The sequence below is a fragment of the Sphingomonas sp. AC435 genome, assembly GCF_979253005.1.
On record NZ_CEEDCJ010000009.1, the window covers coordinates 1 to 54,539 of the forward strand.

The 54,539-nt window shown below is 68.0% G+C and carries 59 protein-coding genes (1 of these 59 running past the window's edge); 27 read left to right on the forward strand and 32 right to left on the reverse strand.

Going from position 1 to position 54,539, the window contains the following annotated elements; genetic code table 11:
- Positions 1-474 precede the first annotated feature (474 nt).
- Entirely contained in the window at positions 475-1,947 is a 1,473-nt protein-coding gene (locus tag AC0CH8_RS15255; RefSeq protein ID WP_465240641.1) for a lipopolysaccharide biosynthesis protein, read from the forward strand.
- Positions 1,948-1,959: 12 nt separating this feature from the next.
- Here AC0CH8_RS15255 and AC0CH8_RS15260 read toward each other — a convergent pair whose 3' ends face one another.
- On the reverse strand, positions 1,960-2,388 hold the full coding sequence (locus AC0CH8_RS15260; RefSeq protein ID WP_465240642.1) for a CBS domain-containing protein: 429 nt from the start codon (positions 2,386-2,388) through the stop codon (positions 1,960-1,962).
- A 94-nt stretch (positions 2,389-2,482) separates the two neighbouring features.
- Here AC0CH8_RS15260 and AC0CH8_RS15265 point away from each other — a divergent pair, with 94 nt between their 5' ends.
- Positions 2,483-2,797, forward strand: coding sequence for a hypothetical protein (locus AC0CH8_RS15265; protein ID WP_465240643.1), 315 nt, complete (start codon positions 2,483-2,485; stop codon positions 2,795-2,797).
- A 271-nt stretch (positions 2,798-3,068) separates the two neighbouring features.
- Here AC0CH8_RS15265 and AC0CH8_RS15270 read toward each other — a convergent pair whose 3' ends face one another.
- The 4 genes from AC0CH8_RS15270 to hisS all read right to left on the reverse strand — a co-directional run bounded on the left by AC0CH8_RS15270 (position 3,069) and on the right by hisS (position 8,242).
- Positions 3,069-4,346 carry a DUF4167 domain-containing protein gene (locus AC0CH8_RS15270; protein WP_465240644.1) on the reverse strand — a complete coding sequence of 426 codons (1,278 nt, stop codon included), beginning with the start codon at positions 4,344-4,346 and terminating at the stop codon, positions 3,069-3,071.
- A gap of 271 nt (positions 4,347-4,617) precedes the next feature.
- Positions 4,618-5,454, reverse strand: a complete 837-nt coding sequence (gene prmC, locus AC0CH8_RS15275) for a peptide chain release factor N(5)-glutamine methyltransferase (protein WP_465240645.1) — start codon at positions 5,452-5,454, stop codon at positions 4,618-4,620.
- Positions 5,455-5,757: 303 nt separating this feature from the next.
- Positions 5,758-6,837, reverse strand: a complete 1,080-nt coding sequence (gene prfA, locus AC0CH8_RS15280) for a peptide chain release factor 1 (RefSeq protein ID WP_204198791.1) — start codon at positions 6,835-6,837, stop codon at positions 5,758-5,760.
- Between the two features lie 151 nt (positions 6,838-6,988).
- Positions 6,989-8,242, reverse strand: coding sequence for a histidine--tRNA ligase (gene hisS, locus AC0CH8_RS15285; protein WP_465240646.1), 1,254 nt, complete (start codon positions 8,240-8,242; stop codon positions 6,989-6,991).
- 51 nt (positions 8,243-8,293) lie between these two features.
- Between hisS and AC0CH8_RS15290 the strand changes: the two genes are divergently transcribed.
- The 4 genes from AC0CH8_RS15290 (at position 8,294) to AC0CH8_RS15305 (ending at position 12,274) form a co-directional block, all read left to right on the forward strand.
- Positions 8,294-8,941 carry a DUF1345 domain-containing protein gene (locus tag AC0CH8_RS15290; RefSeq protein ID WP_465240647.1) on the forward strand — a complete coding sequence of 216 codons (648 nt, stop codon included), beginning with the start codon at positions 8,294-8,296 and terminating at the stop codon, positions 8,939-8,941.
- A 119-nt stretch (positions 8,942-9,060) separates the two neighbouring features.
- Entirely contained in the window at positions 9,061-10,983 is a 1,923-nt protein-coding gene (locus AC0CH8_RS15295; protein ID WP_465240648.1) for a M61 family metallopeptidase, read from the forward strand.
- A gap of 25 nt (positions 10,984-11,008) precedes the next feature.
- A complete protein-coding gene (gene ppa / locus AC0CH8_RS15300; RefSeq protein ID WP_204198795.1) occupies positions 11,009-11,587 on the forward strand; it encodes an inorganic diphosphatase in 579 nt (192 codons plus the stop codon).
- Positions 11,588-11,608: 21 nt separating this feature from the next.
- Positions 11,609-12,274, forward strand: coding sequence for a TIGR02466 family protein (locus AC0CH8_RS15305; RefSeq protein WP_465240649.1), 666 nt, complete (start codon positions 11,609-11,611; stop codon positions 12,272-12,274).
- Between the two features lie 79 nt (positions 12,275-12,353).
- Here AC0CH8_RS15305 and AC0CH8_RS15310 read toward each other — a convergent pair whose 3' ends face one another.
- From AC0CH8_RS15310 to ispG, 4 genes are all read right to left on the reverse strand, one after another.
- A complete protein-coding gene (locus AC0CH8_RS15310; RefSeq protein WP_465240650.1) occupies positions 12,354-12,833 on the reverse strand; it encodes an N-acetyltransferase family protein in 480 nt (159 codons plus the stop codon).
- Entirely contained in the window at positions 12,830-13,738 is a 909-nt protein-coding gene (locus tag AC0CH8_RS15315; RefSeq protein ID WP_465240651.1) for a DMT family transporter, read from the reverse strand. Before AC0CH8_RS15315 ends, AC0CH8_RS15310 begins: the two co-directional genes overlap by 4 nt.
- Positions 13,735-14,061 carry a hypothetical protein gene (locus AC0CH8_RS15320; protein ID WP_465240652.1) on the reverse strand — a complete coding sequence of 109 codons (327 nt, stop codon included), beginning with the start codon at positions 14,059-14,061 and terminating at the stop codon, positions 13,735-13,737. The genes AC0CH8_RS15315 and AC0CH8_RS15320 overlap by 4 nt, the downstream gene beginning before the upstream one ends.
- A 325-nt stretch (positions 14,062-14,386) precedes the next feature.
- Entirely contained in the window at positions 14,387-15,511 is a 1,125-nt protein-coding gene (ispG, locus tag AC0CH8_RS15325; RefSeq protein ID WP_055844068.1) for a flavodoxin-dependent (E)-4-hydroxy-3-methylbut-2-enyl-diphosphate synthase, read from the reverse strand.
- Positions 15,512-15,632: 121 nt separating this feature from the next.
- Between ispG and AC0CH8_RS15330 the strand changes: the two genes are divergently transcribed.
- Genes AC0CH8_RS15330 through AC0CH8_RS15340 form a run of 3 tightly spaced genes read left to right on the forward strand, consistent with a single transcriptional unit; the run spans position 15,633 to position 18,507 of the window.
- Positions 15,633-16,745 carry an acyltransferase family protein gene (locus AC0CH8_RS15330; RefSeq protein WP_465240653.1) on the forward strand — a complete coding sequence of 371 codons (1,113 nt, stop codon included), beginning with the start codon at positions 15,633-15,635 and terminating at the stop codon, positions 16,743-16,745.
- Positions 16,742-17,656 carry an isoaspartyl peptidase/L-asparaginase family protein gene (locus AC0CH8_RS15335; protein ID WP_465240654.1) on the forward strand — a complete coding sequence of 305 codons (915 nt, stop codon included), beginning with the start codon at positions 16,742-16,744 and terminating at the stop codon, positions 17,654-17,656. Before AC0CH8_RS15330 ends, AC0CH8_RS15335 begins: the two co-directional genes overlap by 4 nt.
- A complete protein-coding gene (locus tag AC0CH8_RS15340) occupies positions 17,653-18,507 on the forward strand; it encodes a S1/P1 nuclease (RefSeq protein WP_465240655.1) in 855 nt (284 codons plus the stop codon). Before AC0CH8_RS15335 ends, AC0CH8_RS15340 begins: the two co-directional genes overlap by 4 nt.
- Positions 18,508-18,546: 39 nt before the next feature.
- On the opposite strand, the gene AC0CH8_RS15345 is transcribed toward AC0CH8_RS15340, so the two are convergent.
- The 9 genes from AC0CH8_RS15345 to AC0CH8_RS15385 all read right to left on the reverse strand — a co-directional run bounded on the left by AC0CH8_RS15345 (position 18,547) and on the right by AC0CH8_RS15385 (position 25,410).
- Positions 18,547-19,485 carry an alpha/beta hydrolase gene (locus tag AC0CH8_RS15345; protein ID WP_465240656.1) on the reverse strand — a complete coding sequence of 313 codons (939 nt, stop codon included), beginning with the start codon at positions 19,483-19,485 and terminating at the stop codon, positions 18,547-18,549.
- Positions 19,482-19,688: a type II toxin-antitoxin system antitoxin gene (locus AC0CH8_RS15350; protein ID WP_465240657.1), complete on the reverse strand. Its 207-nt coding sequence runs from the start codon at positions 19,686-19,688 to the stop codon at positions 19,482-19,484. The genes AC0CH8_RS15345 and AC0CH8_RS15350 overlap by 4 nt, the downstream gene beginning before the upstream one ends.
- Positions 19,689-19,701: 13 nt before the next feature.
- Positions 19,702-20,595: an SPFH domain-containing protein gene (locus AC0CH8_RS15355; protein WP_204198805.1), complete on the reverse strand. Its 894-nt coding sequence runs from the start codon at positions 20,593-20,595 to the stop codon at positions 19,702-19,704.
- A gap of 280 nt (positions 20,596-20,875) precedes the next feature.
- On the reverse strand, positions 20,876-21,397 hold the full coding sequence (gene pal / locus AC0CH8_RS15360) for a peptidoglycan-associated lipoprotein Pal (RefSeq protein ID WP_204198806.1): 522 nt from the start codon (positions 21,395-21,397) through the stop codon (positions 20,876-20,878).
- Positions 21,398-21,432: 35 nt separating this feature from the next.
- On the reverse strand, positions 21,433-22,755 hold the full coding sequence (tolB, locus tag AC0CH8_RS15365; RefSeq protein ID WP_465240762.1) for a Tol-Pal system beta propeller repeat protein TolB: 1,323 nt from the start codon (positions 22,753-22,755) through the stop codon (positions 21,433-21,435).
- 56 nt (positions 22,756-22,811) lie between these two features.
- Positions 22,812-23,804 (reverse strand): cell envelope biogenesis protein TolA, encoded by a 993-nt coding sequence (locus tag AC0CH8_RS15370; RefSeq protein ID WP_465240658.1) that lies wholly within the window; start codon positions 23,802-23,804, stop codon positions 22,812-22,814.
- Positions 23,804-24,253, reverse strand: coding sequence for an ExbD/TolR family protein (locus AC0CH8_RS15375; protein WP_465240659.1), 450 nt, complete (start codon positions 24,251-24,253; stop codon positions 23,804-23,806). The genes AC0CH8_RS15370 and AC0CH8_RS15375 overlap by 1 nt, the downstream gene beginning before the upstream one ends.
- 15 nt (positions 24,254-24,268) lie before the next feature.
- Positions 24,269-24,961, reverse strand: coding sequence for a protein TolQ (gene tolQ / locus AC0CH8_RS15380; protein WP_204198810.1), 693 nt, complete (start codon positions 24,959-24,961; stop codon positions 24,269-24,271).
- Positions 24,958-25,410, reverse strand: coding sequence for a YbgC/FadM family acyl-CoA thioesterase (locus AC0CH8_RS15385; protein ID WP_465240660.1), 453 nt, complete (start codon positions 25,408-25,410; stop codon positions 24,958-24,960). Before AC0CH8_RS15385 ends, tolQ begins: the two co-directional genes overlap by 4 nt.
- Positions 25,411-25,505: 95 nt before the next feature.
- Here AC0CH8_RS15385 and AC0CH8_RS15390 point away from each other — a divergent pair, with 95 nt between their 5' ends.
- A complete protein-coding gene (locus AC0CH8_RS15390) occupies positions 25,506-25,907 on the forward strand; it encodes a VOC family protein (protein ID WP_465240661.1) in 402 nt (133 codons plus the stop codon).
- 316 nt (positions 25,908-26,223) lie between these two features.
- Here the strand turns inward: AC0CH8_RS15390 and AC0CH8_RS15395 are convergent, their stop codons facing one another.
- Positions 26,224-27,210, reverse strand: a complete 987-nt coding sequence (locus tag AC0CH8_RS15395; protein ID WP_204199451.1) for an NAD(P)H-dependent flavin oxidoreductase — start codon at positions 27,208-27,210, stop codon at positions 26,224-26,226.
- Positions 27,211-27,427: 217 nt separating this feature from the next.
- Here AC0CH8_RS15395 and AC0CH8_RS15400 point away from each other — a divergent pair, with 217 nt between their 5' ends.
- The 3 genes from AC0CH8_RS15400 to AC0CH8_RS15410 all read left to right on the forward strand — a co-directional run bounded on the left by AC0CH8_RS15400 (position 27,428) and on the right by AC0CH8_RS15410 (position 30,037).
- Positions 27,428-27,739, forward strand: coding sequence for a hypothetical protein (locus AC0CH8_RS15400; protein ID WP_465240662.1), 312 nt, complete (start codon positions 27,428-27,430; stop codon positions 27,737-27,739).
- Positions 27,740-28,212: 473 nt separating this feature from the next.
- The gene (locus AC0CH8_RS15405; RefSeq protein WP_465240663.1) at positions 28,213-29,346 is read left to right on the forward strand and encodes a hypothetical protein; all 1,134 of its coding nucleotides are present in this window, start codon (positions 28,213-28,215) and stop codon (positions 29,344-29,346) included.
- Between the two features lie 220 nt (positions 29,347-29,566).
- Entirely contained in the window at positions 29,567-30,037 is a 471-nt protein-coding gene (locus AC0CH8_RS15410) for a YrhA family protein (RefSeq protein WP_465240664.1), read from the forward strand.
- Positions 30,038-30,715: 678 nt separating this feature from the next.
- On the opposite strand, the gene AC0CH8_RS15415 is transcribed toward AC0CH8_RS15410, so the two are convergent.
- Entirely contained in the window at positions 30,716-31,975 is a 1,260-nt protein-coding gene (locus tag AC0CH8_RS15415; protein ID WP_204198815.1) for an aspartate kinase, read from the reverse strand.
- A gap of 53 nt (positions 31,976-32,028) precedes the next feature.
- On the opposite strand from AC0CH8_RS15415, the gene ubiG reads away from it, so the two are divergent.
- Positions 32,029-32,760: a bifunctional 2-polyprenyl-6-hydroxyphenol methylase/3-demethylubiquinol 3-O-methyltransferase UbiG gene (ubiG, locus tag AC0CH8_RS15420; protein ID WP_465240665.1), complete on the forward strand. Its 732-nt coding sequence runs from the start codon at positions 32,029-32,031 to the stop codon at positions 32,758-32,760.
- Between the two features lie 17 nt (positions 32,761-32,777).
- Here the strand turns inward: ubiG and AC0CH8_RS15425 are convergent, their stop codons facing one another.
- The 6 genes from AC0CH8_RS15425 to pyrE are packed head-to-tail and all read right to left on the reverse strand — an operon-like array spanning position 32,778 to position 37,663.
- Positions 32,778-33,878, reverse strand: coding sequence for an AI-2E family transporter (locus AC0CH8_RS15425; protein ID WP_465240666.1), 1,101 nt, complete (start codon positions 33,876-33,878; stop codon positions 32,778-32,780).
- Complete coding sequence (gene lepB / locus AC0CH8_RS15430) at positions 33,878-34,831, reverse strand: signal peptidase I (protein WP_465240667.1); 954 nt, start codon at positions 34,829-34,831, stop codon at positions 33,878-33,880. The genes AC0CH8_RS15425 and lepB overlap by 1 nt, the downstream gene beginning before the upstream one ends.
- Entirely contained in the window at positions 34,828-35,244 is a 417-nt protein-coding gene (acpS, locus tag AC0CH8_RS15435; protein ID WP_465240668.1) for a holo-ACP synthase, read from the reverse strand. The genes lepB and acpS overlap by 4 nt, the downstream gene beginning before the upstream one ends.
- 30 nt (positions 35,245-35,274) lie before the next feature.
- Complete coding sequence (locus tag AC0CH8_RS15440; protein ID WP_465240669.1) at positions 35,275-36,006, reverse strand: pyridoxine 5'-phosphate synthase; 732 nt, start codon at positions 36,004-36,006, stop codon at positions 35,275-35,277.
- Complete coding sequence (locus tag AC0CH8_RS15445) at positions 36,003-37,082, reverse strand: serine hydrolase domain-containing protein (RefSeq protein ID WP_465240670.1); 1,080 nt, start codon at positions 37,080-37,082, stop codon at positions 36,003-36,005. Before AC0CH8_RS15445 ends, AC0CH8_RS15440 begins: the two co-directional genes overlap by 4 nt.
- Positions 37,079-37,663: an orotate phosphoribosyltransferase gene (pyrE, locus tag AC0CH8_RS15450; RefSeq protein ID WP_465240671.1), complete on the reverse strand. Its 585-nt coding sequence runs from the start codon at positions 37,661-37,663 to the stop codon at positions 37,079-37,081. Before pyrE ends, AC0CH8_RS15445 begins: the two co-directional genes overlap by 4 nt.
- A gap of 268 nt (positions 37,664-37,931) precedes the next feature.
- Here pyrE and coxB point away from each other — a divergent pair, with 268 nt between their 5' ends.
- The 4 genes from coxB to AC0CH8_RS15470 all read left to right on the forward strand — a co-directional run bounded on the left by coxB (position 37,932) and on the right by AC0CH8_RS15470 (position 44,436).
- Entirely contained in the window at positions 37,932-39,125 is a 1,194-nt protein-coding gene (coxB, locus tag AC0CH8_RS15455) for a cytochrome c oxidase subunit II (RefSeq protein ID WP_465240672.1), read from the forward strand.
- A gap of 1 nt (position 39,126) precedes the next feature.
- Positions 39,127-40,821: a cytochrome c oxidase subunit I gene (gene ctaD / locus AC0CH8_RS15460; RefSeq protein WP_204198824.1), complete on the forward strand. Its 1,695-nt coding sequence runs from the start codon at positions 39,127-39,129 to the stop codon at positions 40,819-40,821.
- Between the two features lie 193 nt (positions 40,822-41,014).
- Positions 41,015-43,051, forward strand: coding sequence for a DUF1800 domain-containing protein (locus AC0CH8_RS15465; RefSeq protein WP_465240673.1), 2,037 nt, complete (start codon positions 41,015-41,017; stop codon positions 43,049-43,051).
- A complete protein-coding gene (locus AC0CH8_RS15470; protein WP_204198826.1) occupies positions 43,048-44,436 on the forward strand; it encodes a DUF1501 domain-containing protein in 1,389 nt (462 codons plus the stop codon). The genes AC0CH8_RS15465 and AC0CH8_RS15470 overlap by 4 nt, the downstream gene beginning before the upstream one ends.
- A gap of 36 nt (positions 44,437-44,472) precedes the next feature.
- Here AC0CH8_RS15470 and AC0CH8_RS15475 read toward each other — a convergent pair whose 3' ends face one another.
- Positions 44,473-45,099, reverse strand: coding sequence for a DUF2490 domain-containing protein (locus AC0CH8_RS15475; protein WP_465240674.1), 627 nt, complete (start codon positions 45,097-45,099; stop codon positions 44,473-44,475).
- Between the two features lie 138 nt (positions 45,100-45,237).
- Here AC0CH8_RS15475 and AC0CH8_RS15480 point away from each other — a divergent pair, with 138 nt between their 5' ends.
- Genes AC0CH8_RS15480 through AC0CH8_RS15515 form a run of 8 tightly spaced genes read left to right on the forward strand, consistent with a single transcriptional unit; the run spans position 45,238 to position 51,094 of the window.
- Positions 45,238-46,140, forward strand: a complete 903-nt coding sequence (locus AC0CH8_RS15480) for a heme o synthase (protein ID WP_204198828.1) — start codon at positions 45,238-45,240, stop codon at positions 46,138-46,140.
- The gene (locus AC0CH8_RS15485; RefSeq protein ID WP_168377321.1) at positions 46,137-46,280 is read left to right on the forward strand and encodes a hypothetical protein; all 144 of its coding nucleotides are present in this window, start codon (positions 46,137-46,139) and stop codon (positions 46,278-46,280) included. Before AC0CH8_RS15480 ends, AC0CH8_RS15485 begins: the two co-directional genes overlap by 4 nt.
- Positions 46,281-46,306: 26 nt before the next feature.
- Entirely contained in the window at positions 46,307-46,843 is a 537-nt protein-coding gene (locus AC0CH8_RS15490) for a cytochrome c oxidase assembly protein (protein WP_204198829.1), read from the forward strand.
- A 32-nt stretch (positions 46,844-46,875) separates the two neighbouring features.
- Positions 46,876-47,787: a cytochrome c oxidase subunit 3 gene (locus AC0CH8_RS15495; protein ID WP_465240675.1), complete on the forward strand. Its 912-nt coding sequence runs from the start codon at positions 46,876-46,878 to the stop codon at positions 47,785-47,787.
- 25 nt (positions 47,788-47,812) lie between these two features.
- Positions 47,813-48,238: a DUF983 domain-containing protein gene (locus AC0CH8_RS15500; RefSeq protein ID WP_465240676.1), complete on the forward strand. Its 426-nt coding sequence runs from the start codon at positions 47,813-47,815 to the stop codon at positions 48,236-48,238.
- The gene (locus AC0CH8_RS15505; protein ID WP_465240677.1) at positions 48,235-48,819 is read left to right on the forward strand and encodes an SURF1 family cytochrome oxidase biogenesis protein; all 585 of its coding nucleotides are present in this window, start codon (positions 48,235-48,237) and stop codon (positions 48,817-48,819) included. Before AC0CH8_RS15500 ends, AC0CH8_RS15505 begins: the two co-directional genes overlap by 4 nt.
- 11 nt (positions 48,820-48,830) lie before the next feature.
- The gene (thrC, locus tag AC0CH8_RS15510) at positions 48,831-50,228 is read left to right on the forward strand and encodes a threonine synthase (RefSeq protein ID WP_465240678.1); all 1,398 of its coding nucleotides are present in this window, start codon (positions 48,831-48,833) and stop codon (positions 50,226-50,228) included.
- Positions 50,225-51,094, forward strand: a complete 870-nt coding sequence (locus tag AC0CH8_RS15515; protein ID WP_204198834.1) for a class I SAM-dependent methyltransferase — start codon at positions 50,225-50,227, stop codon at positions 51,092-51,094. Before thrC ends, AC0CH8_RS15515 begins: the two co-directional genes overlap by 4 nt.
- A 256-nt stretch (positions 51,095-51,350) precedes the next feature.
- Here the strand turns inward: AC0CH8_RS15515 and AC0CH8_RS15520 are convergent, their stop codons facing one another.
- The 4 genes from AC0CH8_RS15520 to AC0CH8_RS15535 are packed head-to-tail and all read right to left on the reverse strand — an operon-like array spanning position 51,351 to position 53,776.
- Positions 51,351-52,073, reverse strand: coding sequence for a Crp/Fnr family transcriptional regulator (locus tag AC0CH8_RS15520; RefSeq protein ID WP_465240679.1), 723 nt, complete (start codon positions 52,071-52,073; stop codon positions 51,351-51,353).
- Between the two features lie 46 nt (positions 52,074-52,119).
- Positions 52,120-52,755: a heme exporter protein CcmB gene (locus tag AC0CH8_RS15525; RefSeq protein ID WP_465240680.1), complete on the reverse strand. Its 636-nt coding sequence runs from the start codon at positions 52,753-52,755 to the stop codon at positions 52,120-52,122.
- On the reverse strand, positions 52,752-53,336 hold the full coding sequence (gene ccmA / locus AC0CH8_RS15530) for a heme ABC exporter ATP-binding protein CcmA (protein WP_465240681.1): 585 nt from the start codon (positions 53,334-53,336) through the stop codon (positions 52,752-52,754). The genes AC0CH8_RS15525 and ccmA overlap by 4 nt, the downstream gene beginning before the upstream one ends.
- Positions 53,333-53,776 carry a metallopeptidase family protein gene (locus AC0CH8_RS15535; protein ID WP_204198838.1) on the reverse strand — a complete coding sequence of 148 codons (444 nt, stop codon included), beginning with the start codon at positions 53,774-53,776 and terminating at the stop codon, positions 53,333-53,335. Before AC0CH8_RS15535 ends, ccmA begins: the two co-directional genes overlap by 4 nt.
- Positions 53,777-53,823: 47 nt before the next feature.
- Between AC0CH8_RS15535 and AC0CH8_RS15540 the strand changes: the two genes are divergently transcribed.
- Complete coding sequence (locus AC0CH8_RS15540; RefSeq protein WP_204198839.1) at positions 53,824-54,117, forward strand: 4a-hydroxytetrahydrobiopterin dehydratase; 294 nt, start codon at positions 53,824-53,826, stop codon at positions 54,115-54,117.
- A gap of 377 nt (positions 54,118-54,494) precedes the next feature.
- Here AC0CH8_RS15540 and AC0CH8_RS15545 read toward each other — a convergent pair whose 3' ends face one another.
- Positions 54,495-54,539 carry the final stretch of an SDR family oxidoreductase gene (locus AC0CH8_RS15545; protein ID WP_465240682.1) on the reverse strand. It continues 717 nt past the right edge of the window, so 45 of the gene's 762 nt are visible here — the last part of the coding sequence; its start codon lies beyond the right edge, outside the window — the gene reads right to left on this strand; the stop codon is at positions 54,495-54,497.

A 54,539-nucleotide genomic window follows, 5' to 3' on the forward strand; every position in this document is an offset into this window, starting at 1 on the left:
CAACCAGCCAAGGTGGAATGCCCTCGCCAGCCAGCATCACATCAAGGAGCCGCTCTGCACATATTCTTAATGAGCCCATCGAAGTATTACTTCGATAGAACCCATCACGTATGGATACGTGAAGGACATATGAGAACAGCTTATTTGCTTACGACACATCCAACGCCTTGATAACGCCAGACATCCCGCAGGCCGCCGCCCACATGTCCCTTCATCTAAACCAACAATGTCAAAGATCCGACACAAATACCCCGACGCCGCTATACCCTTCCCGTTTTACCAGAAAGGCCAGCGCGCCAAGTCTCGTGTGACCACTGCAAACGCCCCGTAAGGCCGCCGCTGCGGTGAAACCCATCTAGGGAACACCTCAACACCCGTCAAACCCTTTCTGTCAGAAATATCCAAAATTGTTCCCATCAATCTGAAACATCGCGCATTCACCCCTTGGCAGGGCCTTGCAGGTAGGGTCGTGGCATGACTCCATCCCACCTCCTGGACGCCAAGCCGCCCGAATCGCTGCACGCGCAGGTTCGGCGTGCGGTCATATGGCGTTCGGGAAGTCAGATCGTTGGCCAAATGGTGCAGTGGGCTTCCACGTTCCTCGTCATCCGGCTGCTCGATCCGCGGGATTACGGGCTGTTCGCGATGGCGCAGGTCGTTCTCGTATTCCTGAACATGCTCAACGGGTTCGGGCTGGCGAGCGGGCTGATTCAGGCCGCCGACGTCACCGAGCGGCAGGTCCGCCAGCTGTTCGGGATGCTGATCGCGCTCAACGCAGCGTTGGCCGCGTTCCAGCTGATGCTCGCACCGCTCGCCGCCGCTTATTACCGCCAGCCGATCGTCGCCGACATGCTGCGCGTTCAGGCGCTGCTATACCTGACGACCCCCTTCATCGCACTGCCCTTTGCGCTGCTAAGCCGACGCATGGACTTCCGTCATCAGGCGCGTGCCAACATCTGCGCCTCGATCGCCGCCGCCGCCGCCGCGCTGGGGGGCGCTCTCGCGGGGTGGGGGGTGTGGACGCTCGTCATCGCGCCACTCGTGCTGTTCGCCGTACGAGGTGCGATGATGACGTGGAGCGCGCGGTCGTTCGTCTGGCCGATCTTCGACTTTCGCGGGGCCGGCCATCTTGCGCGCTACGGCGGAATTGTCGCGGCGGGGCAGCTCTTCTGGTTCGGCCAGAGCCAGGCGGACGTGTTCATCGCCGGGCGGCTCTTCTCCCCCCATATGCTCGGCATCTACACGACCAGCCTGTTCCTCGCGCAGATCTTCGTGTCGAAGGTCGTGCCGCCGCTGAACGAAGTCGCCTTTTCGGCCTATGCCCGCATCCAGCACGATCCCGACGCGATCGCCGCCGCGTTCGTGCGATCGGTCAAGATCATCATGGCCGCCGCCCTGCCCTTCTACTTCGGATTGGCCGTCACCGCCGAGCCGCTGGTGCTGACCGCGCTCGGGCCGAAATGGCAGGAGGCCGCGCCGATCGTCCAGCTGCTCGCACTCGCAATGCCGCTGATGACGTTGCTGGTGCTGTATACCCCCGCCTGCGATGCGCTGGGGCGGCCCGGAGTCGGCGTCAGCAACGGCGCAATCGGCGCGGGCGTCCTCGCAACCGGCTTCCTGATCGGGGCGCAATGGGGGCCGGTCGGCCTCGCGACCGCGTGGATCGTGGCCTATCCGATCTATCTCGCCATCAGCAGTTACCGGGCGCTGCCGGTGATCGGGGCGAGCGGCCGGGCGATCGTCATGGCGATTGCGCCGGTGCTGGTCGCCTCTTCGGTCATGGCGGGGTCGGTGATGCTGGTCGACCGGGGGCTGCCGGCGCTGTCGCCGCTGCCGCGTCTCGCGATCCTCGTTGCGGCCGGGGCGATGGTCTATACCGGCTGGCTGGTGCTGTTCGCGCGGGCGACGCTCAGCGAACTGATCGCGACGGTGAAGCGGAGCGGTTAGACGCCCGCCACATCACGCCGTCTGGATATAGTCGCGCATCGCCGCGGCGTCCGCCTCGATCCGGTCGATCCGGTATTTGACCAGATCGCCGATCGACACGAATCCGACCAGCGCGTCTCCGTCCAGCACAGGCAAATGGCGGATGCGGCGGTGAGTCATCAAGGACAGCGCGGCGATGACCGCGTCGTTGCGAGACACCGTCACAGCCGGCGCGGTCATCGCGGCCGACACCGGGCCTTCGAGCGCCGCCGCACCGCCGTCCTTCAGGACGCGGATCACGTCGCGTTCGGAGAAGATGCCGACGACGCGGCCGCCCTCGATCACCGGCACTGCACCGATCCGCCGCTCCCCCAACAACGCCACCGCCTCCGCGACGCTGGCGCCGGGCGTGATCGTGACCACGTCGTGGTCCACGGATTTCAGGATCGCCGCGATCGTCATCCTCGCCTCCCTAGTGACGCCGGTTCCGACCTGTCGCCGTGCCTCTGTCGCGCCGCTGTTGAGGAAATCACGTTTCGCGTTCATTGGAAAGCACATGGATCACGGATCGCACCGCCCCGGGGCCGACCCGACACCGCCAGCCCCGAGCGGGCTGACGGACCGCGACTATGCGCGGTTCGCCTGGGCGCGGTTCCGATCGCTGCTGGCGTGGATGACGCTGGCCGCGGCGACGATCGCGGCGGCGGCGATCGTGCTGCTCGCGCATCTGCAAGGGCCGCTGCATCTGGTGACGATGTTCGCGATCCTGGGCGGGGTCGGCGGATCGGTGATGCTGGCCGGGGCGCTGATGGGACTGGCGTTCCTCAGTTCCGGCAGCGGGCATGATGAGGATGTCGAGCGGATCGATTAGGCATTCGGGGCTTCGGCCAAGTCGCCTTTCTCGCCTCTTTTTATGCCCCCCCCCCTCGGGAGAGCTTGGGGAGGGCTTCTCCGCGGGGGATGCAGCTTGGGGCGAGGCCCTCCCCCAGCCCCTCCCAAAAGGAGGGGAGTTTAGAAGCGGACCTCAGTTGCGGAGCAAGTGAAGACGCCGGGAGCGTTCTGCTCGCAGCACCCTGCCTGCCCAAACGAAAAAGGCCGGCGTCCTTCCGGACACCGGCCTCTTCCGCATCCCCGTCCGACGATCAGTCGGTGGTCGCGTCCGCTGCGGCGACGCGGGTGCGGCGGCGGCGCGGGCGGGGCGCTTCGTCGTCGGCGTCGTTGGCGGGAGCGGCGGAGATGCCGAGCGACGGAGGCAGGCGGTCGGCGTCGACCCCGTTGCTTTCCGGGCCGTTGCTGTCCGGCACGCTGTTCGCGGACGCAGGGCTTTCCGATGCCGCGACCGGAGCGGCCTCGACCGCAGCGTCGCGCCGGGGACGCCCGCGGCGACGCGGGGCGACCAGCGGCGCATCCGCCTCCAGCACGGCTTCGGCGCGCGCTTCGAGGTTCTCGCCGGGGGCCGGGGGATCGGCGCGGCGCTGGCCGGCGACCTCGGTTTCCGTTTCGACCTGTTGCGGCGCATCACGATCCCAACGGCGCGGCTGGCGCTCCTGCCGCTCGCCATCGGGGCGGGTGTCCTGACGCGCATCCTGACGGCGGGGCTGGCGCTCGGCGCGCGGGGCCTCTTCGCCGTTATCGTCGGACTGGTTGTCCCAGCGGCGCGGCTGACGGTCGCCGTCCTGGCGATAGTCCTGTTGACGATCCTGCTGCTGACGATCCTGGTTCTGCCGGTCCTGCTGCTGGCGATCCTGCTGGGGGCGACCCTCCTGCTGGCGACCTTCCTGCTGACGGCCATCACGGCGCAGCGGACGCTCGGCGCGCTCGCCACGGGGCTCGGCGTTGCGGTCGCCGCGCGGCTCGGCGCTGCGCTGCTCGTTGCCGCGCTGCTCGTTCCGATCGCCCATGTTGCGGTCGCCGGTGTTGCGCTCGTAGCCGCGGTCGTTGCCCCGGTCGTTGCCGTTGCGGTCGCCGCGGTCGCTGCCGTTGCGATCGTTGCCGTTGCGATCGTTGCCGCCACGGTCATTGCCGTTGCGGCCACCGTCCTGCTGCTCGCCGGCGCGGATCGGCTCACCCTCGTCGCCATAATCGTCGTCATTGCCGTCAATGTCGAAATCGGGCTGCTGGCGGCGCGGCTGCTGATCCTCGAAGCGGCCACGCTGGTCGCTGAGAACGCGGAAATAATGGTCGGCGAACTGCAGATAATATTCGGTGTTCACGCGGTCGCCCTGCCGCTGCGAATCCGCGGCGAGGTTCTTGTACTTCTCGTACAGCTGGTTGGCGTTGCCGCGCGCGCGGTTGTCGATGCGGTTGCCGTTGTCGGGACGACCCTGGCCACCGGTACGCGGGCCACTGCCGTTATTGCCACCACCGCTGGCATTGCCACCACGACCGCGACGGCGACCGGCCTGCCGATTATTGATCAAGCTGTTCGTCCCTAATCCAGAAGAGATACGTATCCGCTGTGCCTTCGCGTCCGATCCGGAGCGCGACGGGACCGTAACCCGGCCCGTAACGTCGCCCAGCGTAGCGGCGACCTGTGCCTTCAGGGTGCGGGCGTTGCCGCGATCTCGAACCGCCTGTCGTCCGGCGACCGTGTCGCCCAGCGATAACCGATGAAGATCGTGTGCCCCGACCCGCTCATAGCGGGCGTCGGGCCTGCCCGACAAGCGAAATATGGGTGATCCAGTTGAGTGGTCAAGTCGCCAGCAGCACGCCCAGCAAGACTCGGGGCCGCCCGCCGAGATCGCGGTGTTCCGTCATGGCGAACCCCTGATCGCGCAGCAGGTCGCCGACGGCCTGCGCCTGCGTCCAGCCGATCTCCAGCAGCACCGCGCCGCCGGGCGCGAGCAGGCGGCGCAACTCGGGCGCGAGACGGCGGTAATCGTCGAGGCCCTCCGCACCGGCATACAGCGCCGCCGCCGGCTCGTGCGCCGCGACCTCCGGCGGCAGGTCGTCGCCGGCGGCGATGTAGGGCGGATTGGAAACGATGCAGTCGAACGATCCCGCGATCGCCGTCGCCCAGTCGCCCTGCACGAAGGCGGCGCGGTCCGCAAAGGCAGCGCCGTTGATGCGCGCCCAGCCCAGCGCCTCCGTCGAGCGGTCGACACCGATCCCGCGCGTGTCACGCCATTCGTCGAGCAGCGCGAGCAACAACGTCCCCGGCCCGGTGCCGAGATCGAGCAAGGTCGCGGGGGGCTTGCCCTCGAAGTGCGCCACCGCCCTCGCAATCAGCGTTTCGCTGTCCGCCCGCGGCACCAGCGCCCCCGGCCCAACCGCCAGATCGAGTGTCCAGAACCCACGCGTGCCGGTGATATAGGCGACCGGCTCCTGCCGCTCGCGCCGAGCGACGAGGTCCGCGAAGCCGGGCGGGACGGGACGATCGAGGTCGAGCAGCAGCGCCGACCGCTCGATCCCGAGCGCATGCGCGAGCAGCAGTTCGGCGTCGAGGCTGGGCGTGGCGGAAAAGGCGAAGCGGGCGGTGGCGGCGGTGAGGGCGTGCCGAAGCCCCGCCTTGCCAAAAGCGTCAGACACACCGCACCACCGAATGCGACCGACCTGATGCTGGTTTGGATGTCGGACCTCTCCGCGGAGCTTGCCGCAGGGGGAGAGACCTGACCTCCACCGCTATCCCGAGAGAGATCGTTGCATTACTTCCTCTGCCACCCCGGCGAAGGCCGGGGTCCCGTTGCGACGTCTGCGGTCGCTGACGGAGAGCGTCACCCAACTGGGCCCCGGCCTTCGCCGGGGCGGTGACTTGCTGACAGGCCGCAGCGCTATTTCGCAACGCTTCCCTGGTCGGAAGGGGCTTGCCTTCGGCGTCCACGCCGCGCGCCATCAGCCGTCCAGCGAGGCCAGCCGCTCCGCCTCGTCCTCGGCGATCAGCGCGCCGACCAGCTCGCCCATCTCGCCCTCGAGTATCTCCGGCAGGCGGTGGAGCGTCAGGTTGATGCGGTGATCGGTCACGCGCCCCTGCGGGAAATTATACGTGCGGATCCGCTCCGACCGGTCGCCCGACCCGACCATCGCGCGGCGCGTGCCCGATCGCTCGTTCGCCAGCCGCTCGCGCTCCGCCTCGTACAGGCGGGTCCTGAGCACCTTCAGCGCCTTGGCCTTGTTCTTGTGCTGCGACTTCTCGTCCTGCTGGATGACGACGAGGCCGGTCGGAAGGTGCGTGATGCGGACCGCCGAGTCGGTCGTGTTGACCGACTGGCCGCCGGGACCGGACGAGCGGTAGACGTCGATGCGCAGATCCTTCGCCTCGTCGATCTGCACGTCGACCTCCTCCGCCTCCGGCAGCACCGCGACGGTGGCCGCGGAGGTGTGGATACGGCCGCCGCTTTCGGTCGCGGGCACGCGCTGAACGCGGTGGACGCCGCTCTCGAACTTCAGCTTGGCGAACACGCCCTGCCCGGTGACGGAGGCGACGACTTCCTTGAACCCCCCCGCATCGGAGGACGAGCCGGAGATCATCTCGACGCGCCAGCCCTGTCCCTCGGCATAGCGCTGGTACATGCGGAACAGGTCGCCGGCGAACAAAGCCGCCTCGTCGCCGCCGGTGCCGGCACGCACTTCGAGCATCGCGGAGCGCTCGTCGGCGGCGTCGCGCGGCAGCAGCGCTAGCGCGAGGCGGTGGTGCGCCGCCTCCAGCGCCGCCTTGTTCTCGCGCAGTTCCTCCGCCGCCATCTGGCGCAGTTCCTCGTCGGCGGTATCCTCGGCCATATAGGCGAGGCTTTCCGCCTCCTGCCGCAGCCGCCGCACCTCGCCCGCCGCCTGCGCGACCGGCTCCAGCTCGGCATATTCCTTCGACACCGCGACGAAACGGTCGCCGGGCAGGTCGCCCGTCGCCATCTGCGCCGCGAGTTCGTCGCGCCGCGCCTCGATCTGACGGATGCGGTCGGGGGAGATGGGGGTCATGCGGGGATGCCGATCGTGACGCCGTGATCGAAGCCACTCCCCGTCACCCCAGCGAACGCTGGGGTCTCGTGGTGGCGGGCGGGCGGCCCGGCCTCGGGAAGACCCCAGCGTCCGCTGGGGTGACGGCAGGTTGCAGGGTGACGGGAAGCCATCACCGCAACGCCTCCGCCAAATCGGCGAACGCCACGTGGGACTGCGTGCCCGCGCCCAGCAGCTTCACCGCCGCCGCACCCTTGGCGAGTTCGTCGTCGCCGACGATCACCGCCGCGCGCGCGCCCAGCGCATCCGCCTTCGCCAGCCGCTGCTTCATCTTGCCCCTGTAACTCATCTCGACCGCCAGCCCGGCACGGCGCAGGGTGGCCGTCAACCCGACGCAGTGCGCCTCCGCCGCCCCGCCCATCGGCACCACGACTGCGTCGATCGTCGTCGCCGCCGGCTCCGCCACCAGCATCGCCAGCCGCTCGACCCCGGCCGCCCAGCCCACGCCCGGCGTCTCCGGCCCACCCAGCGAGCCGATCAGCCCGTCGTAACGCCCGCCGGCCAGCACCGTACCCTGCGCGCCCAAACGATCGGTCACGAACTCGAACGCGGTATGGCGATAATAATCGAGGCCGCGCACTAGCCGCGGGTTGCGCGTCCACGCCACGCCCGCCGCGTCCAGCCCCGCCGTCACCGCATCGAAGAACGCGCGCGCGTCAGGCGTCAGGAACGCGTCGATGTCGGGCGCGCTGTCGGCGGCCGGCCGGTCCTTCGGGTCCTTGGAGTCGAGGATGCGCAGCGGGTTCTTGTCGAGCCGCTTCAGGCTGTCCTCCGACAGGTCGTCGCGATGCGCCTCGAAATGCGCGACCAGCGCCGCCCGCCACGCGTCGCGCGTCTCCGCGTCGCCCAGCGTGTTCAGTTGCAGCGTGACGCCCCCATTTTCCCCGGCGATGCCCAGTTCGCGCAGAAACTGGTCGGCGAGCACCAGCAACTCCACGTCCGCCGCCGGCTCGGCCGCGCCGATCACCTCCGCGTCGATCTGGTGGAACTGGCGATAGCGGCCCTTTTGCGGGCGCTCGTACCGGAACACGGGCCCGGACGTGGCGAGCTTCAGCGGCGCATATTGCTGCCACCCCTCGGTCAGGTACGCACGCGCCAGTCCAGCGGTGAATTCGGGACGCAACGTCAGCAGGTCGCCGCCGCGGTCCGGGAACGTGTACATCTCCTTCGACACGACATCGGTCGTTTCGCCGATCGAGCGCGAGAAGACCTCCGTCGCCTCGAAGATCGGAATGTCGACGCGCTGGAAGCAATAGAGCGCGCGCACCTTCTCGAACGTGGACAGCACGTGCGCGAACCGCCGCTGCTCGTCGCCGAAGATATCCTGCGTGCCGCGCACGCGCTTGGGGGTTTCGATACGGGCCATAGACGCGCGGGTATCTAGGCGAGGCCGCGGCCAAGCGCTAGCGTCCCGCGCATGAGCACAAACGCGTGGTGGGGCCTCGGCCAAAGAGTGGCGCCGCCACGCTTCGTGCTGTTTGCCGTCGTGTTCGCGGCGGCGCTGGCGGTCGGTATTCCCGAATGGGGTCGCGGGCGCGGGGTCATGGCCGCGTTCGATGTCGCCGCGCTCGTCTTCCTGCTCGCGATCACCACGCTGTTCCGCCGCGGCGAGGCGGAGCGGATGCGCGCCGCCGCACGGGCCAACGACGCCAACCGCGCGGTGCTGCTCGGCTTCACCGGGGTGACGATGGCCGTCATCCTCGTCGCGGTCGCGGGCGAGCTGAAGGGGCGCAACGACACGGCCGCGATCGTGCTGGTGATCGCGACCCTGGCGCTGGCGTGGCTGTTCTCCAACACCGTCTACGCGCTGCACTATGCGCACCTGTTCTACCTCGACGACGCGCTCGGCCGCGATGCCGCCGGGCTGACGTTTCCGGGAACGGACACGCCCGATTACTGGGACTTCCTGTATTTCAGCTTCACGCTGGGCATGACGTTCCAGACCAGCGACGTGGAGATCGGCTCGGGTCGCATCCGCCGCGTCGTGCTGGGGCAGAGCCTGGCGGCGTTCGTGTTCAACCTTGGCGTGGTGGCGTTCACGATCAACGTGCTTGGGGGTGGGTAGCGCCTCATCTTTCCTCGGCAGGAGAGGCATGAGGGTCGGTAAGCGACTGGACTTCTGTCCTTTCCGATCATTACACTGGCGCCTTCCAATCTTTCGCCCATCTTCCGAGAAGGCCGTCCATGCTCCGATACGCCGCCGCCGCCGTCCTGCTCTCCTCCACTGCCAGCATCGCACAGGTGCCCGCCGGCAATTCCGCGCCGCAGCCGGTGCCGTTCGTCGACACCGTCCCCGCCGCGCAGGACGTCGCGTATCCGGGCACGATCCGCCTCGACGTGGACGCGACCGACAACGAGCGCGGCATCTTCCGCGTCAAGGAGACGATTCCGGTCGCCAAGTCGGGCCATATGGTCCTGCTGTTCCCGAAATGGCTGCCCGGCGCGCATTCGCCGCGGGGCGAGATCGAGAAGCTGGCCGGCCTCGTGATCCGCAGCGGCGGGCGCGTCCTGCCGTGGCAGCGCGATCCGGTCGACGTCTTCGCCTTCCACATCGACGTGCCGGCCGGCGCGAAGACGCTGGACGCGGAGTTCCAGTTCCTGTCCGCGACCAAGGCCGATCAGGGCCGCGTCGTCGCCACGCCGACGATGATCTCGCTCCAGCTCAACTCCGTCAGCCTCTATCCGGCCGGTTATTTCACCCGCCGCATCCCGGTGCAGATGACGGTGAAGTTCCCCGCCGGCTGGACCGCCGCGGGTGCGGTTCCGGCCAAGGCCGCGCAGTCCGCCGCCGCCGCGACCTACACCTACGACACCGCCAACTACGAGGTGCTGGTCGACTCGCCTGTCCTCGCGGGCAAGTACGGGAAGACGTGGCCGCTGTCGGAGCGGGTCGACCTCAACGTCTTCGCCGACAGCCCCGACCAGCTCGCCGCCAAGCCCGAACAGATCGACGCGCACAAGCGCCTCGTCGAACAGGCGGTGAAGACCTTCGGCGCGCAACATTACGACAAATACGAATTCCTGCTGTCGATCACCGACCAGCTCGGCGGTATCGGGCTGGAGCATCATCGCAGTTCGGAGAACGGCGTCGGCCCCGGCTATTTCATCGACTGGGAGAACAGCGTCACCCGCCGCAACCTGCTGCCGCACGAATTCACGCATAGCTGGGACGGCAAGTTCCGCCGCGGCGCGGACCTGTGGACGCCCGATTTCCGCACCCCGATGCAGGGGTCGCTGCTGTGGGTCTACGAAGGGCAGACGCAGTTCTGGGGATACGTCCTTCAGGCGCGCTCGGGCATCGTCTCGAAACAGGACACGCTGGACGCCTATGCGACGATCCTCGCGACTTACGACAACACGCCGGGTCGCCAGTGGCGACCGATGGTCGACACCACCAACGATCCGGTGATTTCGGCGCGCAAGCCCAAGGGCTGGACGAGCTGGCAGCGGTCGGAAGATTATTACAACGAGGGCCTGTTGGTGTGGATGGAGGTCGATTCGATGCTCCGCAAGCAATCCGGCGGCACGAAATCGATCGACGATTTCGCCAAGGCGTTCTTCGGCATTCGCGACGGCGACTGGGGCGAGGTCACCTACACGTTCGACGATGTCGCGCAGACGCTGAACACGATTCAGCCCTATGACTGGGCGGGTTTCCTGCGCACCCGCCTGACCGAGACGGGCAAGCCCGCGCCGCTCGGCGGCTTCGTCGCGAACGGCTACACGCTCGTCTACACCGACACGCCGACCTCGTACTTCACCAAGGCGGAAAAGGCGCGTGGCACCGACGTGTCCGCTTCGCTCGGACTGGTGGTGAACAAGGACGGCGTCGTCACCTCCTCGATCTGGGGCAAGCCCGCCTACACCGCCGGCATCGATGTCGGCACGGAGATTACCGGCATCGGCGGCATGGCGTATAGCGGCGATCGGCTGAAGGCGGCGATCCTGGCGGCGAAGGGTACGAAGGAGCCGATCCGCCTGCTCGTGAAGAATGGCGACCGCCTCCGCGACCTGACTGTCGACTATCACGACGGCCCCCGCTATCCGCGCCTCCAGAAGACGGGTGCGGGCGAGACGGGACTGGACCGTCTGCTCACGGCCCGTTGATCGGCATTACGGAACGGGGATTGCTATGCGTATCGACCTGATCCCGGTGGGCAAGAGCCCGCCGGACGACCTGAACGTCATCATCGAGGTGCCGACCGGTGGCGAGCCGGTGAAGTACGAGTTCGACAAGGCGTCCGGCGCGCTGTTCGTCGATCGCATCCTGCACACGCCGATGCGCTATCCGGCGAACTACGGCTTCGTGCCGCATACGCTGTCGCCCGATGGCGATCCGCTCGACGCGCTGGTCATCGCCCGCTCGCCGTTCATCCCCGGCTGCGTCGTGCGTGCCCGCCCGATCGCGGTGCTGAACCTGGAAGACGAGGCCGGTGGCGACGAGAAGCTCGTCTGCGTCCCCGTCGACGAGGTGTTCCCATACTACTCAAACGTCGGCGGCCGCGCCGACGTGCCGGAGATCGTGTTCGAGCAGATCGAGCATTTCTTCACCCACTATAAGGACCTCGAAAAGAAGAAGTGGGTCCGCATCGGCGTCTGGGGAGACGCGAACGAAGCCAAGCGCATCACGATCGAGGCGATCGCCCGCTACGACGAAGCCAAGGCCAAGGGCGAGGAACCGCACGACCACGACGTGCCCGGCCGCGACTGACGTTCGGCCTGCGATCCGGCGATGGGCGAGTATAACGGCATCCGCGTGCGCGCCGACCTGCTCGGCCTCTACGAGACGCCCGTGCTCCACGGGCACCTCGCCGACTCGCGGGCGCTAACCGCCGCGCTGGCGGCAGCGATCCGGGCGAAGCGCGCGGCCGACCCCGGCATCGCGCGGTCCAATGTCGGTGGCTGGCACTCGGCCACCGACATGCTGGGCACCGCCGGAATGGGGTGGGGCGGCCCCGCCGCCGCGACGCTGGCGGAGACGGCCGTGAAGATGTGCAAGCGCCTGTCGTGGTTCGAAGGACGCGACGCCGCCTCCTATGAGTGGACGGTGCGGATGTGGGCGAACGTGTCGCCTGCGGGTGCACTCAACATGAGCCACGCGCATCCCGGCGTGCTCTGGGCCGCGGTATTCTACGTCGACATGGGCACGCCCCCCGCGGAGGGAGAGACCGGCGGAGAACTGTTCTTCGAGGACCCCCGTGCACCCGTCCCCTATATGCGCCTGCCCGGCTTCCGCCTTGTCGGCACCGACGGCCAGCCACAGCCGATCGAGCGGCGCGTCGTCACCACGGTTGGCGACCTCGTCGTTTTTCCCGCCTGGACCCGTCACGGCGTTCGCCCTCACCTCGGCACCGGCGACCGGATCTCGGTGGCGATGAACATCGACGTGAAGGCCTAGTGATATCGGGAGGGGCCCCGCGCCTCTTGCGCCGCAGCCGGTGCCGCCATGCTTGCCTGCCTAGCGGACGGACTGTGGCTCACTCGGGATCCAAGTGCCCTGCCAGCCTGCGCAGAGCATCGCCGTCGACGCGCTGCACCGTCCACTCGTCCTGCCCCACCGCACCCATCGCGCGGTAGAAGGCGATCGCGCCCGCGTTCCAGTCGAGCACCGACCATTCGAAGCGGGCGCAATCGCGCTCCACCGCCAGTCTTGCCAGATGCCGCAACAGCGCCTTGCCGACGCCGCGTCCGCGTGCCGAGGGGGTTACGTACAAATCCTCCAGATACAGGCCGCGCTTGCCCTGCCACGTCGAGAAATTGTGGAAGAACAGCGCGAAGCCGAGCGGCTCGCCATCCTCGGCGATCACCGCCTCCGCTGCGGGATGCGCGCCGAACAGCGCGTCGTGCAGCATCGGCTCGGTCGCCAGCACCGCGTCGGGCTCGCGTTCGAACACCGCCAGTTCCCGCACGAAGCGAAGGATCGTGGTGACATCGGCTGGTTCAGCGGGCCGGATCACGGCACCACCTGGGTCTGCGCGGCGATGTCCCTCGACCGGGCGGCGTACAGGCACGCGGCGACGATCACGCCCGCCCCCGCGATCGTCCACAGCGACAGTCGCTCGCCGAACACCGCATAGCCGAGCAGCGCGGCGTACAGGAACGATGTGTATTCGGTGGTCGCAAGATAACCCGTCTCCCCATGTGCATAGGCCCAGCCCAGCAGGAACAGCGACGCCGTCGCCAGCGCTGCGCCGATCGCCAGTTTGGGCCATTCGCCCGCATCCGGCCATATCGCCAGCCACGGTGCGGCGCAGAGCAGGATCAGGCCAATGATCCCCGACTGGAAGAACGCGATCTCCCCCGGCCCGGCCGCCTGCGACTGCAAACGTGCGACGATCAGGTTCACCGCGTACAGCACCGCCGATGCGATCACCGCGACCGATCCGGCCAGCGCCTCCTCGCCCAGCCGCATCTGCGACTGTCCGGCCAGCACGACGAGTACGCCGAGCAGCGCCGCGGCGGAGCCGATCGCGACCCGCCGGCCGACACGCTCCTTCAGCACGACAGCGCCCAGCAGCAGCGCGAGGATCGGCGCGACGTAGGTCAGCGTGATCGCCTGCGCCATCGGCACTCGCGCCAGCCCCCAGAAGAACAGCACCGCCATCACCGCCGTGACGCAGGCACGCAGCACGTGCAGCCGAAACCCCCGCGCACTCGGCTTCGGCGCACCGCCGACGCGCCAGACTGCCGCGCCGAGGCCCGCCGAGATCAGTGTGCGCCACAGCAGCGCGTTATAGACGCCGATCGCCAGCACCAGCGACTTCATGAACGCGTCCATGATCGAGAACAGCCCGATCCCCGCCGCCGCCACGGCAAAGGCGAGCGCGGGCGTGACGGTGCGGAATTCTGATCGAGCCGTCATTTGCGCCCGGCAGCGGCTCCGATCCGCGCCAATCGAATGAGTTCTGGCAGCATGGTTCGCATGGCCGCGATCAATTCCGCATTCTCGCGGGAACGCCCGTCCTCCGGAATGACATAGTTGTGATCCTGGATCAGCGTCGCAGCCACCACACCGTGGAAAGTCGAGTCGGACAGATCATCATTGTCGCCGGAGGTATTCGGTTTCGTGGCGATAGCCGTTGCGCAGCACGCCATTCCATCATCCATCGCGCGTACGTACCATGGCCCCGCTGTTGCCCGCCGGTCCAGTGTTTCCAGTTCGTCGAGGTTGAGCATGCAGTCCACACGCTTGCGATAGGGTAGCGGATCGGTGCGCGCTACTTGTTTGGCGGCGGTCCGGCGACATAGGCGACAGGCCCGACATCCTGCTTCCGCATGAGCGCGAAGACATGCTTCATGCAGCGTAGCGAAGGCTCCGCGACACCCGGTGCGACGTGAACGCCAGCAGGAATCGGAATGCGACCCAGCGCCCTTGCAAATGATGCGTCGTCCTGCCCGATATCCTAAGCCTTCCGCCCCAGGATTGCCCGACAGACATGACCGGGCGAGGTTTCGACATGGATCGTAAGTTCAGTCGGTGCCAGCGCGATTAATGCCAGCGCTGCGGGGATCATGCCGCCGCCAGCGCGCGCGCCTCATCGGCCGCGTCGATCTCCGCCGCCTTGGCCTCGACCAGTCGCACGATATGCTCGATCATGTCGGCGTCCTGGACGTGGTGGTCGGTGACGCCGGACAAATACACCATGTGCTTGCCGTTGCCGCCGCCGGTGATGCCGATATCGGTTTCGCGCGCCTCGCCGGGACCGTTGACGACGCAGCCGAGCACGGACAGCGACATCGGCGTGCGGATGTGCGTCAACCGCTCCTCCAGCGCCTGCACGGTGCGGATCACGTCGAAGCCCTGCCGCGCGCAACTGGGGCAGGACACGACGCGGACGCCGCGGTTGCGGATGCCCAGCGCCTTCAGGATCTCGAAGCCGACGCGGACCTCCTCCTCCGGCTCGGCCGACAGCGACACGCGGATCGTGTCGCCGATGCCGTACCAGAGCAGGGACCCCATCCCGATCGACGATTTGACGGTGCCGCCGATCAGCCCCCCCGCCTCGGTGATGCCGAGATGCAGCGGGCAGTCCACGACCTCCGCCAGTTGCTGGTAGGCCGCGACCGCCAGGAACAGGTCGGACGCCTTCACCGCGACCTTGAACTCGTGGAAGTCGTGGTCCTGCAACAGCTTGATGTGGTCCATCGCCGATTCGACCAGCGCGTCGGGGCAGGGTTCGCCATATTTTTCCAGCAGGTGCCGCTCCAGCGAGCCACCGTTGACGCCGATCCGGATCGCGCAGCCATTCGCCTTCGCCGCGTTGACGACCTCCTTCACTCGCGCGGCCGAGCCGATGTTGCCGGGATTGATCCGCAGGCACGCGACGCCCGCGTCCGCCGCCTCCAGCGCGCGCTTGTAGTGGAAATGGATGTCGGCGACGATCGGTACGCGCGATGCGCGGACGATCTGCTTCAGCGCGGCGGTGCTCTCCACATCGGGGGCGGAGACGCGGATGATGTCGACGCCCGCATCCTCGCAGCGACGGATCTGGTCGATCGTCGCGACGGGATCGCTGGTCGGCGTGTTGGTCATCGTCTGCACGGTGACGGGCGCGCCGCCGCCGACGGGGACGGTGCCGACCATGATCTGGCGGCTCTGACGGCGGACAATGTCGCGCCACGGTCTGATGGACATGGGCCCCTTATACAGCGCGCGGGTTGCGGTTCAAAGACCAGGGTGTACGGCAGCGCCCATGACGGAAACGCCCGCGATCAGGCGGCATTATGAGCCAACCGCCATCCGGCGGCATTATGGAATGGACTGGTTGAGGATCGGCGCGTTCGCGATCCTGATCCTCTACCATATCGGGATGGTCTTCGTGCCGTGGAACTTTCACGCCAAGTCGCACCATGTCGAACGGTGGGCGACGGTGCCGATGCTCGCCGTCAACGCGTGGCGGCTGACCTTGCTGTTCGTCGTGTCGGGTTATGCAAGCCGCGCGCTGCTGGCGCGCTCGCACGGGCTGGGCCGATTCGTGCGCGACCGGAGCTGGCGGCTGCTGGTGCCGCTGGCGTTCGGCGTCGCCGTGGTGGTGCCGCCCCAGGCGTGGGTGGAGCTGGTGCTGCGCTATGGGTACCCGGCCGGCTACTTGCATTTCTGGGCGCATGATTACTTCACCTTCCGGCAGCTGGGCCAGGTGACGGTGCCGACATGGAACCACCTGTGGTTCGTCGGCTACCTCTGGTTCTACACCGCGTTGCTCGCGATCGGCATCGCCATTGTCCGCATCCGCAGGGCGCAGCACGGCTTCGACTGGCTGTTCGGCACCGCACTGGGCGGCGGGGGCGTGATCGTCATCCCGCTGGCATGGTCGACCGCGATCCACGCGCGCTGGTTCCCGATGGTGGGAGAGACGCATGCGCTGGTCGGCGACTGGATCGCGCATCTGTCCTATTTCCCCGCCTTCCTGTTCGGCTTCGCGCTCGCCCGCTCGCCGACGACGATGCGCGCGATCGGGCGGTGGTGGCCGGTAGGGGCGGTGCTGGCGATCGCCGGCTACGCCTATATCGTCGGGATCGAGCGGGGGTGGATCGGGCCGTGGGGACCGGCGCTGTTCGCCCGCTACGGCGTCGCGCACGCGGCGCAGCAATGGGGCGCGATCGTCGCGCTGATCGGCATCGCCGAGCGCTGGTTCAACCGCGACGCGCCGATCCGCGCGACCCTGACGGAGGCGGTCTTCCCCTTCTACCTCGTCCACCAGACGATCATCGTCGTCGTCGCCTATGTGCTGTGGAACTCGGCGTTGACCGCGGGGCAGGAGTTCGCGGTGCTGGTCGCCGCGACCATCGCGGGCTGCACCGCCTTTTATTACGGGGGCCGCGCGGTGCCGTGGCTCAGGCCGTTGATCGGACTTCGGAGAATATCATGACGTGGACGCTGATGGTGCATGGCGGCGCGGGCCGGATCGACCGCGATGCGCTGACGCCCGCGATGGACGCAGGCGCGCGCGCCGGGCTGGCGCAGGCGCTCGACGCGGGAGCTGCGGTGCTGGCCGCGGGCGGCGATGCGCTGGACGCGGTGCAGGCGGCGGTCGAGATGCTGGAGGATGACCCCCATTTCAACGCCGGCCGTGGCGCGGTGCTGACCTTCGACGGCGCGATCGAACATGACGCCGCGATCATGGACGGGCGCGACCGCAATGCCGGCGCGGTCGCCGGGATCGCCGGCACCCGCCACCCCGTCGCCCTCGCCCGCGCGGTGATGGAGCATAGCCCGCACGTCTTCCTCGCCGGGTCCGGCGCGAACAGCTTCTCCCGCGAACAGGGCGTGGAGCAGATCGACCCCGACTGGTTCGTCCTGCCGGAGCGCCGCGCGCAATTGGCGAAGATGAAGGCCGACAAGGACTGGTTCGACGTCGACATGAAATACGGCACCGTCGGCGCGGTCGCCCGCGATGCGAGCGGCCATGTCGCGGCGGCGACCTCCACCGGCGGCGTCACCGGCAAGCGCTGGGGCCGGATCGGCGACACGCCGGTGATCGGCGCGGGCACCTTCGCCGACGACCGGGCCTGCGCGGTATCCTGCACCGGCTCCGGCGAGTTCTTCCTGCGCGAGTCGGTCGCGCGCGAGATCGCGGCGCGCATCCGCCTTGCGGGGGAAATCCCGGAACAGGCGGCCGCGACCGTGCTGGCGGGCGTGCACGCGATGGGCGGCACCGGCGGCGTCATCGTCTGTCCCGCGGGCGGCGATCCGGTCTGGCATTTCAACACCTTGGGCATGTATCGGGGCACCGTCAGCGCGACCGCACGGACCGTCGCGATCTACGGAGACGAGGGATGAAGCGTATTGTCGCGGCGCTGTTGCTGCCGTTCCTGCTGCTCGCGCAGCCCGCCGCCGCGTTTTGGGAATATGGCCATCAGACGGTCGCATCGATCGCCTATGCCAACGTCACGCCGCGCACCCGCGCCGCGATCGGCCGCATCCTTCTGGCGCAGGCGCAGCTCGGCACGCCCGGATGCCCGGCCCGCACCATTCAGGAGGCCAGTGTCTGGCCCGATTGCGTCAAGCCGCTGAAGGACGCCGCCGGCAAATCGCGCTTCGGTTACGCCTATAGCTGGCACTATCAGAACGTGAATATCTGCCAGCCCTTCGCGCTGGAGCCCGCGTGCAGGGAGGGCGACTGCGTCTCGACCCAGATCGACCGGCAGGCCGCAATCCTCGCCGACCGGCGCGCTCCTGCGAAGGACCGGGCGATGGCGCTCGCCTTCCTCGTCCATTTCGTCGGCGACCTGCACCAGCCGCTGCACGCCGGGGACAAGTCGGACAAGGGCGGCAACGACGCCAAGGCCGCGTACGGCGTCTACGCACCGGCGCGGCTGAACCTGCATTCGGTCTGGGACGGCCTGCTGGCGGAGCGCGCGATCTCCTCGCCGCCGCGCCTCGTCCGCCGCTATTCCGCCGCCGACCGCGCGCGGCTGGGGGCGGGCACCGTCACCGACTGGAGCCGCGAAAGCTGGCAGGTCGCGCACACGGCCTACGCCGTCGCGATGCACGGCGATCCGTGCCAGCCGACGCCCGCGCGCGTGACGCTGACCGATGCCGACGTGGACACGCTGGTGCCGGTGATGCGCGACGAGGTGGTGAAGGGCGGGCTGCGACTTGCGCGGATGCTGGACCGTGCGCTGGGCTAAGACGTCACGCCGGGGCGGGCCCGGCATGACGGCAAGCCGCTACCGCCCCGCGGCCTTCGCGATCGCATCCACCACCGCCGGCGCGACCGGCAGCGACGGGTCGGCATAGGCAGCGAGGTTCGCGGCGCGGTCTTCTCCGACTGCCTTCAGCACGTGGTTCACGCCCGGCACGATCGCCAGCGTCGCTTTGGGGTCCGCCTTCGCCAGCGCCCGAGCATCGGCGACCGCCACCTGAAGGTCGCGGTCGCCCTGCACGATCAGCACCGGCAGCGTGATCCGCGCGGCCAGTTTTACCGGGTCCTGCGCGAAGGCATCGATCAGGAAGCCCTGCACCTCCGCCCTGAACAGCGCGTCCAGCGGCGGCGGCAGCGTCGCCGGGTCGACTCGCTTCCCCGCCTCCAGCGCATCGATCGTCGCGAGCGCCGGCGACAGCAACGGCGCGTTCGCCGGATTGGCCCGCAACTGCTCCCGCATCACCGCACCAAGCGGCCGGCCGGGCGCGGCGACGAGGATCACGCCGCACAGGCCGCGCGGATCCTGTGCCGCTTTCATCGCGACCAGCCCACCCTCGCTATGCCCCAGCAACCACGCGCATCGATCACCCGTGCGCTTGGCCGCCTCCGCCGCCCAGCGATGTGCGTCGGCAGCATAGTCGGCGATCGTCACCGCATTGGCGTCGGCGACCGCGGCCTTGCTGCCGAACATCCCGCGCTTGTCGATCCGCAGCGTCGAGACGCCACGCTCGGCCAGCGCCTCCGCCAGCAGGCGATAGGAGGCGGCGGTCATGCCCAGCGGACTATTGCCGTCGCGATCGGTCGGGCCGGAACCGGGGATCACCACCACGACCGGCGCACGCCTGCCCGCCTCCGATCCCGCGTCGAGCAACGTCCCCGCCAAGGGTCCCTGAGGCCCCGCGATCGTCACCGCGCTCGCAACCGCCGCCGATTTTGCGACTGCCGTCATCATCGTCCAGATCATTCCCCGTCCCCCTTCGGCGGTCGCCCGCGTCGTGCCGGTTGCGGCGCGTCCAGCTTCACCCCCCGCCGCGCCAGCGCCTCGCGCAGCAGGCATTCCACCTCCGCGTTCACGCTGCGCAGGTCGCCCGCCGCCGCCCGCTCGATCGCCGCGTACAGAGCGGGATCGAGACGAAGCGGAAAGGCTTTGCGCGGCGGGACCGTCATCGTCGCACCCGCATCACTGATAAAGCGACCCGGCGTTGACCACCGGCTGCGTGTCGCGTTCGCCGCAAAGCACGACCATCAGGTTGGACACCATCGCCGCACGCCGCTCGTCGTCCAGTTCGACGACGTTCTTCGCCGACAGCTGCGCCAGCGCCAGCTCGACCATGCCGACCGCACCCTCGACCAGCGTCGTCCGCGCCGCGACCACCGCCTGCGCCTGTTGCCGGCGCAGCATCGCCCCCGCGATCTCCTGCGCATAGGCGAGATGCGTGAAGCCGCATTCGTCGACGGTAATCCCCGCCACCGACAGCCGCGCGATCAGTTCGTGGCGCAGCTCGACGCCGACCTGATCGTGATTGCCGCGCAGCGTCACCTCCTGATGCTCGTAATCGTCATAGGGGTAGCGCGATCCGATCGTCCGCACCGCCGCCTCGATCTGCACGTTCACGAACGCCTTGTAGTCGTCGACGTCGAACAGCGCCTGCGCCGTGTCGACGACGCGCCACACCACCTGCGCCGCCATCTCGATCGGGTTGCCGCGCAGGTCGTTGACCTTGATCCGTTCGGAGATGACGTTGTTGGATCGCACGGAGATGCGGCGGCGGATCAACCACGGCAACACCCAGCGCAAACCCGAGTTGCGATCGGTACCGCGATACGCGCCGAACAGGGTGATCGCCGCCGCCTGATTGGGTTGCAGCATGTAGAAACCACAGGCGACGAACACGACGACGACCATGCACAAGAGGGGCAACCACGCCATGACGGGCGGCCATTGCTCGGTCGCCAGCTCCACCACCGACAGCGCCGCCCCGATCAGCGCCGCGAATCCGAGCGCCAGCATCACCAGCCCGTTCGCGCTGGCCGCCGGCCGTTCCGCCGACCGCGTGAGTATCCCCTGTTCCATCCGTCCCTCCTGTTATTGTGATATCACTTTAATATCGTTTCGGGAGGCGATGCAAGGGGAATCGTTGGGCGCTCCCATAGGTCCATGTAACCCCTCCCCGTCACCCCAGCGGAAGCTGGGGTCTCACGAGGAGGCGCGGCATGGTCGACCCACGGGGAGGCCCCAGCTTTCGCTGGGGCGACGGGAACGTTGCGACGAGGGATGACCGCGGGGGCAAAGAAAACCCTCCCTCGCCATCGGCGAGGAAGGGTTCTCCGATCCGGCAAACTTTCCGTAAAAATCAGCTCAAAACGATCGTCACCGCGCGACGGTTGGCGGCATAGGCGGCCTCGTCCGAGCCGGTTTCCGCCGGCCGCTCGCTGCCATAGCTGATGACGCTCATCCGCGACGGCGACACGCCCTTGGCGGCCAGATAGTTCTTCGCCGAGTTCGCACGGCGATCGCCCAGCGCGAGGTTGTACTCGCGCGTGCCGCGCTCGTCGCAATGCCCCTCGATCGTGATGCGGACGTTGGGATAGCGGTTCAGCCATTCCGCCTGGCTGTCGAGGATCGCGCGCGCCTGCGGGTCGATGTCATACTGGTCGAGCCCGAAATTGACGGTGTTCGACGTAACCGAGCGGGTGAAGTCGGCGTTCGATCCCGGCACCACTTCGTTGCCGGTCTGGCCGGTTGGGTTGCCGGTCGACCCGGTGTCCGCCGGCCCGGTCACGGGGGCCGGCGGCAGCACCTCCGGCCGCTTCTTGGAACAGGCGGCCAGCGCCAGCGCGGCGGTGGCGAGGATCAGCGTGGTCTTCAGCGTCATTGGTCATACTCCCGGTACGTCAGAACCAAATAGTGTCAGGGGCGCAGCGGTCCCCAGGCGGGATCGGACCCGCCGAGCGGCGTCGGAATACGGCGTTCGTTGACGCCGGTCAGGTCGACCGACCACAATTGCCCCGATCCGCCCGAGCCGCGGCCGGAGCGATAGAAATTGATGACGCGGCCGTTCGGCGACCAGCTCGGCCCCTCGTCCGACCAGCTGTCGGTCAGCAGTTTCTCGCCGCCGCCGCTGGGCGACATGATGCCGATGCGGAAATTGCCCGCCAGCTTGGTGAACGCGATCAGGTCGCCGCGCGGGCTCCAGACCGGCGTCGCATAGCGGCCGCCGCCGAAGCTGATCCGCTGCTGGTTCGAACCGTCGGCGTTCATGACGTAGATCTGCTGCCCGCCCGACCGGTCGCTCTCGAATACGATCTTCGATCCGTCGGGCGAATAGCTGCCGCCGGTGTCGATGCCGGGCGAGGTCGTCAGCCGCTGCGGCGTGCCCCCTTGCGACGATACGCGATACACGTCGGTGTTGCCGCCCTGCGCCATCGAGAACAGGATGAAGCGGCCATCGGGCGAGAAGCGCGGCGCGAACGTCGTCGCGACGTTCTGCACCACCAGCCGCTGCTTGCCCGATCCGATGTCGTAGACATAGATCGCCGGGATCTTGCCGACATAGCTCATATATACGATCGACTGCTGGTTCGGCGCGAAGCGCGGCGTCAGCACGATCGACTGGCCGTTGGTCAGGAAGCGGTGGTTGGCCCCGTCCTGATCCATGATCGCCAGCCGCTTGATCCGCTTGTCCTTGGGTCCCGTTTCCGAAACATAGACGACGCGGCTGTCGAAGTATGGCCCCTCGCCGGTCAGCCGCGCATAGATCGTGTCCGCGCATTTGTGCGCCGCGCGCCGCCAGTCGGCCGGCGGCACGACGAAGCCCTGCCGTGTCAGCTCCGTCTTGGCGGCGACGTCGTACAGGTAGCAGCCGACCGTCAGATTACCGTCGCCGTTCGCCCGCACGAAGCCCTGCACCAGCGACTGCGCGCCCGTGCCGCTCCAGTAGTCGAACGCCGGCGCGGTCACCTCCGGAAACGCGACCGCACGCATGCGGTTGGCGGGCAGCGGCGTGAACAGCCCGGAATTGCGCAGGTCGGTGGCGATGATGTCCGCCAGTTGCCGGCCGAGCGCGTCGGTCGATCCGGCGGGCGTGTTCACCACTGACTGGGTCGGCATCACCGGGATCGCGATCGGCATCGGCGCGGAGATGCCGCCCTCGACATCCACGACCAGTCCCCCGCCGTCCTGCTGCTGCGCGGCGGGAGCAGCAGAGGGAGCGGGCGGAGCCTCCTGCGCCATCACGGGCGCAGCGGTGGAGAGGGCGAGCAGGGTCAGGAAACGGCGCATCATCATCCTCATCCGGGCAATTTGTAGCGGAGCGTGAAATTGCTCCAGCCATTCTGGACGTCATACAGGTCCGCAGGCAACCCGCGCAGCGGCGCACATCCGACGAAGCTGGCGATCGCAAGATCGTCGACGCGGTCGACATAGCGGGTGTTCTCGTCGTCGACGCCGCTGTGCCCGACGACGCGGGGCCGCGCCGCGAGGCTGCCGTCGCGATTCAGCTTCAGGTTGATCGTGACGCGGATGCGCGATGCGCCGGGGCCGGGATTGACCTGACGGTTGGCGCAGGGCTGCACCTGCCGCTGGATCGCCGAACCGATATCCGCCGCCGCCTGCGCGCCCATCTTGGCGGCGGGCGCGGCCTCGGCCTTGCTGGTCGAGGGACGATCGGACAGCCCCTTCAGGAAATCGTCGCCCAGCCGCGACCCGCGCGGCTTCGCGGCGGTCGCGGTCGGTGAATTGCCGCTCCCGCGCGCCACGGTCGTCGGCTTCGCCGCACTCGCCGCCGCCCTGGTCGCGGTCTTCGCGGGCGCAGGTTTGGCGGCAGGCGCGGACGGCTTGGCCGGCGTCGGCTTCGCGGGCGCGGCCTTTTCCGGGGCGGGCGTCGGCTTCTTCGGTTGCGGCTTGGGGGCCGGCGCCGGCTTCGGAGCGGGCGCGGGTTTCGGCTTCGCGACCGGTTCCGGTGCGGGCTTGGGCGGGGCCGGCTTCGGTGCGGGCGCTGGCGGCGCAGGATCGGGCTTCGGCGCGGGTGGAGCCTCCACCGGCTCCGGCGGCGCGGCGTCTTCGGGCGGGCCTTCCTCGGGAGCGACCGACTGCGCCGGCTCGACGTTCGGGGTCGGGGACACCGCCTCCTTGCCGACCTCCTCGACCAGCGACACGGTGATCGGCTGCTGCTTCAGCGTCTCGGGATTGGGGGTCGCGAGGAACCCGACCGAGAGCAACCCGAAGAGCACGGCGTGCCCCCCGAGCGCGACGCCCAGCCCGATCTTCTCGCTCCGCTCCATCAGCGCGCGCCACCTTCGACGGTGACCAGCGACACGCGGTTCAGCCCGGCGCGGTTCAACTCGCCCATCACCCGCATCACGCGCCCGTAATCCAGCCCCTTGTCGGCGCGCAGATACACTTGCGGCGGCTCCTTGCCCCCGCCCGGACCCACCGGCGACGATGCGGCGATCGCCTCCAGCCGCGCCGGCAGCGCCGCCTCGGTCAGTTCGGTCTCGCCGACGTACAGCTTGCCCGCCTCGTCGAGCGAGATCTGCACCGGCTCCTGATCCTGATCGAGCGCCTTGGCGCGCGCATCGGGCAGGTTCACCGGCACGCCCGCGGTCAGCAGCGGCGCGGTGACCATGAAGATGATCAGCAGCACCAGCATCACGTCGACCAGCGGCGTGACGTTGATCTCCGCCATCGGCGCGCGCCGGCCCTTGCGACCGGACGGCAGGTTCATCGCCATGTCAGCGCCCCCCGCTCAACGGCTGCCGTCGAGCTGCCGCGACAGCGTCGTGTGGAACCCGTCGGCGAAGCGGTTCAGCGCCGCCTCGATCCGGTTCACGCCGTGGCTAAAGCGGTTGTAGGCGATCACCGCCGGGATCGCCGCGAACAGGCCGATCGCCGTCGCGAACAGCGCCTCCGCAATGCCCGGCGCAACGACGGCCAGCGACGAATTCTGCGCCGACGCGATACCGGTGAACGAGCGCATGATGCCCCACACGGTGCCGAACAGCCCGACGAACGGCGCGACCGAGCCGACCGTCGCCAGGATGTTCAGCCGGTCCGACAGCCGGTCGATCTCCGACGCCGCCGCCGCGCCCATCGCCGTCGCCAGCCGCTCGCGCGTGCCGCCCTTGTCGATCTGGCCGCCCGCCGTCGAATGCCGCCACTCGCGCACGCCCGCCGCGAATACGCGCGCGGACGGCAGGTCGCGCTCCGCCTCCGCCTTGTGGAACGCGTCGATATCGTCCGCCTTCCAGAAATCGCGCTCGAACTTCGTCATGTCCTTGCGCGTCCGCTTCAGCCGCACGGAAAAGCCGATGATGATCGCCCAGGTCCAGATGCTCGCCGCGAGCAGCCCGCCCATGACGAACTTCACCACCCAGTCCGCCTGGAGGAACAGCGCGACGGGCGACATCGTCGCGGCGTCCATGTTGAAGACGGGATTCATTCTTGCCCCTCGATCAGTCGGCGAAAGATATCGGTCCACGCGGCCGGCTGGCGTAGCGGACGGCCGTTGCCGGCGACCAATGCCGCCGTCACCACCGCTTCTGCCAGCACTTCCTGCTCGCGCCTGACCGTTTGATGAATGACGACGCGCGCAGGCGTCGTCGCGGTCACCCGGCTGGCGACGATCAGCGCATCGTCCAGCCGTGCGGGTGCGCGGTAGCGGATATGCAGGTCGGCGATCGCATAGGCCCCGCCGCCACCCTCGAACGTCGCGCGCTGGTCGATCCCGGCCAGCCGCAGCATGTCCGACCGCGCCCGCTCCATATAGCGCAAATAATTGGCGTGGTAGACGACGCCCGACAGATCGGTATCCTCGAAATACACGCGCAGGGGCAGGCGATGCTCCACGCCCGCGAAACGCCCCTCCGTCGGCTGGTCCACGCCGGTCATGCGCGCCCCGTTAACCCAACGGTTCGTCGGACGGAACCCTGTTCGCCTCGTCCAAGCGGCGGTAGAACCGCCGGAAAGCACAGGAGAGCGAACATATGGCCGACCGTCCCACCGCTGGCGTCACCCCCTTCCTCACCATCCGCGGCCGCCGCGGTCAGGAGGCGCTGGACTTCTACACCCGCGCGTTCGGCGGCGAGGTCGTGGAGCGCAATGTCGCGGAGGACGGGCAGCGCCTGATGCAGGCGGGGCTGAGGATCAACGGCGGCTTCGTGATGCTGTCGGACGAGTTCCCCGAATGGCGCGGCGCCGCGGAACCCGAGCCTCAGGGCGTCACGCTCCACCTCCAGGTCGACGACGCCGACCGCTGGACCGACCGCGCGGCGAAGGCGGGCGCGACCGTGACGATGCCGGTCGCCGACCAGTTCTGGGGCGACCGCTACGGTCAGGTCACCGACCCTTTCGGCCATCGCTGGTCGATCGGTTCGCCGATCAGGTGAGGGTGGCGACCCGACCAAAAGCGTCTTCTACCACCCCGGCGAAGGCCGGGGTCCAGTGGGGACGTCGGCGGTAACTGACTGACAACGTCACCCCAACTGGACCCCGGCCTTCGCCGGGGTGGTGCCTTAATGAGAGGCTGCGGAGCTATTTCGCAATGATCCCGCGAACAGGAGGGAGCAATGCGGCACCGTCCGCGGCCAGCGCCACCGCCATTCGCGCCGAGTTCGTCACCCCCAGCAAAAGCTTGGGTCTTTCGCGATCGTAAGGCTTATCCCCGTGGTATAAGACTCATCTTCCGCCGGGGCGACGCCCCCCTCACCCAGCCCGCCGCTCCAGCGCCGCCGCCGCCTCGTCCATCAGTTCCGCGATGATCGCCGCGGTCGGCTCCTCGCGCTTGACCATGCCGACCGACTGGCCCGCCATGACCGAGCCATGCTCGACATCGCCGTCGATCACCGCGCGGCGCAGCGCGCCCGCCCAGTAATGCTCGATCTGCAACTGCGCCTCCGCCATCGCGACGCCGCCCTCGTCCAGCGACAGCGCGACCTCTCGCTGCTTCGCGGTGAACAGTTCTCCGCCCGCATTCTTCAGCGCGCGCACCGGGATCACCGGCAGGCGCGGGTCGAGCTGCACCGACGCCACCGCATCGCGCGCCGACGCGCGCAGGAACGCCTTCTTGAAATTCGGATGCGCGATCGATTCGGTCGCACAGACGAATTTGGTGCCCAGCTGCACGCCCGCCGCGCCCATCTCCAGATAGCCGGCAATCGCCTCGCCCCGGCCGATCCCGCCCGCGACGAACACCGGCAGTTCGGCGGCGATCTCCGGCAGCATCTCCTGCGCCAGCACGCTGGTCGACACCGGCCCGATATGGCCGCCCGCCTCCATCCCCTCGATCACCAGCGCATCGACGCCCGATCGGATCAGCTTCTTCGCCAGACTCAGCGCCGGCGCGAAGCAGATGACCTTCGCCCCCGTCGCCTTGATCGCCTCCAGCGAACCCTTGGGCGGCAATCCGCCCGCCAGCACGACATGGCCGACCCCGTGCCGGCCGCAGACCTCGATCAGCGCCATCAGGTCGGGGTGCATCGTAATCAGGTTCACGCCGAACGGCTTGTCGGTCAGCGCCCTGGTTGCGGTGATCTCCCGGTCGAGCAGGTCGACCGTCATCGCGCCGCACGCGATCACCCCGAACCCGCCAGCATTGGAGATCGCGGCGACGAGGTTGCGCTCGCTGACCCACGACATCGCGCCACCCAGAATGGCGACCTCGCTGCCCAGAAAATCGGCACCGCGCTGCATCAGGCGGTCGAGACGGGGCGAGGCAGCGGTCAGATCGTTCATCCCGCTTCCCTAGAACGCCCTGCGGCCGGATTGAAGGGGCCGTTTCCGGTAGTGCTGGTCGCGTGCTTCGATCCCCGCGACATCGATGGTCGATCCGGACGACGGGAACTCGGCGGGTGGCGATCAGGTCACGTCGGCCTTACGCTGCCGAAACGCACATCGATCGGAGACCGTCATGATCGTCCTGGACGACGAACACTACCGCTGGACCCTGCTGGAAGAGAATGGACAACTCTTCCTCGACGCGAGGTGCAGCCACAGCGCGGTCGATTACAATGTTCTGCTCGCGTTGAACGAGGAAGAAATTCTCTTGTTCAAGAAGAAGGGCCGCTCCTATCTCGATAGTCTCGCGTCCAGCATCCACCACAGTGCGCCAGGCATCCGTGGCAGCAAGTCACCTTACAAGCTGCGCAGCCTCGTCATGACGCCCGAGCGCGCGCGGGCGAATGACGCCATCAAGAGGTGGGACGCGGGCGAGCGGACATGACAGCAAGGCGGGTAGCGATAGCCGACATTCGGCAGCGGCCGTCTTTCCCAGAAGGGATCGAATATTGGGAACGATCGGTTTGACGTAGAACACCCGATCTGTCCCGAAGCTCGGTTTGATCTCCCGCGAGAAAAAGCAAACCCACACAGTTGTAGGTCCGTCGTCAGCGGTCTGTGAGTGGCTTCCTGCAAGTCTCCGGATGTGGCGCGCATGGCGGTGGCTCAGGCTCAGGCGATGGTGACTAGCCTTCCGGATCCAGCAACCTCGCCGAGGGCTGGCTGGTATCCGCCTCGGGGCGATCTACCCAGATCGACTACGCACCTAATCGGAGCGACTAGCGCATCGGAACGGCACCGACGTTATCTCCATGCGCAGCAGCGAGTCAGAGGTGCGGCGTGACTACCCAGATCCAGACCGGCACTCCGTCAGTTCAGTCGCCGAGCAGAGGATCCGATCCCACCCACCCGCAGACGGTGGCGCGCGAGATGGTCGGCGAGCACAGGACGGGCGGGGGCATCGACGCTCCCGGCCTGCGGCGCGAACTCGACGCCATCAGCATGCGAGATCCCGTCCGCGGCGCCCAGGTGGCGGAAGCCGTGGAGCGGCAGCTCACGCCGGTGCAGCGCGGCGAGATTGCCCGCGCCGCATACGGCGTCGAGGGCCCGGGCGGCACCACGATCACGATCGGGGCCGGCGCGCCCAGCGTTGCCGACTATCGCGCCCTGCCGGCCGGCAGCGCCGGTCGCGCCGAGTATGACCGCCTCGACAGCCTGTTCGGAGACGGGAACGTTGCGACGGACGACACCCGCGCCATCGAGGAGGGGATACGGACGAGCATCGCCGGGCGGGCCGCTCCGGACGCGGCCGGAACACGTACATCAGCTTCGGCCCCGGCGGCTGCCGCCACCGATCCGGTAAGGCTGGGGCTCGACCTCACGCAGATGGCGCTCGACCTCGGCGGCATCGTCGATCCCAGCGGCATCGCCGACGGCACCAACGCGGCTATCTCCGGCGGTCGAATGGTCGGCTCGTTGCTCGACGGCAACTTCTCGGAGGCAGGTGGGCACCTCGTGAACGGGGGGATCTCGCTGCTGGGCATCGCCGCCGGCATCGGCGACCTCGCGAAGGTCGGAAAGATCGGCAAATGGGCGGAGACAGTCAGCGACGCGACGCGCGCAGTCGTGGACAACCCCGCGCTCCGCCCGACCCTGGAACCTGCCCTGCGCGAGATCCGCGACCTCGTGAACCGCATACCGCAGGGGGCGCTCGACGCGATGCCGGCAAGCGCGCGCGAGTCGATCGAGAGCATGAAGGTGCAGCTGGACGAGTTCTTCGGCGCCGGTGCCCGCAACGCGGACGAGGCAGGCCACACGGCGATCCTGCGCGGTGAGAGCGTCACGCTCCGCGGCGTCGACGCTGTGCCCGTGAACTACGTCAAGCGTGACCGGGCGGAGCTCGCCACCCTGCGCCGCGAATTTAACCCCGTGCGCGAGGACTTCGCCCGCCATCTGACCAGCGATCCGGCCCGAATCGCCGACCTGAGGCGCGCGGGGCTAGACGATGCCGCCATTCAGAGGCTGGGCTCCGGGCAGATCCCGGCCGGCTAGCAGGTTCACCACAAGCTGCCGCTCGACGATGGCGGGACGAACACCTTCGACAACCTCGTCCTGATCAAGAACGACCCGTCCCATTTGGCCATCACCAATGAGCAGCGCCGCCTGGTAGGGGACCTCGCGGTTGGCGAAAGCCGGCAGGTCAACTTCCCGATTCCGCGCGGTTCGGTGTATCCACCTGCTCTCTGAGCCTCTCCCTCCTGATATGGAGAACATGATGACCGTCGAGGACGCCATGAGCGACGTGATCGCAAAGGTCGTCGCGGAGCAGCGCGGCGCCGGAGAGAAGGTGCAGGCATCAGCCAGCGAGGATCAGATCAGCGCCGAGCGGACGGTGCTGCGCGACCGCTTCAGGGCGGAGTTGCCGACCGACTATGCACGGCTCCTCTCCGTGGTGAACGGCGTCGACTTCAACGGGGTCGTGCTCTACGGCGCCGGCCATACCCAGGCGTCGCCGGGGGCCGGCGGCTTCTGGCAGGGTATCGCGGAGGCGAACACCTTGTGGCGCGAGGGGCCGGGCCATGAGGCCTATCTCGTGCTGGGTGAGAGCGACATGGACTTGCTCACCGTCGATCTCGACGGGCGGCGTCCTGTGCTGCGCGACAAGGTGTCGAGCGACGTCTTCGAGGAGTTCACGACCGTGAACGAGGCCGTCGAGCGCCTCCTGCGATCGCGCCTGCAGTGAGGCTCGTCCAGCCGAGCGAAACTCGACGAACCCCGCGGGCAGGCGCACGTTGAGGCGCCCGAGGCAGATCGCTGGAGCCTAAGTAGAAATGACTGCTCCTGGCGCAAATCTGCCACATGCGAGCTGTACCAGATGAACTGAAGCCTGTTTGGGCCGGCAACGAGGCCATGCAAATCAAGGCTTTCCGGCACCAAAGTTCACAAGGGTTCAATCGGGACAGCAGAGCGGTGGCTTACAGTGTCATTTCACCCCCAGCCTTAACCGACCTCTTTATGTCGGCCATGCCCTTTCCCCAAAAGGAACCCATAGCGGGACAGTCGCCCAGGTGATCGCGCCGGGTGCGGTCCGACGCATTCCCTTTCCCGAAATCTGTTCCCATTTGCCCTTTCCCAAGCCGGCCTGTCGCAGACGTGGAAACGGGGAAGTTCGCGCGCCACGAATGGCCGTGATCGGAAACCCGGATCGCCAGCCCGCGCGTCCGGGTGTGGGCGTCAGCGGTCACCGCGCGGCCCCGTCAACGCGGCAGCCGTGCCCCTCGCTGTCCTACACGGCGACGACCCTGTACAACCAAGCGCAATCGCTCTTTGACATCGCCGCACCCACCAACGATCGCCCGCCCGCGACATCCCGCGATACGGCGCGTTGGACTAACCTTAGCCTAACCTTCCGCGGTTCGGACTAGCCCGCGACCTCCGCATCGAGGCCGTAGGCGGTGTGCAGCACGCGCACCGCGAGTTCGGTATAATCCTCTTCGATCAACACGCTGACCTTGATCTCCGACGTGGTGATCGCCTGGATGTTGATCCCGCGCTCACCCAGAGTGGTGAACATCGTCGCCGCGACGCCCGCGTGGCTCTTCATGCCGACGCCGACGACGCTGATCTTCGCGACTCGCGTGTCGTGGACCAGCTTGTCGTACCCGATCGCGGGCTTCGCCTGTCCCAGCACGTCGAGGCTGCGCGCCAGATCGGCGGCCGGCACCGTGAACGTCACGTCGGTCGATCCGGTCGAATGCGCGACATTCTGGACGATCATGTCGACGTTGATGCCCGCCTCCGCCAGCGGTGCGAAGATCGCCGCGACCGAGCCGGGGCGGTCGGGCACGCTGGCCAGCGTGATCTTCGCCTCGTTCTTGTCGTGCGCGATGCCGGTGATGAGCTGGCGTTCCACGTCGTCGATCTCCTCTTCCCCCACGATCATCGTGCCGGGCAGCGTGTCCGCCATCGGAGCATCGTCGCCGGTGAACGACGACAGCACCTGGACGCGGACGTTTTCCTTCATCGCCAGCCCGACCGATCGGGTCTGGAGCACCTTCGCGCCGACGCTGGCGAGTTCCAGCATCTCCTCATAGGTCACGCGCGCCAGCTTGCGCGCACGCGGCACGATGCGCGGGTCGGTGGTGTAGACGCCGTCGACATCGGTGTAGATGTCGCACCGCTCCGCCTTCATCGCCGCCGCCACCGCGACCGCCGACGTGTCGGAGCCGCCCCGGCCCAGCGTCGTCACCCGGCCGCTGTCGGCAACACCCTGGAAACCGGGGATCACCGCGACCTCTCCCGCGGCCAGGCTGGCGTCGAGCGCCTCCGTATCGATCGTCCCGATCCGCGCACGGGCATGCGCGTCGGACGTATGGATCGGCAATTGCCAGCCCAGCCACGACCGCGCCGGCACGCCGATCGCCTGCAACGCGATCGCCAGCAAGCCGCTGGTGATCTGCTCCCCCGCCGACACGACCACGTCGTACTCGCGCGGATCGTAGAGCGGCGACGCCTCCCGGCAGAAACCGACCAGCCGGTCCGTCTCGCCCGCCATCGCGGACACGACTACGGCGACCTGGTTGCCGGCGGCGACCTCCCGCTTCACGCGCGCGGCGACGCTGCGGATGCGCTCGCTTCCCGCCATCGACGTGCCGCCGAACTTCATCACGATGCGCGCCATCGGCGGGGGCAAACTCCTTTGTGGGAAAGCGGCGGCCCTGATAGGAACAGGGCATGAGTGAAGCAAGCAGCACGATCGTCGCGTCGGAAGCCGCGCATTTCGGCAAAATGGCGGCGGACTGGTGGGACCCGAAGGGGTCGTCGGCGATGCTCCACCGGCTGAACCCGGTCCGGCTGGGCTATATTCGCGGCGCGATCGACCGCCACTGGGACGGCGACGACACCAGCTTCTCGCCGCTCGCCGGCAAGACCGCGCTCGACGTCGGGTGTGGGGCGGGGCTGCTGTCCGAACCGCTCGCCCGGCTGGGTGCGGCAGTGACGGGGCTGGACGCCGCGCCGGAGAATATCGCGGCGGCGCAGGCGCATGCCGCGCTGACCGGGCTAAGCATCGACTATCGCGCGGGCAGCGTCGAGCGGCTGGCAGGCGAGCGATTCGACCTCGTCGTGTCGCTGGAGGTGATCGAGCACGTCGCGTCCCCGGCGGAGTTCGTGCGCGGGCTGGCGGGGGCGCTGGCACCCGGCGGACTGATGATCCTGTCGACGCCGAACCGCACGCCGCTGTCGCGCCTGACGCTGGTCGGCATCGCCGAACGGACCGGCATGATACCGCGCGGGACGCATGATTGGGACAAGTTCCTGATGCCCGACGAGCTGACGATCTTGCTCGCCAGCGAAGGCCTGATCGTGAGCGACGTGCGCGGCATCGCCCTGTCGCCGACGCGCGGCTTCGTGCTGAGCGACTCGGTGCAGCTCGACTATATCCTGACCGCGACCCGCGCCGGATAAGCCGGCCGCGGTGGCGGTCAGGCGGCGGTGGCGCCGGCCGCATGATCCCCGTCACCGTCGCGTTCCTCCTCGCGCTCGGCGCTGCGCTCCAGCGCCGACTTCATCATCGCCGTGAACGGGTCAGCCAGCGCCAGCCCGAGGATGCCGAACAGAGCGCTCGCCATGATCTGCATCCCCAGGGTCAGCGCGGGCGGCAGGTCCACCGTCTTCTTCGCGACGATCGGCAGCAGCACATATCCGTCGAACGTCTGCACGATCAGGTACGTGCCGACCGCCCAGAAGCCGATATCGCTGCCGGCCGAAAAGCCGACCGCGATCATCAGCGCGCCGCTGATGAACGCGCCGATATTGGGGATGAAGGCGAGCAGCCCGGTCAGGATGCCGAGGATCATCGCCATCGGCACGCCACCCAGCATCAGCGCGAACCACGTCAGCACGCCCTCCGCAATCATGCCCAGGATACGCCCGAACAACAGCCGGCGCAGCGTCCGACCCATCCGCTGGAGCACGACCGAGAACTCGGCGCGGTTGTCGCGCGGCACCATCCACTCCAGCCCGCGCTGGTAGACGCCCGGGTCCATCGCCACGAACAGGCCGATGACGAGGATCATGAACATCGTCGTCAGCGCGCCGATCGCGGTGCCGACCCACGACGTAATCCGCCCGACCGACCCCAGCGCCTGCTTCGCGATGCCGTTGACGTCGGACGCACCGGGCATCAGGCCCTGCCCGCTCAACCAGCCGGACACGCGGTTCGCCTGCACCTCCAATGTCGATCGCAGTTGCGTGACCTGCGCCGTCACCTGCACCCCGGTCAGGTAGAAGGTGCCGAGCAGGAACGCGACGACGAGCACGACGACGATCAGCAACCGCCACCCACGCCCGATCGGCAGCACCTTCCCCAGCAGCCGCACGCCGCCGTCGAACAGCGCGGCGACGACCAGACCGGCGAAAATGATGAGCAGCGGCTGGATCAGCAGCACCGTCACCGCGATCGCGCAAATCAGCCCCAGCCAGACACCGGCGCGTTTCAGCTCCGTGCGGATGAACGTGTCGCGCAGTTCCAGCGGCGCGGCATCCCGGACCTTCGTCGGCTTGGGGTCCGGGTGGTCGGCCATCAGTTGGCGACAATCGCGCCGGTGGCGGGGTGCAGCGAGGTGCCGGCGCGGTTGCCGCGCAGCGACCCCGGCCAGGTCAGGGGGTTGAACGTCGCATCACCGTCCAGGCTGAACGTGACGAACTCCGCACGCCCGCCCAGATTCTCGTACGGGACCGGCCCGCCCAGTCCGAGATCGGCGAGCGGGAAGCGGCTGTCCGCCGATCGGTCGCGGTTGTCGCCCATCAGGAACACGCGACCCTGCGGGATCTTGATCGGTCCGTAATTGTCACCCGGGCTGTAGCCGAGCTCGATCGTCTCGTAATGGCGACCATTCGGCAGCGTTTCGGTGATCGTCGGCAGGCGACAGACCGCGCTGCCGTCCGGCAGCGTTTCGCGTGCGCCGGGGTAATCCGACTCGCGGCACGGGCTGTTGGTGTCGACCGGGATCAGCGTGTCGTGCACCGTGCCGCGCTTCACCGGCGTGCCGTTCAGGATCACGGTGCCCTCGCGCACTTCCAGCGTGTCGCCGGGCAGGCCGATGACGCGCTTGATGTAATCGTTGCGTGTGCCCGGCGGCGTCACGATGACCACGTCGCCGCGCGTCGGCAGCGATCCCAGCAGCCGCCCCTTAATGAACGGCAGTTGCGCGCTCCAGCTGTCCACGGGCTCCCGCAGCACCAGCCCCTTGAAGATCGCGACGGGGTTCGGAATCGTCGGCGACACGAACGACCAGCCATAGGCGAACTTTGATACGACCAGCCGGTCGCCGACCTGCAATCCCGGCAACATAGATTCGGAGGGGATGTAGAAGGGCTTGGCGACGAAGCTGTGGAATCCCAGCACGATCACGATCAGCCAGAAGATGCCCTTGATCTCGCTCCACCAGTCGGTGCCGACCTTCTTGGCGGGCGGGGACTTGGCGTCGCCCTCGTCCTTGACGACCGGAGCCTCATTCAACGTCGCTTCCTTCATTCGCTCGCGTCCGGTTGGGGGATCGCCTCGATCACCACGAAAGCCTGTGCCCAGGGGTGGTCGTCGGTCAGGGTCAGATGCACTCGCGCGGCCATGCCATGCGGGACCAGCGCGTCAAGTGCCGCCTGCGCGCCGCCCGACAGCGCCAGCGTCGGCGCGCCGGAGGGGGCGTTGACGACGCCGATGTCCTTCATGAACACGCCGCGTTTGAAACCGGTGCCGACCGCCTTGGAGAACGCCTCCTTGGCCGCGAACCGTTTCGCCAGCGTACCCGCTTTGGTGAACGGCCGCCGCGCCGCCTTCGCCCGCTCCGCGTCGGTGAACACCCGCGCCTCGAACCGTTCCCCGAACCGCTCGATCGAAAGGGCGATACGCTCGATATTGCAGAGGTCGGAGCCGAGACCGAGGATCATCGGGCGATCCGGGCGCGCGCAGGCCAGTGCTTATCCACGCGCCACGTCCATCGCGTCGCGCATCCGCCGCACCGCATCGTCTAGCCCCACGAACAGCGCCTCGCCGATCAGGAAATGGCCGATGTTCAGCTCCCGCAGCTGCGGGATCGCCGCGATAGGACCGACATTGTCGAATGTCAGTCCGTGGCCGGCATGGACCTCGATCCCGTTCTTCGCCGCCAGCGCCGCCGCATCGGACAGGCGCCGCAGTTCCTCCGTCCGTGCCTCTCCGTCCAGTTCGGCATAGCGGCCGGTGTGCAGCTCCACGACCGGCGCGCCGAGCCGGATCGCCGCATCGATCTGCCGCGCGTCGGGTTCGATGAACAGCGACACGCGGACGCCGGCATCCCGAAGCTGCCCGACCAGCGGTTCCAGCCGCGCGAACTGGCCGGCCGCGTCCAGTCCGCCCTCGGTCGTCACCTCCTCGCGCTTTTCGGGGACGATGCAGGCCGCGTGTGGCTTGTGACGAAGCGCGATGGCCAGCATCTCGTCGGTCGCCGCCATCTCCAGATTCAGCGGTATCGTCAGCTCGGACGCCAGCCGTGCGATGTCGTCGTCGGTGATGTGGCGACGATCCTCGCGCAGGTGCGCCGTGATGCCGTCCGCCCCGGCCTCCGCCGCCAGCAACGCCGCACGCACCGGGTCGGGATAACCCGCCCCGCGCGCGTTCCGCACCGTCGCGACATGGTCGATGTTGACGCCGAGACGCAGGAACCCGGTCATGCGCAGGCCGCCGCGGACAGGATCGAATAGCTTGGCCCCTTGCCTTGCCAGATCTCGCCGAAATCGTAATCGCCGCGATTGGTCATCAGCGCGATGACGATGCCCTTGTCCGGCAGCACGACGTTCCGCACCTGGAACCGGCCGATCCCGCCCCGCCGTTCGACGATCCGCACGGGCGCGGCACAGCCCTTCAGCGGCGCGGTGAACACCCATTGGCCCAGCGCCATGTAACCCAGCTTGGCGGCACCCGCCCACATCGCGTCGAGCGCCGGTTGGCTCAGCAATTCGCCCGACAGCAGCGCGCGATCGAACCCGGCCATGTCCGCCGCGGTGCCGACCAGCCCGCCTGCCGCGCCATATCGCAACAGCGTCGCGCGCTCGGTCGCATCGGGTCCGCCGGTCCAGCGCTCGTCCACCGTCGCGGGCTCGGGTGTCACGAAATGCGTCGCCAGCCCCAACGGCCCGGCGATCCGCTGCTGGAACAGGTCCGGCAGCGCCAGCCGCGTGGTCCGCTCCAGCAGCGCACCGACGACGATGTAATCGCAGTTGTTGTAGCGCCACTGGCCGCCCGGCACCGTCCGCCCCTTCAGGCACCAGCCGAGGCCGGTTTCGCCGTTCGTGTAGAAGGACGGCTCGCCGCCCGCGTTTCTCGCGCTGTCGTCGGGGTTGCGCAGCCCGGCGCGATGCTGAAGCAGTTGCCGCAGCGTCGGTGCATTCGCCCCCAGCGACGGCAGATAGCGACTCGCGGAGACGTCTAGCGCCAGCCGCCCCGCGTCGACTTCCTGCATCGCCAGCGTCGCCACGACCTGCTTCGTCACCGACGCCCATGGCCACACCGATTCGTAGGTGAAGGCGCCCGGCTGGTCCTTCACCGGCTGTCCGATGCCGCCGCCCGCGATCCGGCGCGGCCCCTGATAGACAGAATAGACACCCGCGAACCCGGCATCCTGCAACGCCGACTCGACTCGCGTTCGCGATGCCGCATCGGCGCGCGCCAGTGCCTGCGCCTGTTGTTCGCCTTGCGCTGCGGCAGGACCTGCCAGCGCCAACGCCGCGAGGGCCAGCAGCGCCCTCATGCTGCCGCCCGGCTGCCGGGCTTGATCGCGGGGATCGCGGCCAGTTCGGGCGGCAGCGCATCGGGGGAATAGGTCGGCACCTCCAGCCGGATCAGCGAGTAGAAGGGGACGCCGAGATCGGCGCTGCCGCTCGACCGGTCGACCAGCGCCGCGGCGGCGATCGCCTCGCCGCCCGCCGCCGCGATCGCCGCGATAGCCTCGCGCGAACTGAGGCCGGTCGTCACCACGTCCTCCACCATCAACACCTTCTGGCCGAGATCGAGCCGGAAGCCGCGGCGCAGGCCGAAGGTTCCCTCCGGCCGCTCCAGGAACATGGCCTCGACGCCCAGCGCGCGCCCCACTTCGTGCCCGACGATCACGCCGCCCATCGCCGGCGAAACCACCGCCGCGATCTGCGACCGCACCGCATCGGGAATGCGCGCCACGAGCGTCTCCGCCAGCCGTGCACCGCGGCGGGGGTCCATCAGCACGCGCGCGCATTGCAGGTAGCGTGAACTGCGCAGCCCCGAAGACAGGATGAAATGCCCTTCCAGCAGCGCGTCGGCCGCGCGGAATTCGGCGAGGACATCGTCGTCGGTCATGGCGGCTCTTTTCGGGCTGGTTTTCGGGCTGCGGATCGTCCGGCGGAGATAGGCCGCGCCCCGGCGATAGGCAATGTAAAGCACTGCCGCGCACCGTCGGCGGGTAAATTACACGCCGTGCCGCTTGAGGCGGACCGACCCCCGGCGTATAGGCCATGCCCAAACGGGCCTCTTGTGCCCGGATTCCGCCGCTTTCCGGGAATCCGGGACGGTCCAGAACGTGACACCCGCCGCGGCGGGTCATCGACCAACGGGGTAACGACAGACGATGGGTATCTTGGGGTTCAAGCAGATCGCGATGGCGGCGGGGCTCGCCCTGGCCGGCCTTGGGGCGAGCCTCGGCACCGTCGCCGCGCACGCGGCCCCGACGCCGAACGTGGCGAACGCTCCGGCACCGGCACCGCAGGGTGCCGCCGCACCGGCCGGTGTCTCGAACACCGCGCCGACGACCGCCGCCGCGACGCCGCCGGCCGCTCCGGAAAGCCCGCTGCTGGCGGTCGACGGCGCTCCTGGCGCGCTGCCGCAGGCGGGGATCGGCCAGCCGACGAACGGCCTGTTCGGTCTTCAGCCGCAGGTAACGCGCAATGGTGAATTCGCGCACTGGATGCACAACATCATCCTGTTCCCCGTTATCACGATCATCTCGCTGTTCGTTCTCGCGCTGCTGATCTGGGTGATGATCCGCTATCGCGCCAGCCGGAACCCGATCCCCTCCAAGACCTCGCACAACACTGCGATCGAGATCATCTGGACGCTGCTGCCGGTCGCGATCCTGGTGCTGATCGCGCTGCCCTCGATCGGCCTGCTCCAGGCGCAGTTCAAGCCGGCCCCCGCGGGCGCGGTGACGCTGAAGGCGATCGGCAACCAGTGGTACTGGACCTATCAGTATCCGGACAATGGCGGCTTCGAAGTCACCGCCAACCTGCTGAAGGAAAAGAACGAGGTTTCGGCCGGCCAGCGCTTCCGCACCGACGCGGACGGCCCCCGCCTGCTCGCCGCCGACAACCGCATCGTCCTGCCGGTCGGCGTGCCGATCCGCTTGATCACCACCGCGAACGACGTGATCCACAGCTGGGCCGTGCCCGCCTTCTGGATCAAGCTCGACGCGATTCCGGGCCGCCTGAACGAGACGAGCTTCACGATCGATCGTCCGGGCCTGTATTTCGGCCAGTGCTCCGAACTGTGCGGCGCCCGTCACGCGTACATGCCGATCGCCGTCGAAGCGGTTCCGCCGGCGCAGTTCGCCGCTTGGGTTCGCGCCAAGGGCGGCACGATGCCCGGCAGCAAGGCTCCGTCCTCGGCCGTGATCCCGCAACCGGGCGCCGTCGGCTCCGCTGCCGAGAAGGCCGCGACCGACGCGACCGACGCGGCGACCGGCCCAACCGAAAACGCCACCGTCGCGGCCCCGACCGCGCCGCAGGGCGCGACCAACAACCCCGCCACCGGCAACGCTGGACAGTAAGATGACAGACACCGCCCTCCACCCGTCCGGCCCCCTTGGTTCGGGGTTCGTCGCTCATGACGCGCACGAGCATCATCACGATGCCGACCACAAGCCGGGCTTCTTCGCCCGGTGGTTCATGTCCACCAACCACAAGGACATCGGCACGCTGTACCTGATCTTCGCGATCGTCGCGGGAATCATCGGCGGGTCGATCTCCGGCCTGATGCGCGCCGAGCTGGCGCACCCCGGCATCCAGTATCTCGGCAGCTGGGCATCGTTGCTCCACGGCGGGCCGCAGAGCCTCGACCAGTCGCTCCACCTGTGGAACGTGCTGATCACCGCGCACGGCCTGATCATGGTATTCTTCATGGTCATGCCGGCGATGGTCGGCGGGTTCGGCAACTGGTTTGTGCCGATCATGATCGGTGCGCCGGACATGGCGTTCCCGCGGATGAACAACATCAGCTTCTGGCTGCTGATCCCGTCCTTCACGCTGCTGCTGGCATCGCCCTTCTTCGGCGGCGCGGGCAATGGCTGGACGCTGTACGCACCGCTGTCGACCTATGGCGAGCCCGGACCATCGACGGACATGGCGATCCTGTCGCTCCACCTCGCGGGTGCGTCGTCGATCCTCGGCGCGATCAACTTCATCACCACGATCTTCAACATGCGCGCGCCGGGAATGACCCTGCACAAGATGCCGCTGTTCGTGTGGTCGATGCTGGTCACCGCGTTCCTGCTGCTGCTGGCCCTCCCGGTCCTCGCCGCGGCGATCACGATGCTGCTGACCGACCGTAACTTCGGCACCACCTTCTTCGATCCCGCCGGTGGCGGCGATCCGGTGCTGTACCAGCATCTGTTCTGGTTCTTCGGCCACCCCGAAGTGTACATCATGATCCTGCCGGGCTTCGGCATCGTCAGCCAGATCATTGCGACGTTCAGCCGCAAGCCCGTCTTCGGTTATCTCGGCATGGCCTATGCCATGGTCGCGATCGGCGTCGTCGGCTTCGTCGTGTGGGCGCACCACATGTTCACCACCGGCCTGTCGGTGAACACCAAGATGTACTTCACCGCCGCGACGATGGTGATCGCCGTGCCGACCGGCATCAAGATCTTCTCGTGGATCGCGACGATGTGGGGCGGCTCGATGCGCTTCCCGACACCGATGGTCTGGGCGATCGGCTTCATCTTCATGTTCACCGTCGGCGGCGTGACCGGCGTCGTGCTCGCCAACGGCGGCATCGACGATTACATGCAGGACACCTACTACGTTGTCGCCCACTTCCACTACGTGCTGTCGCTGGGTGCGGTGTTCTCGCTGTTCGCCGGCTTCTACTACTGGTTCCCGAAGATGTCGGGCCGGATGTACAGCGAGCTGCTCGGCCAGCTGCATTTCTGGGTGTTCTTTGTCGGCGTGAACGTCATGTTCTTCCCGATGCACTTCCTGGGCCTGCAAGGCATGCCGCGCCGCTATCCGGATTATCCGGACGCCTACGCGCATTGGAACACGGTCGCGTCTGTCGGCTACATGATCATGGCCGCAGGCATGGCGATCTTCTTCGTCAACCTCGTCTACTCGCTGCTGGCGGGCAAGAAGGCTCCCGACAATCCCTGGGGCGAGGGTGCGACGACTCTGGAATGGACGCTGTCCAGCCCGCCGCCGTTCCACCAGTTCGAGACGCTGCCCGTCATCGACTCGGGCAAGGATCACTGATCCCACTTATCGACGAGCACGCGAAAACGCCCCGGAGGAAACTCCGGGGCGTTTTTCATTGTGAGGTGGTCAGCCGGACAGCGGCGGATTCCTACCCGCGCTTTACCCGGATTTAACGGCCCTTAGGGTTAAAGCGTCCCTGCGACGCCAAGGCCGGACTCGGGTCCGCTTGGCACCACACGGGACGATCCAAATGCTGGACATTGCTGCACCGACGCCGCCGGCGTCGGACCCTATCGGCGCGCCTGCCGACATCGGCGCGGCGAGCTCGATCACGACGTCCGCCAAGCTGGGCGTCGCCGCGCCCGCCGCGCTGTCGCTGGCCGCCTGCGGTGGTGGTGGCGGCGCAGCGGCGGGCGGCACCGCCCCGACGACAGGTGGTACGACGACTGGCGGTACGACGACCGGTGGGACGACAACGGGCGGTACGACTGGCGGAAGCACCGGCAGCGGTACCACTGGAGGAACGACGAGCGGCGGCACGACTGGCGGCACCACGACCGGCGGCAGCGGAACAACGGGTGGCACCACGGGTGCCACCGATCCGACCGGTGGCGCGTCCGGCGGCGGCGTGGTCGGCGGCGGTGTCATCGTCGGCGGCGGCGTGATCGGCGGGGGGGTCATCGGTGGCGGTACCGGGACAGACGGCGGCGGCGGAACCGGCACCGGCACAACCCCCTCGACGCCGGAAACCGAGCCGGTCGTTGTCGTGCCCGCAACGATCACCGCCGTGCAGGCCAGCCGCTTCCTGGCGCAGACCACGATGGGCGCGACTCGGACCCAGATCGATGCGGTGATCGCCCGCCGATACGAAGGATGGATCGACGACCAGTTCGCGATGAAGCGGGCGATCAGCCATTATGACTGGCTGATCGCCAACGGCTACAACGTCCCCGGCAACATCTATACCGATGCCGGGTTCGACGCGACCGTCTGGCGGCAGCTGATCGTCGAGCCGGACCAGTTGCGTCAGCGCGTCGGCATGGCCCTGCTCGACTTTCTCGTGGTCGGCGTGTCCAATCTGCATTTCAAGCAGTTCGCGACAGCGGCCTATATCGACGTGCTGCTCGACAATGCGTTCGGCAATTATCGCGATATCCTGAACGCGATCACGACGAACTCGGCGATGGGCTCGTTCCTGACGTTCATGAACAATCGCAAGGCGAACCCCCGCACCGGGGCCCAGCCCGACGAGAATTATGCGCGCGAATTGATGCAGCTATTCGCGCTCGGGCCGTATCAGCTCAACATGGACGGTACGCCGAAACTGGCGAACGGACAGCCGATCGACACCTATTCGCAGGACGACGTGACGCAGCTTGCGCGCGTGTTCACCGGACTGGTGCCCGCGATCAGCGATGTGACGAACCCCGAATATCACAAGCTGCCGATGGTGATGAACAATACCTTCCATGAAGCGGGTCCCTCCAAGGTGCTCGGCGTCATGATCGCCGGTAGCGACGGGATGACGGGCATCAAGATCGCCCTGGACACCATCTTCGCGCATCCCAACGTTCCGCCGTTCATCGGCCGTCAGCTGATCCAGCGGCTCGTCACCTCCAACCCCAGCCCCGCCTATGTCGGCCGGGTCGCCGCGGTCTTCGCCGACAACGGCGCGGGCGTGCGTGGCGACATGAAGGCGGTGATCAGGGCGATTTTGCTGGATGCGGAAGCCCGGTCGGAAGATGCGCTCGCCAGCCCCGGCGCGGGCAAGCTGCGGGAGCCCGTCATGCGGCTGACGGCCTGGGCGCGGCTGTGCAACGTCACGTCGCCATCGAACGCATGGGCGATCGGCGACACCTCCAATCCCTCGACCCGGCTTGGACAGGGGATGGGGCGCAGTCCGACGGTCTTCAACTTCTTCCGGCCCGGCTATTCGCCGGCGGGCACGCCAATCGCCGCCGCGGGCCTCGTCGCGCCGGAATTCCAGATCACCAACGAACAGTCGGTCATCGCCTACGTCAATTTCATGTACACGCTGGTGGCCAACGGCATCGGCGACACGAAGGCCGACTATACCGCGCTCCAGTCGCTGGCGGGCGACAGCGCCGTGCTGGTCACCGAACTCAACCTCGTGCTCGCCGCCGGTCAACTGACCGCCGCGACGCAGACCGCGATCCGTGACGCCGTCGACAGCATACCGGCGACGGCCACCAACGCTGCGGTCAATCGGGTCGGCATCGCGCTGATGCTGACGCTGGCTTCCCCCGAATTCATGGTGGTCAAATGAGCTCGTTCGAACACGATGCATCGCGCCGCGCCTTCCTGCGCCGCGGTGCCGCCCTGGGCATGGCCGGCGTCGCCGCGCCGTTCGTCACCAGCCTGGCCGCGATCGGCGAGGCGGCGGCGGCGACCACCAGCGATTACAAGGCGCTGGTCTGCGTCTTCCTGCACGGTGGCATGGATTACGCCAACACCCTCGTCCCCTATGACGAGGCGAGCTACGCCGCCTATCTCGCGGCGCGATCGAACATCGCGCTGACCCGCGACTCGCTGGCGGCGAGCGCATTGTCCCCGACGGTTTCGCTCGACGGCGGTCGCCGCTATGCGCTCGGCGCCAATATGAGCGGCCTCGGGCAGCTGTTCGCCGCGGGCAAGGCCGCGGCGGTGCTCAACGTCGGCACGCTCGTCCAGCCGACGACGCGCGCCCAGTATTTCGCCAACAGCGTCAAGCTGCCGCCCAAGCTGTTCAGCCACAACGACCAGCAGAGCTATTTCCAGGCATCCAACCCCGAAGGCGCGACCAGCGGCTGGGGTGGCCGGATGGGCGACCTGTTCCAGTCGGGCAATGGCGCCGCGACGCTGACCTGCATCAACACCAGCGGCAATGCCGTCTACCTGACCGGTCAATCGGCGATGCAGTACAGCATCGGTACCGGCGGGCCGATCCCGCTGCTCAACAACGCGACGACGATGTACGGATCGTCCGCCGCCGCAGCGACGCTGCGCACGCTGATGACCGGCAACACGTCGGGCCTGCTGGCGAGCGAACATGCCAAGATCTCCAAACGCGCGCTGGAGACCTATTCGCAGGTATCCTCCGCCTTGTCCGGTGCGCCGGCCGCCTCGTTCAAGCTGTTCCCGTCCGGCAATCAACTGGCCGATCAGCTGAAGATGGTGGCGCGGCTTATCTCCGTCTCGCAGGCGTTGGGCGCGCGGCGACAGGTGTTCTTCGTCAGCCTCGGCGGATTCGACATGCACGACAATCTGGCGACGCTGCTGCCCCAGCAGATGGGCCGGGTGTCGGATGCGCTGAAGGCGTTCCACGACACCACCGTCGCGCTGGGCGTCGCGGATCAGGTGACCAGCTTCACCGCCTCCGATTTCGGCCGCACGCTGCAATCGAACGACGACGGGTCCGATCATGGCTGGGGCAGCCACCATTTCGTCGTCGGCGGCGCGGTCAAGGGACAGCGCTTCTATGGCACCCCGCCAGAGGTCGGGAACAACACCGCCGACGACATCGGTCAGGGGCGACTGGTGCCGACGATCTCGGTCGATCAGTATGCCGCGACGCTGGCGACATGGTTCGGCGTGGGCACCAGCGACCTGCGCACCGTCCTGCCGAACATCGGCAACTACAATCCGTCGACGTGGAATCTGGGCTTCGTCTGACCTTGTTATCGGCGGTACGCGCGCCGCCGGTACGGGTCAGTGGCGAAAGAACACCGCCAGCGACAGCACGTGGCTCATGCGCGTCCGGCCGGCGGGCTGGTTGATCGCCTGATTCAGATAGCCCGCCTCGATCGTCGATCGTCCCGTCAGCGGCACCTCGACCCCGGCGAAGGTGCGGAACTGATCGAAGCCGCCGCGCGCGCCCCAATCGGTGTCGTTCAACGCGACGAACGCCTCCACCGACCCGAGCGCGCGGACGCCCCTGCCCGATTCGGCAAACGCATATTCGCCGCGGATCATCTCACGCAGGCGGTGGCCGACGTCGCGACCATCCGAGCGCCAGCGCTGTTCCAGCCGGGTCCGCGACTGGATTTCGCCGCGGCGCGACGCCGGCAACGTCCAGCTGATCTGTTGGAAACTGCGTTCCTCGTTACGGTCCTTGCCGCCCTCCACCGGCGAAACGACATGGGCATAGCCCTGATAGACGGTCACCTGTGGGCTGATCCGCCAGCCGATCGCCGGCCGCAGCAACAGCTGGTCGAGGCGCGACACGCCGTCGCCGATGCGGGGCTGCACCTCCGCGAAATACACGAGGTCGCCGCCGACCGCGCCCATGACGGTGGCGTTGAACCAGAATTGCTCGTCGTTGGTGGTCTGCGCCATCGCTGGCGATGCAAGTGACAGGAGGGTGGCGGCTGATAGCAGAAACGATCGCATGATGACGCCCATGTCACTTTTGTGACAGCCTGTCAGCGGCGCTTTCTTCCCGGCTCCGCGAAGCGTATAGGCTCGCCTCATCCCATGACCACCGCGACCCCCCTGCTGCCGCCCGCCGACTGGCGTGATTTCCTGGCGTTGACGAAGCCCAGGGTGATGACGCTCGTCGTGTTCACCGGGCTGTGCGGCATGCTGGCCGCACCGGTCGGCATCCACCCCGTGATCGGCTTCACCGCGATCCTGTGCATCGCGCTCGGCGCGGGCGCGGCGGGCGCGCTGAACCAGTGGTACGAGGCGGACATCGACGCCGTCATGCGCCGCACGCAGAAGCGGCCGCTGCCCGCCGGCCGGATGGATCGTCAGGCCGCTTTGCACTTCGGCGTCGGGCTATCGGTGTTTTCGGTGATCCTGATGGGGCTGGCGGTCAATATCGCCGCCGCTGCGATCCTGACCGTGTCGATCCTGTTCTACGTCCTCGTCTATACCGTGTGGCTGAAGCGGCGGACGCCGCAGAACATCGTCATCGGCGGCGCGGCGGGCGCGTTTCCGCCGCTGATCGGCTGGGCCGCGGCGACCGGTCAGGTCGCGCTGCTGCCGGTGCTGCTGTTCATGCTGGTGTTCCTGTGGACTCCGCCGCATTTCTGGGCGCTCGCGCTGTTCGTAAAGACGGATTACGCCAATGCCGGTGTGCCGATGCTGCCCGTCGTGGCGGGCGAGCGTGCGACGCGGGTGCAGATCGGCCTCTACACGATCCCGATGGCGGTCGCGGCGATCGCCCCCTGGCCGCTGGGGCTGACCGGCCCCATCTACGGCGTGGCGTCGATCGTGCTGACCGGCATCTTCGCGCTGCTGGCGGTGCTGGTCGCGACCCGCCGTCAGGTCGAGGGCGATGCGATGAAGCCGGAGAAGCGGCTGTTCAGCTATTCTATCCTCTATCTTTTCGTGATCTTCGGCGCGCTCGTCGCCGATCGGTGGGTGCTGGCATGACTCCGGAAGAACAAGACCTGATCCGCAAGCGGCAGAAGAGCCGCGCGCTCGTCATGGCGCTGCTGCTCGGCGCATTGGTGCTGCTGACCTTCGCGATCTCGATCGCCAAGATCCAGATGGGCATGGGGGCATCGCATTGACCGATCGTCCGGCAAGCAACCCTGCCGTGAAAGGCCGCACCACGCGCACGGCGGTGCTGGCGGTGCTGGGCATCTGTTTCATGACCGGCCTCGCCTGGGCCAGCATCCCGCTGTATCGCATGTTCTGTCAGGTCACCGGCCTGAACGGCACGACCCAGCGCGGGCAACAGGCCCCCGGCGCGACCGAGCGCATGGTGCGCGTCGATTTCGATGCGAACGTCAGCCCCAAGCTGCCGTGGAAGTTCCGGCCGGAAAACACGTCCGACACCGTTGCGGTCGGCGCGCGCGACATGGCGTTCTTCACCGCGACGAACACGTCGGACAAGCCCATCACCGGCACCGCGACGTTCAACGTCACACCGGCGCAGGCGGGCAAGTATTTCACCAAGATCCAGTGCTTCTGCTTCACGCAGCAGACGCTGAAACCGGGTGAGACGGCGCGCATGCCGGTCATCTTCTACGTCGATCCGAAGATGCTGAAGGACCCCGACGCCGCGGACATCGAAACGATCACGCTGTCGTACACGTTTTACCCGGTGGATTCGGCGGCTCCCACCAGCTAGAGCGGACCGGAAAAGCCAACAGGGAAGCGACGATGGCCGGCGCCAAGAACCACGACTACCACATCCTGCCACCCAGCATCATGCCCTTCTACACGTCGATGGCGGCGTTGGTGATGGCATCGGGCGGCATCATGTACATGCATGATTACGCCGGCGGCGGCTGGATCTTCCTGATCGGCTTCGCGGCGGTGCTGTTCGGCATGTACAGCTGGTGGGCACAGGTGATCCGCGAGGCGCATGCCGGCGACCACACTCCCGTCGTCCAGTTGCATTTCCGCTATGGCATGATCCTGTTCATCGCCTCGGAAGTCATGTTCTTCGTCGGCTGGTTCTGGGCATTTTTCGACTTCTCGCTCTTCCCGACCGCGATGAGTATCGTCGACGGTCAGGTCGAACGCGCCGCCGAGGGTGCCGCCGCGGTCGCCGCGACGTGGCCGCCCAAGGGCTTGGAAGTCATCAACGCGTTCGAGCTGCCGCTGCTCAACACGCTGATCCTGCTGGCATCGGGCACGACCGTGACCTGGGCGCACCACGCGCTGATCCATAACCAGCGCGGCGGCGAGAAGCGCGGCCTTTGGGGTGCGCTGGGCGTCGGCGACCGTGACGGCGTGCTGAAGGGCCTGTGGCTGACGGTGCTGCTGGGCGCGCTGTTCACGTCGATCCAGGCGTACGAGTACATGCACGCGCCGTTCCCGTTCAAGGGCATCAACTACGGCGCGGCGTTCTTCATGGCGACCGGGTTCCACGGGTTCCACGTGCTGGTCGGCACGATCTTCCTGCTCGTCTGCCTGATCCGCGCGTACAAGGGCGACTTCACGCCGAAGCAGCATTTCGGCTTCGAGGCGGCGGCGTGGTACTGGCACTTCGTCGACGTGGTGTGGCTGTTCCTGTTCGTCACCGTCTACGTCTGGGGTGGCTGGGGCGCGCCGGTCCACGGCGGGTGACACTTCTACGGGCGCAGGCCGCGCGATGAGCGATCCTGCGCTCCGCTTCCCCGGCTCCGGTCCGACCGGGGCCGGCGATCCTGCATCAGCCGATACCGCACCGACGCTGGTGCAGGCCGGCCTGAAGGGCCTCTGCCCGCGCTGTGGTTCTCCCGGCCTCTATACCGGCCTCCTCCGCTTCGTCGGACGCTGCCCGCGCTGCGGGCTCGATATCGGCTCCTTCAACGTCGGCGACGGGCCGGCCGCGTTCCTCACGCTCATCCTCGGTGCGCTGGTCGTCGGGCTGGCGATCTGGCTGCAACTCGCGCTCGATCCGCCCTGGTGGGTGCACGTCCTGATCTGGATACCGTTCATGATCGCGACGACGATCGGCTCGCTCCGAATCGCCAAGGCGATGCTGCTCGCGGCCGAGTACCGGAACGCGGCGCAGGAAGGGCGGATCCGGGAATGAAGCGCTTCCCCGTCGTCGCGACCACCATCGTCGTCCTCGCCATCGCGGCGATGATCGGGCTGGGCCTGTGGCAATTGCTCGACCGCCGGCCGCAGAAGCTGGCGTTTCTCCAGCAGCTTGCGGGCAACCCCGTGAAGCCTGCGATCCCCTTCCCGACCGCGCCCGACGAATCGCTGCTGTTCCGCCGCACGTCTGCGACCTGCACGCCGCCGGTGGCGGTGAAGCTGGCGGGGGCCGGCGCATCGGGCTTCCGCGCCATCGCCACCTGCGGGTCCGGCCTGATCGTCCAGCTCGGCACCACCCGCGACCCCAAAGCGAAGCCGGTCTGGGACGGCGGGCCGATCGCCGGTTATATCAGCCATGCGCCCGACGGCCGCTCGCTGATCGGATCGCTGTTCGATCATCGTCCGCAGGCGATGATGCTCGTCGCCGCGACGCCACCCGACGGGCTGCAAGCCAACGCTGCGCCCGATCTCGACTCGGTCCCGAACAACCATCTGGCGTACGGCGTGCAGTGGTTCTTCTTCGCCGGCGTCGCCGCGATCATCTATGTGCTGGCGATGCGGCGGCGCAGTCGTTAGTCGGGGCCGCCATGCGTTACGTCAGCACGCGCGGCTCCGCGCCCGTCCTCGATTTCCGCGGCGCGACGCTCGCGGGCCTTGCCGCCGATGGCGGACTCTATGTGCCCGAGACGTGGCCGACGCTGTCGGCGGGGGAGATCGCCGACCTTGCCGGGCTGTCCTACGCGCAGACCGCCGCCCGCATCATGACGCCGTTCGTCGGCGACTCGCTGACTTCCGATGAATTGCTGGCGCTGTGCGAGACCGCCTATGGCCGGTTCAGCCACGCCGCGGTGACGCCGCTGGTGCAGCTCGGCCACGACCAGTGGCTGCTGGAGCTGTTCCACGGGCCGACGCTGGCGTTCAAGGATGTCGCGCTCCAGCTGCTCGGCCTGTTGTTCGAGCGGTTCCTGACCGGCACCGACCAGCGGCTGACGATCATCGGCGCGACCAGCGGCGATACCGGGTCGGCGGCGATCGACGCCGTCGCCGGCCGCGCGGGCATCGACATCTTCATGCTGCACCCGCTCGGCCGCGTGTCGGACGTGCAGCGGCGGCAGATGACGACGGTGCTGTCGCCCAACGTCCACAACATCGCGATCGAGGGCGATTTCGATCAGGCGCAGGCGCTGGTGAAGGCGATGTTCGCCGATCCGGCGCTGTCGGGCCGCTTCACCCTGTCGGCGGTGAATTCGATCAACTGGGCGCGGTTGATGGCGCAGGTGGTCTATTATTTCTACGCCGCGGTCCGGCTCGGCGCGCCGGAGCGGGCGGTTGCCTTCTCCGTGCCGACCGGCAATTTCGGCGACGTGTTCGCGGGCTATGTCGCGGCGCGCATGGGGCTGCCGGTCGCCAAGCTGGTCGTCGCGACCAACGTCAACGACATCCTCCACCGCGCGCTGTCCGCGGGCGACTATTCGAAGGGCACTGTCCAGCAGACCGCGACCCCGTCGATGGACATCCAGGTGTCGTCCAATTTCGAGCGGCTGCTGTTCGACCTCGGCGACCGTGACGGCGCGGCGCTGGCGGCGCAGATGCGCGGCTTCGACACGAGCGGCAGCCTGCGCCTGACCAATGCCCAGCAGGAGGGCGCGTCAGGGCTGTTCACCAGCGCGCGGGTCGACGGCGACGACATGGCGCTGGCGATGCGGCGCACGCACGATCGCACCGGTCACGTCCTCGATCCGCACACCGCGATCGCGCTTGCCGCAGCGCAGCGTCTGGAGGTCGATGCGCCCGTCGTGACGCTCGCGACCGCGCACCCCGCCAAGTTCGGGGACGCCGTGGAGCGTGCGACCGGGGTCCGCCCCGCACTGCCCGGCCGGGTCGGCGACCTGTTCGAGCGCGAGGAGCGCTGCGTCACCCTGCCCGCGACCCTTGCCGCGATCGGCGGCTATGTCGCGGAGCATGCCACGCCGACTCTCGTATGAAGCTCGACACGCTGATCGGCGAACCCTGGGCCGATTACGGCCTGATCGATTCGGGACATGGCAAGAAGCTGGAACGGTACGGCCGGTTCCGCTTCGTCCGGCCGGAGCCGCAGGCGATGTGGGCCCCCGCCGGCGACGACTGGCATGCCGCGGCGGAGTTCGTGCCCGGCTCCGACGAGGAGGGCGGCGGCCGCTGGGCCTTCACCGAGCCGGTCCCGCGCGACGGGTGGAAGCTGCGTTGGGACAATGTGTCCTTCACCGCCCAGACGACGCCGTTCCGCCACCTCGGTTTCTTTCCCGACATGGCCCCGGTGTGGAGCTGGATGCGGGAGCGGACGGCGGGCCTCGACGCGCCCGAATGCATGAACCTGTTCGGTTATACCGGCGTCGGAACGCTGGCGATGGCGGCGAACGGCGCGAAGATGGTGCATGTCGATGCGTCGAAGAAGTCGGTCGAGGCGGCACGCGGCAATGCCGCGCTGTCCGGGCTGAACGATGCGCCGGTCCGCTGGCTGATCGACGACGCCGCCAAGTTCGTCGCGCGCGAAGTGCGGCGCGGGCGGCGCTATGACGGCATCCTGCTCGATCCCCCGAAATACGGGCGCGGGCCGGAGGGGGAGATCTGGCGCCTGGAAGAGGATTTGCCGCGCCTGATCGCCGATTGCCGGCGCTTGCTGGACGAGAACTCGCGCTTCCTGTTCCTGACCGTCTACGCGGTGCGGATGTCGGCGCTGGCGATCGGCGAGATGCTGGCGCAGGTGTTCAAGGACCTGCCGGGCACGGTCGAGGCCGGCGAACTCGGCGTCCGCGAGGAAGCGCGCGGATTGGTCCTCCCAACCGCGATCTGGGCGCGCTGGAGCCGGTAGTTTCGTGTCGGCTGGCCGTCTCAGGCTGGATGGACGACCTCATCGGTTACACAGGAAGCGTCGTCGGACGAGTCGTCGACTCAGAACACGTCCGGTATGTATCCGCTGGCGACATGGACCAGCGTGTATCCCCGCGAGCGCGGGGACCCAGGGGCTGGGCTCCCGCCTTCGCGGGAGCACGGGTGATGCCGGATAGGTCGATCTTCTCTCCTCCCCTCCCTGACCTTCAGGGTTGGGAGAAGCGAGCCCTCGCCCCTTAATCCTCGCCGACCCCCGCCGGCAGGTGCAGGTAATTCGGGTCGAAATCCGCGATCTTGCGCAGGGCGGGCACGTCGGTGATGACGATCTGCTGACGCCTGAACGTCATCAGTCCATCCTCACGCAGCCGTTTCAGCGTGCGGTTCACGTGCACGCTGGTCAGGCCCAGCGCGTCGCTCAGTTCCTCCTGCGTCAGCGGAAGCTCGAAACTGTTGCCGGGTGCCAGCCCGACGTTGCGCAGCCGGACGTGGAGCTCGCAGATCAGGTGGGCGATCCTATCCTGAGCCTCGCGCCGGCCCATATTCACGATCCACGCGCGCAGCACGGCTTCGTCGACGAGGCTGGCCCACCACAGGGCGCGTGCGATCGCCGGCTGTTCGGTCAGTTCCGCGATCAACGCGCGCGGTACGAAGGCGACGCGGCAGTCCGTCAGGCTGCCGATGCTATGGTCCATCTCGTCGAAGATCGTAATCTGCGTATCGCAAAAGTCGCCGGGCACCAGGAACGCGGTGATCTGGCGCGTCCCGTCCGCCAGCATCTTGTACCGGCACGACCAGCCTTCGATCATCAGATGCACGTGATCGGGCCGGTCACCCTCGCGAATGATATCCCGCCGGGCGTGGAAGGGGCGGATGTCGTCGCACAGCTTCGACAGTCGCTCCCGATCACCGTCGTTCAGCCGGCCGGCAGATTGCAGCTTGAGGAGGAACGCTGCGTCCATAGGGCATGATTAACATGGGTCTATCGGTGGACCTAATCCTGATCAATCATTCCATCGCCGTCCGCATCGCCGCGCCGGCCACGAACGGTGCACCCGCGACGAGCAACAGACTGACCGCGCCCAACAGCTTGAACGCTCCCTCTCCGTCGTCCAGCGCCCCCGCGCCGAAGATCAGCAGCGGCACGGCCAGCGGAAGCATGACCAGCCCGGCGAGCGCCCCCGCGCCGCGGAACGATGCGGTCAGCGCCGCGGTCGCGATTGCCAGCGCCGCCAGACCCGGCGTACCGATCGCCAGCCCGATCTCGACCCGCTCCAGCGTCTCCGCCGACAGGTCGAGCAACGCCGCCGCGACCACCGCCGCCAGCATCAGCGGCGGCGCGAACGCGATCCAGTGCGCCGCGATCTTCGCCGCCGCGACCGCCGCCATCGACCGGCCGCGCACCGCGATCTGGTCCAGCACACCCGCCTCCAGATCGGGCGCGACCAGTCGCTCCACGGGCAGCAACGCCGCCAGCAATGCCGCCGCCCAGACGACGCCGCCGCCGACCCGCGCGAGCAGCGCCGGGTCGGGCCCGATCGCGAACGGGAACAGGGTCGCCGTCAGCAGGAAGAAGATGACGACCAGCGTCGCGCCGCCACCGGCGTAACCGCGCCGGATGTCGCGGAGGATCAGTGCGATCACGCGCCGCCCTCCAGCACCAGCCGCTGCGTCGCGGGCAAATGCAGCGGCAGGTGCGTGGCGACGACGGCGGACCCGCCGCGCTCGACATGCCGCTCCACCAGCACCTCCAGCCGCGCGACCGCCGCCGCGTCGAGCCCGTTGGCGGGTTCGTCGAGCAGCCACAGCTCCGCACCGCTCGCGACCACGCGCGCCATCGCCGCCCGCCGCCGCTGCCCGGTGGACAGCATCCGCACCGGCACCCGTGCCAGTGCGGCGAGATCGACATCCGCCAGCGCATCCTCGACGCGCCCGTCGGGATCGTCGGCGCCATCGACCTTCGACCAGAATGCCAGCGCCTGCGCCAGCGTCCGGTCGGGGTCCAGCGCCGCGGCCTCCGCCATCAGGGCGACGCGGTCCGGCCGCGTCACATGGCCCTCGAACGGCGGCAACAGCCCCGCACAAATCCGCAGCAGCGTCGACTTGCCGACGCCATTGGGCCCGGTGACGATCAGCGCATCGCCCGCATCGACCGCGAACGACAGGTCGGCGAAGATCGCCCGCCCGCCACGCCGCGCCGCCAGACCATCGACGACCAGCGTCAATCCGGCCCGCCTGTATCAGGGCCGCCCGTGTCGGGTCCTGCGGCATCCTCCAGCGCGTGCATGTCGTCGTCGGACAAGCCGAAATGGTGGCCGATCTCGTGGATCGTGACGTGCGCGACAAGGTCGTCGAGCCGCACGCCCGTCTCCACCCATTCATCCAGGATCGCGCGCCGGTACAGGTGGATGCGGTCGGGCAGCGCGCCCGACTCCATCGAGGATTTCTCGCCCACCGGGCGCCCGTGGTACAGTCCGGTCAGGTCCAGCGGATGCTCGATGCCGAGCGCGGCCAGCGTCTCGTCATCGGCGAACTCCTCGACCAGGAGCACGACATCGCCCAGATGCGCCGCGAACGCCGCGGGCAGCCGCGCGATCGTGGCGCGCGCGATCGTCTCGATCGCGGCGGCGTCGGGTGCTTCTCCGATCGCGGCTTGCCGTTCCATGCCGACCGCCATAGTCCCGGCCGCAGGATGGGAGCAAGGACAGGGTCATGGTGGAAGCGCTGAGCGAGGCGGAACGGGCGGATGCGCTGGACGGCCTGCCGGAATGGGATTTCGACGAGGGGCGCGACGCGATCACCCGCACGATCGTGTTCGCCGACTTCATCGAGGCGTTCGGCTTCATGACGCAGGTCGCGCTGATCGCCGAACGCATGAACCACCACCCGGAATGGACCAACGTCTACAATCGCGTCGACATCCTGCTGACGACCCACGACGCCGGCGGCATCAGCCCCCGCGACATCGACATGGCGACCGCGATCGACGCGATCGTCGAGGAGTAGGCGGGTCGAACGCGACGCAGGTAAGCTCCTCCCCTGCAAGGGGAGGTGGCAGCCCTTTGGGCTGACGAAGGGGTATCGACGCCGGCGGTGTCACCCCTCCGTCGCTCCGCGCCACCTCCCCTTGCAGGGGAGGATTTCAGCGGCGCAGTGCGTGGTATCGGCCTGCGGCATCGACGTGACGCCCGCGATCGTGGAAGAATGGAACGGGCGGGCCGACAGCAACCTGCTCCTCCCCTGCAAGGGAAGGTGGCAGCCCTTTGGGCTGACGGAGGGGTGTCGACGCCGGCGGTGTCACCCCTCCGTCGCTGCGCGCCACCTCCCCTTGCAGGGGAGGATCGTAGCGGTTCACCCCAATCCTCCCCGTTCCGGGGAGGATTTCAGCGGCGCATGCGCTTTCTGAGCGCGCCCGGCATCCAGCGTGC

Excerpts from the sequence above, each read along its gene's own strand:
- ctaD (WP_204198824.1), top strand. The coding sequence starts at position 39,127 with ATGACAGACACCGCCCTCCACCCGTCCGGCCCCCTTGGTTCGGGGTTC.
- thrC (WP_465240678.1), top strand. The coding sequence starts at position 48,831 with ATGCGTTACGTCAGCACGCGCGGCTCCGCGCCCGTCCTCGATTTCCGC.
- AC0CH8_RS15505 (WP_465240677.1), top strand. The coding sequence starts at position 48,235 with ATGAAGCGCTTCCCCGTCGTCGCGACCACCATCGTCGTCCTCGCCATC.
- hisS (WP_465240646.1), bottom strand. The coding sequence starts at position 8,242 with ATGGCCCGTATCGAAACCCCCAAGCGCGTGCGCGGCACGCAGGATATC.
- AC0CH8_RS15290 (WP_465240647.1), top strand. The coding sequence starts at position 8,294 with ATGAGCACAAACGCGTGGTGGGGCCTCGGCCAAAGAGTGGCGCCGCCA.
- AC0CH8_RS15395 (WP_204199451.1), bottom strand. The coding sequence starts at position 27,210 with ATGCAGCGCGGTGCCGATTTTCTGGGCAGCGAGGTCGCCATTCTGGGT.
- AC0CH8_RS15350 (WP_465240657.1), bottom strand. The coding sequence starts at position 19,688 with ATGACGGTCCCGCCGCGCAAAGCCTTTCCGCTTCGTCTCGATCCCGCT.
- AC0CH8_RS15445 (WP_465240670.1), bottom strand. The coding sequence starts at position 37,082 with ATGAGGGCGCTGCTGGCCCTCGCGGCGTTGGCGCTGGCAGGTCCTGCC.
- tolQ (WP_204198810.1), bottom strand. The coding sequence starts at position 24,961 with ATGAATCCCGTCTTCAACATGGACGCCGCGACGATGTCGCCCGTCGCG.
- AC0CH8_RS15305 (WP_465240649.1), top strand. The coding sequence starts at position 11,609 with ATGGGCGAGTATAACGGCATCCGCGTGCGCGCCGACCTGCTCGGCCTC.
- AC0CH8_RS15345 (WP_465240656.1), bottom strand. The coding sequence starts at position 19,485 with ATGATCTGGACGATGATGACGGCAGTCGCAAAATCGGCGGCGGTTGCG.
- ppa (WP_204198795.1), top strand. The coding sequence starts at position 11,009 with ATGCGTATCGACCTGATCCCGGTGGGCAAGAGCCCGCCGGACGACCTG.
- AC0CH8_RS15255 (WP_465240641.1), top strand. The coding sequence starts at position 475 with ATGACTCCATCCCACCTCCTGGACGCCAAGCCGCCCGAATCGCTGCAC.
- pyrE (WP_465240671.1), bottom strand. The coding sequence starts at position 37,663 with ATGACCGACGACGATGTCCTCGCCGAATTCCGCGCGGCCGACGCGCTG.
- AC0CH8_RS15330 (WP_465240653.1), top strand. The coding sequence starts at position 15,633 with ATGGACTGGTTGAGGATCGGCGCGTTCGCGATCCTGATCCTCTACCAT.
- AC0CH8_RS15355 (WP_204198805.1), bottom strand. The coding sequence starts at position 20,595 with ATGGAACAGGGGATACTCACGCGGTCGGCGGAACGGCCGGCGGCCAGC.
- tolB (WP_465240762.1), bottom strand. The coding sequence starts at position 22,755 with ATGGCGCAGGAGGCTCCGCCCGCTCCCTCTGCTGCTCCCGCCGCGCAG.
- pal (WP_204198806.1), bottom strand. The coding sequence starts at position 21,397 with ATGACGCTGAAGACCACGCTGATCCTCGCCACCGCCGCGCTGGCGCTG.
- AC0CH8_RS15495 (WP_465240675.1), top strand. The coding sequence starts at position 46,876 with ATGGCCGGCGCCAAGAACCACGACTACCACATCCTGCCACCCAGCATC.
- acpS (WP_465240668.1), bottom strand. The coding sequence starts at position 35,244 with ATGATCCTCGGTCTCGGCTCCGACCTCTGCAATATCGAGCGTATCGCC.
- AC0CH8_RS15400 (WP_465240662.1), top strand. The coding sequence starts at position 27,428 with ATGATCGTCCTGGACGACGAACACTACCGCTGGACCCTGCTGGAAGAG.
- ispG (WP_055844068.1), bottom strand. The coding sequence starts at position 15,511 with ATGTCCATCAGACCGTGGCGCGACATTGTCCGCCGTCAGAGCCGCCAG.
- prfA (WP_204198791.1), bottom strand. The coding sequence starts at position 6,837 with ATGACCCCCATCTCCCCCGACCGCATCCGTCAGATCGAGGCGCGGCGC.
- AC0CH8_RS15515 (WP_204198834.1), top strand. The coding sequence starts at position 50,225 with ATGAAGCTCGACACGCTGATCGGCGAACCCTGGGCCGATTACGGCCTG.
- AC0CH8_RS15475 (WP_465240674.1), bottom strand. The coding sequence starts at position 45,099 with ATGGCGCAGACCACCAACGACGAGCAATTCTGGTTCAACGCCACCGTC.
- AC0CH8_RS15340 (WP_465240655.1), top strand. The coding sequence starts at position 17,653 with ATGAAGCGTATTGTCGCGGCGCTGTTGCTGCCGTTCCTGCTGCTCGCG.
- ubiG (WP_465240665.1), top strand. The coding sequence starts at position 32,029 with ATGAGTGAAGCAAGCAGCACGATCGTCGCGTCGGAAGCCGCGCATTTC.
- AC0CH8_RS15485 (WP_168377321.1), top strand. The coding sequence starts at position 46,137 with ATGACTCCGGAAGAACAAGACCTGATCCGCAAGCGGCAGAAGAGCCGC.
- AC0CH8_RS15410 (WP_465240664.1), top strand. The coding sequence starts at position 29,567 with ATGATGACCGTCGAGGACGCCATGAGCGACGTGATCGCAAAGGTCGTC.
- AC0CH8_RS15295 (WP_465240648.1), top strand. The coding sequence starts at position 9,061 with ATGCTCCGATACGCCGCCGCCGCCGTCCTGCTCTCCTCCACTGCCAGC.
- AC0CH8_RS15265 (WP_465240643.1), top strand. The coding sequence starts at position 2,483 with ATGGATCACGGATCGCACCGCCCCGGGGCCGACCCGACACCGCCAGCC.
- AC0CH8_RS15415 (WP_204198815.1), bottom strand. The coding sequence starts at position 31,975 with ATGGCGCGCATCGTGATGAAGTTCGGCGGCACGTCGATGGCGGGAAGC.
- AC0CH8_RS15370 (WP_465240658.1), bottom strand. The coding sequence starts at position 23,804 with ATGGAGCGGAGCGAGAAGATCGGGCTGGGCGTCGCGCTCGGGGGGCAC.
- AC0CH8_RS15425 (WP_465240666.1), bottom strand. The coding sequence starts at position 33,878 with ATGGCCGACCACCCGGACCCCAAGCCGACGAAGGTCCGGGATGCCGCG.
- AC0CH8_RS15440 (WP_465240669.1), bottom strand. The coding sequence starts at position 36,006 with ATGACCGGGTTCCTGCGTCTCGGCGTCAACATCGACCATGTCGCGACG.
- coxB (WP_465240672.1), top strand. The coding sequence starts at position 37,932 with ATGGGTATCTTGGGGTTCAAGCAGATCGCGATGGCGGCGGGGCTCGCC.
- AC0CH8_RS15480 (WP_204198828.1), top strand. The coding sequence starts at position 45,238 with ATGACCACCGCGACCCCCCTGCTGCCGCCCGCCGACTGGCGTGATTTC.
- AC0CH8_RS15500 (WP_465240676.1), top strand. The coding sequence starts at position 47,813 with ATGAGCGATCCTGCGCTCCGCTTCCCCGGCTCCGGTCCGACCGGGGCC.
- lepB (WP_465240667.1), bottom strand. The coding sequence starts at position 34,831 with ATGAAGGAAGCGACGTTGAATGAGGCTCCGGTCGTCAAGGACGAGGGC.
- AC0CH8_RS15335 (WP_465240654.1), top strand. The coding sequence starts at position 16,742 with ATGACGTGGACGCTGATGGTGCATGGCGGCGCGGGCCGGATCGACCGC.
- AC0CH8_RS15375 (WP_465240659.1), bottom strand. The coding sequence starts at position 24,253 with ATGGCGATGAACCTGCCGTCCGGTCGCAAGGGCCGGCGCGCGCCGATG.
- AC0CH8_RS15535 (WP_204198838.1), bottom strand. The coding sequence starts at position 53,776 with ATGGAACGGCAAGCCGCGATCGGAGAAGCACCCGACGCCGCCGCGATC.
- AC0CH8_RS15315 (WP_465240651.1), bottom strand. The coding sequence starts at position 13,738 with ATGACGGCTCGATCAGAATTCCGCACCGTCACGCCCGCGCTCGCCTTT.
- AC0CH8_RS15520 (WP_465240679.1), bottom strand. The coding sequence starts at position 52,073 with ATGGACGCAGCGTTCCTCCTCAAGCTGCAATCTGCCGGCCGGCTGAAC.
- AC0CH8_RS15470 (WP_204198826.1), top strand. The coding sequence starts at position 43,048 with ATGAGCTCGTTCGAACACGATGCATCGCGCCGCGCCTTCCTGCGCCGC.
- AC0CH8_RS15385 (WP_465240660.1), bottom strand. The coding sequence starts at position 25,410 with ATGACCGGCGTGGACCAGCCGACGGAGGGGCGTTTCGCGGGCGTGGAG.
- AC0CH8_RS15465 (WP_465240673.1), top strand. The coding sequence starts at position 41,015 with ATGCTGGACATTGCTGCACCGACGCCGCCGGCGTCGGACCCTATCGGC.
- AC0CH8_RS15540 (WP_204198839.1), top strand. The coding sequence starts at position 53,824 with ATGGTGGAAGCGCTGAGCGAGGCGGAACGGGCGGATGCGCTGGACGGC.
- AC0CH8_RS15260 (WP_465240642.1), bottom strand. The coding sequence starts at position 2,388 with ATGACGATCGCGGCGATCCTGAAATCCGTGGACCACGACGTGGTCACG.
- AC0CH8_RS15390 (WP_465240661.1), top strand. The coding sequence starts at position 25,506 with ATGGCCGACCGTCCCACCGCTGGCGTCACCCCCTTCCTCACCATCCGC.